A 57671-nucleotide genomic window follows, 5' to 3' on the forward strand; every position below is an offset into this window, starting at 1 on the left:
TCACAAAAATGTGTACAAGAGATTGGATTGACCTGATCAGTTAATTTTCCGGATTGGTATAATATACGCCATTAGCAAAGCCGCGGATTCTCCTACTTACCAAAACAGCGCGTGTTGGGAGTCTAAACCTCCAACCTTTCCATATACTAAGCCTCAGCAGAAATACTGGGGCTTTTTTGTATCTGCTGCTTCTACGAAGTAATGTTGGGATAACTAGGCGCTCCTAGCTCACCTGCGTGCTCGAATCTCCGGAGTGCCTACTCATTCCAGCCTTGCCATATTTAAGACTCTAGTCTGCACGTCTCGGCAGAAATGCTAGCGCTTTTTATTCCTGTCATTTTTACAAGTATCACTTGAAGTACCATGTGTTCCTTTAGCTATCTCTATCGAACACTGATTTAGTGCAGCCTTGCTGTATTTAATGACTTAGTTCAAAGCTAAAGCTTTCTGTTCACCACTCATCTAGCTCCGTAGTCCTGTTAATAACTAACGCTATTCTAGCGAGACGTTGAGTCCCGTTATTTTTGTTTCCAGGTGAAAGGTGAAGCCTTTCGATTGAAGCTTATATAACTTGAGAGTGGGTTATTGGGTAGACTAGCGAGTGCGCACAAGAACGAGTTCTCTGTATGACTTAACCTACTTAAAGAGTTCTGGATACCCACAACAAGGCTTTCGACTACTCAAATACTCGCGGTATCAAATATCGATATAATCTCTATGTTCCACGCATACCTTTCAACGATAACTTCAGTGAGGGAATTGGCGAGTTTGACTTTCATTAGGTATAAAAAGGCCACCTAAAGTAGGCGGCCTTGGTTGATCTATTTAGATATTAATCTAGCTCTTTCTCTGCTTGTTTTGCTTTCTCTATCATAGGAGTGATTGTTGAGCCTTGAACTAGAATAGAGAACACAACAACGGCGTATGTCATGACAAGGATTATCTCTTTAACATCGATTGCTTTGTCTTCAATTACCCAGATACCTGAAGGGATTGAAAGTGCCATGGCTAGTGCTAAGCCACCGCGTAAACCACCCCAAGTTAGAATCTTAATCGACCACGGGTTGTAAGTTCTAAAGCGTTTAAATCCGATGTAAGACAAGAAAACACTCAAGTAACGTGCACTTAGCACTAGAGGTACAGCGAACGCCATTAAGATCCAATCTTCTTGGTGGAATTTGAATAACAGCATCGACATACCAATTAGTAGGAATAATACGCCGTTTAAGAATTCATCTATCAATTCCCAGAAATGATCTAAGTGATCTTCACTCTCTTTTGAGAATCCGATAAAGCGAGTCCAGTTACCAATCATGATACCTGAGACCACCATCGCTAATGGGCCTGATACATGTAGAACTTCAGCAAACGCATAACCAGCAGTTGGGATGCCGATGGTTAATAGCAACTCCATCGAGTGGTCATCGGTATTGCTGATTAGGTAGTGGAATACAAGACCTAAAACAAAACCATAGACAATGCCGCCAATCGCCTCTTGAACGAATAGCATGGTCACACTACCGACGGTTGGCGCTTCTGTGCCGAATGCGATAGTAAATAGGGTTACGAAGATAACTAAGCCAAAACCATCGTTGAATAGAGATTCTCCCTCGATTTGAGTAGAGATTCTTCTGGGAGCGTCGAGTTTCTTTACTATTGCTAGCACGGCGATGGGATCGGTTGGAGAGATTAGCGAGCCAAAGAGTAGGCAGTAAATCAGATCAAATTGAATACCGATGAACTGGCAAAACCCGTACAGCACAAAACCGATAAAGAATGTTGAAAACAGCGTAGCACCTAACGCGAGTACTGTTATTTCCCATTTCTGGTCTTTTAGGTTTGGTAATTTGATTCCCAAACCGCCTGCAAATAGTAAGAATCCTAATATCCCTTTTAGAAGGAAATCTTCAAAATTGATACTGGCAACGGTTTCTGAGGCGATGTCAGCCAATTGGAACCAATTGTTTTGTCCCGCAATGATAATTAATAGAGATAACATCATTGAGCCAGCTGTAATGGCGATGGTTGTCTGCATTTTACCAATTTTTGTATTCACGAAAGCAATAAGCATGGCTGCAGCGGACAAGAAGCATAAGGTGTAATAGACCGACATTGGGATTCCAACATGTAACAAAGTATGAATATGAATTTTCGTTGTCTCATGCTCAAATAGCAAACATTTTTTTGTCATGACTCAGTAATCAATTTCCTTTTTTAGACGTCTAGACTCCTTTTTAATGTGTGATAGGATGGAGGGATAATTAAAGGAATGAGGTTGTACCGTGGGAAGTAATGTAAGGCAAAAGATTGACGCTCTGTTGAAGCAACGAATTTTACTGATTGATGGTGGCATGGGCACCATGATTCAGGATTATAAATTGGAAGAGCAAGACTATCGTGGTGAACGCTTTGCTGATTGGCACAGTGACTTGAAGGGCAACAATGACCTTTTAGTTCTTACACAGCCTAAGCTTATCAAAGATATCCATATGGAGTATTTGGAAGCTGGGGCTGACATCCTCGAAACCAATACCTTTAACGCTACAACCATCGCTATGGCCGACTATGATATGGAAAGCCTTAGTGAAGAGATTAACTTTGCTGCTGCCAAGCTTGCTCGTGAAGCAGCTGATGAATGGACTGCAAAGACCCCAGATAAACCTCGCTTCGTCGCGGGTGTATTAGGCCCTACCAACCGAACTTGTTCTATCTCGCCTGATGTAAACGATCCAGGTTACCGTAATGTTAGCTTTGACGAACTGGTTGAAGCCTATTCTGAATCGACTCGCGCGCTCATTAAGGGCGGTTCAGATTTAATTCTTATTGAAACTATCTTTGATACGTTAAACGCGAAAGCGTGTGCCTTTGCCGTTGAATCTGTTTTTGAAGAGGTGGGTATTGCTCTTCCAGTGATGATTTCCGGTACCATCACTGACGCATCAGGTCGTACCCTTTCAGGACAGACGACAGAAGCATTCTACAACGCCCTTCGTCATGTAAAACCAATCTCATTTGGATTGAACTGTGCATTGGGCCCTGATGAACTGCGTGAGTATGTCGGTGAGATGTCTCGTATCTCAGAGTGCAATGTTTCTGCTCACCCTAATGCGGGTTTGCCTAATGCATTTGGTGAGTATGACCTTTCTCCTGAGGATATGGCTGAACATGTTAAAGAGTGGGCTGAAAGTGGCTTCTTGAACCTAATTGGTGGGTGTTGTGGTACTACTCCAGAGCATATCCGTCAAATGGCTGAGGCCGTTGAAGGTGTAACGCCGCGTCAATTGCCAGACTTACCAGTTTCTTGTCGTCTTTCGGGACTAGAGCCACTGACGATAGCTAAAGAATCTTTGTTCGTGAATGTAGGTGAGCGGACCAATGTCACTGGTTCTGCGCGTTTCAAGCGTTTGATCAAAGAAGAGCTTTACGACGAAGCCTTGAGTGTTGCTCGCGAGCAAGTCGAAAATGGCGCTCAGATTATCGATATCAACATGGATGAAGGGATGCTAGACGCCGAGGCGTGTATGGTTAAATTCCTGAATCTATGTGCTTCAGAACCTGAAATCTCGAAAGTACCTGTTATGGTCGATTCTTCTAAGTGGGAAGTTATCGAAGCTGGCCTAAAGTGTATTCAAGGCAAAGGCATCGTTAACTCAATCTCTCTAAAAGAAGGCAAAGAGAAGTTTGTTGAGCAAGCCAAATTAGTTCGTCGTTATGGTGCTGCTGTGATCGTGATGGCGTTTGATGAAGTCGGGCAGGCTGATACTCGAGAGCGTAAAGTCGAAATCTGCACCAATGCCTACAACATTCTTGTTGATGAAGTCGGTTTCCCACCAGAAGATATTATTTTTGACCCGAATATTTTCGCAGTGGCTACTGGTATCGATGAGCATAATAACTATGCGGTTGATTTCATTGAAGCAGTAGGAGACATCAAACGCGATCTCCCGCATGCGATGATCTCTGGCGGTGTGTCGAATGTTTCATTCTCATTCCGTGGTAATAACTACGTCCGTGAGGCTATTCACGCGGTATTCCTATATCACTGTTTTAAAAACGGTATGGATATGGGCATTGTAAACGCTGGTCAGCTGGAAATTTACGATAATGTTCCAGAAGATCTGCGTGATGCTGTTGAAGATGTGGTACTAAACCGTCGTGATGATTCGACTGAAAGATTGCTGGATATGGCGACCGAATACCTAGAGCGTGCTGTTGGTAAGGTTGAAGATAAATCTGCATTAGAGTGGCGAACTTGGCCTGTAGAGAAGCGTTTGGAGCACTCTTTGGTAAAAGGTATCACCGACTTTATTGTTGAAGATACCGAAGAAGCTCGTGTTAATGCCTCTCGTCCTATTGAAGTGATTGAAGGTCCTCTAATGGACGGAATGAACGTTGTTGGTGACCTGTTTGGTGAAGGTAAGATGTTCTTACCACAGGTTGTAAAGTCTGCGCGTGTGATGAAACAGGCGGTTGCCCATTTAGAACCATTCATTAATGCATCCAAAGAAGTGGGCGCAACTAACGGTAAGATTTTGTTAGCGACCGTTAAAGGTGACGTTCACGATATCGGTAAAAATATCGTTGGTGTGGTTTTACAGTGTAATAACTACGAAATTATCGACTTAGGTGTGATGGTTTCTTGCGAGAAGATTCTCAAGGTAGCGAAAGAAGAGAATGTCGACATTATTGGCCTGTCTGGGCTGATTACACCGTCTCTTGATGAAATGGTACATGTTGCTAAAGAAATGGAGAGACAGGGTTTCAAGCTGCCTCTTCTGATTGGCGGTGCAACCACATCTAAAGCTCACACAGCAGTTAAGATTGAGCAGAATTATTCAGAACCTGTTGTATACGTAAATAATGCCTCGCGTGCAGTGGGTGTTTGTACCTCACTACTTTCTGATGAATTGAAACCCGCTTTCGTTGAGAAGCTGGATATCGATTACGATCGCGTTCGAGATCAGCACAATCGTAAGAAGCCTCGTACCAAGCCTGTCACGCTTGAAAGAGCTCGTGCCAATAAAGTTGCTATCGATTGGGATGCGTATACGCCACCGGCACCCGCTAAGCCGGGAGTTCACATCTTCAATGATTTTGATGTGGCAACTTTGCGTCAGTACATCGATTGGACTCCATTCTTTATGACATGGTCATTGGTTGGTAAATACCCTGCAATCCTTGATCATGAAGAAGTGGGTGAAGAGGCAAAACGTTTATTCAAAGATGCTAATGATTTACTGGATCGCGTAGAGAAAGAGAAGCTGCTTGAAGCGCGTGGTATGTGTGCCATGTTCCCAGCGAACAGTGTTGGTGATGATATTGAGGTGTATACCGATGAATCTCGTACCGAAGTTCTAAAAGTTCTACACAATCTTCGTCAACAAACAGAGAAACCAAAAGGCTTTAACTACTGTTTGTCTGATTACATTGCGCCAAAAGAAAGCGGTAAAGCGGATTGGATTGGTGGCTTTGCGGTTACGGGTGGTATTGGTGAGCGAGAGCTGGCTGATGAATACAAAGCGAAAGGCGATGACTACAACGCGATTATGATTCAGGCGGTTGCTGACCGATTGGCTGAGGCGTTCGCGGAATATCTGCATAAAGAAGTGAGAAAGGATATTTGGGGTTACTCGCCAGATGAGAATTTGTCTAACGACGATTTGATTCGAGAGAAATACCAAGGTATTCGTCCAGCTCCAGGTTACCCTGCTTGCCCAGAGCATACAGAGAAAGGTACGTTGTGGGAGCTGATGGACGTTGAAAAGGCAATCGATATGTCATTAACGACAAGCTACGCGATGTGGCCTGGTGCCTCAGTGTCTGGTATGTATTTCTCACACCCTGATGCTAGATACTTTGCTATTGCACAGATTCAACAGGATCAAGTGGATAGCTATGCTGACCGCAAAGGTTGGGACATGTTAGAAGCCGAGAAGTGGTTAGGTCCAAACATTAACTAGTTTGAATCTACGACGAGCTTTGATTCGTATAGTAAAAAATAGAAAGGGTTGCTTAATCGCAACCCTTTTTGTATCTGAGATTTAGTTATTTATCTGTTGGTGATAAACGCATTTTTACTCAAACAATTCTTGGTGAAGTTTCTGAATCGCTAATTTAGAAACAGACTCATTCAGCAGGAAACACAGGTTGTGTGGGCTTGCTCCGTAACAAATCATGCGTAGGTTGAAATCTTCAAGAGTGCCGAATACCTGCTTCGCATAGCCTTTGCTTTCACTCATGTTGTTACCAATAAGAGCAACAAGGCATAGGTCGTGTTCAATATCTACAGAACACAGCTCCTCAAGCTCAATGCGAGCGGCTTCAGGTAACTCAGGGGCACCACCAGAGGTATCCGTTTGATCGAGTGTTAGTGAAACACTGATCTCTGAAGTGGTGATAAGATCGACCGAGATCTTATGTTTAGCAAGGATCTCGAATACCTTTGCCAAAAAGCCATAGGCATGGAACATATTAGCGCTACGTAGCGTAACCATGGTTTGGTTGCAGCGTAGGGCAAGCGCTCTAAATAGAGGAGAGCTCTCAACTTCTTGACGAATCCAAGTACCACCTAACTCTGGCGCTTTAGAAGAGCCGACAAATACCGGTATTTGGTGGCGTAGTGCAGGTACTAGAGTCGATGGGTGCAAGATCTTCGCACCAAAGTTTGCCATTTCCGATGCTTCACTAAAGCTGATCTCTGGGATAGGAGAAGCTTTAGGTGCAATACGAGGGTCAGTGGTGTAGATACCCGGAACATCCGTCCAGATTTCTAGACCAATCGCCTGTACAGATTCGGCAATCAGTGCTGCTGAGTAATCACTGCCACCGCGGCCTAAAGTCGTGGTGTTACCTTCGCTATCAGCGCCGATAAAACCTTGGGTAACGACAACTTGTTGTTGGCAAAGTGGAATCAGTTTCTCTTGCGCTAGAGCGGCAATATCTTCTAGTTGAGGTTCGGCTTTACCAAAATCATCATTAGTACGCATCACATCTCTGATATCAAAGCGAACAGCAGGAGTGCCTCGTTCAGAGATGATCTGAGCCAAGATGTGTGTCGACATCAACTCGCCACATGCGACAAGGTGATCCGTCAGTTTAGTACTTGTTTGGAATGATGCGGCCTCTGCAGCGCTCGCAATGTCATCAAGAATGCTGTGGACTTCTTTTTCGATGCTGATTGGATCTGCGAGTTGGTCAAGAATTGCGTTGTGAATGTCCGCTAATTGCGCCATTAGTTCCTGACGACGAGCTTTGTCTTGAACACCATTTGCTAGTTCAACCAGCAAGTTAGTGACACCAGAGCATGCACTACTCACGACCAGTTTCGTGTTTGAGTTGTTTTCAATAATGGCAGCACAACGGCTCATTGCTTCAAAGTTGGCAACACTTGTTCCACCAAACTTAGCGACATTAAAAGAACCAGCTACATTAGATGCACTCACGATATATCTCCCACGACTTCCTAAAATAAAATTACGGTTGGGTAATCCAACGTCCGATGTTTTTCGAAGAGAGTTTTAGAGCAAAAAGAGAGGAATTATTAGAATAGTAACCTCAGAAGCTCTTCACCATATAGAAATGGCGACAGTTGACGGGATTCAGCCCGCTCAACCGATAATAAAGGTCCTGCATCCTTTTATTATCTCGGCACTGCTCCCCATAAATGTTTTGTATTGGAAATGCGGTTCCACAAAACATCTGCCTGGGCAGTGCTCCTCTTCTGCTAGATAGCCGTTTCATTGAACGTTTTTGTGGTAACAATGTCAATCCGTAACTTGAGATAATTGAAAAATAATTTTAACAATTATGTGACAGTGGTTTGACCTCAATACTTATGGCTAATTGCTGAGGTAATCAATTTGCTTTAGGGTGGATTGTTCACAACATTAACGTAAGGGATGTACATGTCTAATTTACCACTCACTACTGCTATCGATAGCTTTTATCCACCACACCGAACGTTAATGGGACCTGGTCCTTCAGATATCTCACCTCAAGTGTTACAGGCTTTGAGCCGTCCAACCATAGGTCACTTAGATCCGCTGTTTATTGCGATGATGGACGAGCTTAAACAGCTTCTTAAATACGCTTTTCAGACTGAAAACGAATTTACGATTGCCGTTTCTGCACCGGGCAGTGCGGGTATGGAGACCTGTTTTGTTAACTTGATTGAGCCTGGTGAAAAGGTGATTGTTTGTCGTAACGGTGTCTTCGGTGAGCGTATGCGAGAAAACGTGGTGCGTTGTGGTGGCGAAGCCATCCTTGTTGATGACGAATGGGGCAAGCCCGTTTCAGTTGAAAAGGTAGAACAAGCATTGGCAGAAAACCCCGATGCCGTTGCTGTTGCATTTGTGCATGCAGAGACATCAACCGGAGCGTTATCTGATGCTCAAGCTATCTCTGCTGTCGCTCGTCAGTTTGATGCGTTAACGATTGTTGATGCAGTGACATCATTAGGTGGTGTGCCATTGCTGGTTGATGAGTGGCAGCTTGATGCGGTTTATTCTGGCAGCCAAAAGTGTCTGTCTTGTGTGCCAGGGCTATCTCCAGTGACTTTCTCTCAGCGTGCGGTTGATAAAATGAAAGCCCGTAAAGCACCAGTGCAAAGCTGGTTTTTGGATCAAAGTTTAGTATTAGGTTACTGGAGTGGAGAAGGTAAGCGCAGCTACCACCATACCGCACCCGTGAACAGCCTTTATGCTCTGCATGAGTCGCTGGTTTTGTTGAAAAATGAAGGCTTAGATAATGCGTGGTCTCGTCATCATGCGATGCACCAAGAGCTTAAAGAAGGCGTAGAAGCTCTAGGGTTAAAGTTTGTGGTTGATGAAGAGAGCCGCCTGCCGCAGCTTAATGCACTTTATTTCCCAGAAGGAATTGATGAGGCTAAGATCAGAACGCAGCTTTTAGAAGAATATAATCTTGAAATCGGTGCTGGGCTTGGCTCTTTGGCTGGTAAGGCATGGCGTATCGGCCTAATGGGCTATGGTGCTCGTAAAGAGAATGTCGCGCTGTGCTTAAAAGCATTGAGAGATGTCTTAAAGTAACTAGCCTAAAAAGTTCAAAAGAAAGCGCACGAGAGATCGTGCGCTTTTTTGTTTGCTCTAAAAGTAATACTACGAGTTAATATCTCGTAAACTCTCAGCTATTCTGCAGACGAAACGTTATCTTCTGCTTGTGACACTTTCTTATACTGAACCTTTGAAAAGTCTCTGTTAGGGAATAAAAAGTTCGCTTCGCTACGAATTTGCTCTGCTTTACTTTCTTCTCCTAGGCCTTGATACGCCAGAATCAGATTGCTGTAGAAAGCCGGTCTTGGTTTGCTCTTAATGATCTCCAGTGACCAATCGATGTAAGGCTGTATAAGGCTCGGGTCGGCTTTGTAGAGGCCGATATTAAGGTAAGTGCTGTATATATCCCAATCGTAGCGATCTTTCCACACCACTGGGTTCGTTACCTGCTTAAGAATGTCCGGATTTTTCGGCTTAGACAGTTCAAACTTAGTCAGTACATAGTTGGTGTGCAGGGCGCTCAACATATAAAAACTGACCAAAATAGGGAGCACTAAGCTCAACACTCTAAATAGGGTCTTGCTGATGATACTGAACGACTGTTGATAATGTCGGGAAGAGCGCTGATCTACCCAGTAAATCAATATAATGAATGTTATCCAGTGAATCGCCGAGTGGTAAAAAGGATACTCAAGTTGAGAGTGCAAAAGGATTGGGATAAATAACGCGAGCAGGGCTAGACGTGTTCCCTTTGCTGAACTTGTTATGCGTGACATCACCAATATTGCAGCAATCAAGATTCCGATGATTGGTACAATCCCCCCTTCAACTCCCCAAAACAGGAACTCATTGTGCGGGTGATCCATTGAAGGAAGACCTGGATGATAGTTCGAGTTGAGTTGATGTTGGCGAGCTGTATATAGCGTGTATTCAGACTCAAATTTCCCGTAACCATAACCTGTAAATGGCTTTTCGATCATCATATCTAAAGCTTGCGGGAACGTATAAGCGCGCGGGCTTTCTAGGTTCGCTTTCTTGCTAGCGAGGCTATCAGTCGCACTTAGGCTGATCACCGAAAAAGCGACGACGACACCGACGAGCACTGATGCGCACCATCCGTAGAAGCGTTTCTTGGTCGAGAACTTGTATAGATAGGGCAGAATGCAGATAAACCCAATGACAGCGGCCAACCATCCGGTACGTGATGCAATGATGATCAGCAAGGGCACGGTTAAGGTTGGAGTTAAATACAGTAGGAATGATTCGCTGATCTTATGGTTATATTTAGCAGGCTGCCTTGCTAAAAGGTAAGCGGACAGCACAAAACCAGTAGCAAGAAAGCTTGCCATTACATTCGGTTGTTGAAATATCCCATATGGTCGGTTTGCAGCAGTGTTGTAGCCAAATAGGTTGCCAGGTTCTAATAAGAAATATTGCACATAGCCAAATAGTGCTTGTATAACAACAGCAAGTACAATGAACCACAACATACGTTGCTTGTGTTTATTGCTGAACTTAAATTGCTGCAGCACCACAAATAAGGCAAAGCCCGCCCACAATCCAAGCAAGCGTCCTGACGCTCCTTGAGGTGCAGCATTGCTGTATAAAATGGGTAGCGTGAGTATGATGCAGCTAATCAACAAGCCAATTGTTAATTTGGAATACTTGAGTACTCGATTGGTCGCGAGTTGGTAAAAGCCAATCGCTAGCGTGAAGCTTAGCGCTAGCCAAGTGGTAGGGTTAAAGGATAGAACAAGGCCCGAACCACCAGGATTCGGCATAAAAAAATGCATAGCTAACAAGAATACAACAGCTAAAGAAGCCAGAAATGCTTTGTTGAGTGGTAGCTGAGTGACCTGATTTTCTAGCTGAGTACCGCTAGTGTGTATTGTTGCCATAAATCCCTAACCTTATAAAAACAGAGCTTGTTCCTTCTGAAACAAGCTCTGTTACTTTAACATTTTTCTGTCTGCCCGCAGGGCGCTATTTTACACCTACTTCAAATTTAACATAGGCTTAAGGAAGCGAGCAGTGTGTGAACCTTCGACTAACGCCACATCTTCAGGTGTACCCTCTGCAACAATCTCACCACCACCTTGCCCACCTTCTGGGCCAAGATCTAGGATCCAGTCTGCTGTTTTAACGACATCTAGGTTGTGCTCAATCACGACAACTGTATTACCGTGATCACGCAGTCTATGTAATACCGTCAGTAGCTGCTGGATATCGTGGAAATGAAGGCCTGTTGTTGGCTCATCGAGAATGTATAAGGTTTTTCCCGTGTCTCGTTTAGACAGTTCACGCGCTAATTTAACACGCTGAGCTTCACCACCAGATAAGGTTGTAGCTGCTTGCCCTAAGCGAATGTAAGAGAGGCCAACGTCCATTAAAGTTTGCAGTTTACGAGCGATAACAGGTACCGGGTTGAAGTATTCACGAGCATCTTCCACAGTCATCTCTAGAACTTCGTCAATGGTTTTACCTTTGTAGCGGACCTCTAGAGTCTCACGGTTATAGCGCTTACCTTTACACACATCACAAGGCACATACACATCGGGTAAGAAGTGCATCTCTACCTTGATTACGCCGTCTCCCTGACAAGCCTCACAACGACCACCACGAACGTTAAAGCTGAATCGACCTGGCTTGTAACCACGAGAACGTGATTCCTGAGTGCCCGCGAATAGTTCACGAATAGGGGTGAAAATCCCTGTGTAGGTCGCAGGGTTTGATCTTGGTGTACGACCGATAGGGCTTTGATCTATGTCGATTACCTTATCAAAATGTTCTAACCCTTTAATCTTTTTGTGCTTTGCTGGAACTGCAGTCGTGGCACCGTTTAATTGAGTGTGGGCGACTTTAAAGAAGGTATCGTTGATAAGCGTTGATTTACCCGAACCTGATACGCCCGTAATACAACTGAACAAGCCAACAGGAATTGTCGCGGTCACATTCTTTAGGTTGTTCCCCGTTGCGCCAACGATCTCGACGACCTTTTTCTTGTCGATAGGCGTTCTCTTTTCAGGCACTGCAATTTCTTTAGCACCGCTCAGGTATTGGCCTGTCAAAGAGTTCGGGTTTTCGATGATGTCTTGCATGGTACCTTCTGCCACCACGTGACCACCGTGCACCCCTGCTCCTGGACCGATATCGATAACATGGTCAGCACAACGAATTGCATCTTCGTCATGTTCCACAACAAGTACCGTATTACCTAAGTCTCTCAGGTGAATTAAGGTTTGCAATAGACGTTCATTATCGCGCTGGTGGAGACCAATTGATGGCTCATCAAGTACATACATAACGCCAACTAAACCGGCACCGATTTGGCTCGCCAAACGAATACGTTGCGCCTCACCACCAGACAGCGTTTCAGCACTGCGTGATAGGTTAAGGTAGTTCAAACCAACGTTGACTAAGAAATGCAGACGATCATTGATCTCTTTCATCACTTTATCTGCGATCTGCCCACGTTGACCGTCTAGCTTCAATTCTTGGAAAAATTGTAGTGCGTCAGCAATGCTAAGTTCAACGATTTCCGGAAGTGTTGTATCACCAATGAAAACATTGCGAGCTTCTAGTCTCAGGCGAGTGCCATCACAGCTAGAACACGACTTGGTTGAGATGTATTTGGCAAGGTCTTCACGCACCGCGCTAGATTCAGTATCACGGTAACGGCGCTCTAAGGTATTTAAAATGCCCTCAAATGGATGACGCTTAACTCGAATATCACCTCGGTCATTGATGTACTTGAATTCCACTTCAGTTCGACCTGATCCTTTTAGAATGATCTCTTGAGTCTTTTTCGGTAGAGAATTAAATGGCGCATACAGATCAAAACCATAATGTTCTGAAAGCGACGTTAGCATCTGGAAATAGTAGTAGTTCTTTTGATCCCAACCTTTTATCGCACCTTCAGCAATGCTTAGGTTCTCATCTAAAATCACTCGGCTTGGATCAAAATACTGTTGAACACCAAGACCATCACACGTACCACATGCTCCTGCCGGGTTATTAAATGAGAACAGGCGAGGCTCAAGCTCTTGCATGCTGTAACCACATTTAGGACAAGCGAAGTTAGCAGAGAATACGATCTCTTCTTGATCCGTTTCGTCCATCCAGCCGACGACAGCGATACCGCCAGAGAGCTCTAATGTGGTCTCGAATGACTCGGCTAAACGCTGTTGAAGATCAGGACGAACCTTGAATCTGTCTACCACAACTTCAATGGTGTGCTTCTTATGAAGTTCAAGTGCTGGTGGATCGGATAGATCACAGGTTTCACCATCAATTCGGGCTCGGATAAAGCCTTGCGCAGCTAAGTTTTCCAGTGTTTTAACATGCTCACCTTTGCGCTCTTTGACAATCGGTGCCATCAACATCATCTTTGAGCCTTCAGGCAGTTCTAAGACCTTATCGACCATTTGACTGATGGTTTGTGCTGCTAGAGGGATGTTGTGGTCTGGACAGCGAGGTTCGCCTACTCGCGCATACAATAATCTGAGGTAATCATAGACTTCGGTAATGGTACCGACGGTTGAGCGAGGGTTATGTGAAGTCGATTTTTGTTCTATTGAGATAGCTGGAGACAGACCTTCAATATGGTCGACATCAGGCTTTTCCATAAGAGATAGAAATTGACGAGCGTAAGCAGACAGAGATTCAACATAACGACGCTGACCTTCTGCGTAGAGTGTGTCAAACGCAAGTGACGACTTTCCTGAACCCGATAATCCGGTGATGACAGTCAGTTTGTCACGTGGAATGGTTAGGTTGACGTCTTTGAGGTTATGCGTACGAGCGCCTCTAATTTCTATTTTATCCATCTCAATAGACCATGTAATTTTAAGTGGCTAAAGTATTACATAGAGTGAGATTTGTGCAAAGTTTTACTGGATAAAAAAACAGTAAACAAAAAGGGCGACTCAAAGAGTCGCCCTTTCTAAAATCAGTAACGTTAGTGATTAACCAGTCGTTATGCTTCTTTCTTGGTCGAGTGTTTACCTAGCTCGATTTGCTGCTGGTCTTTCTTGTATAGGTTTTCGAAGCAGTAGTTTGTTGCTTCGATATAGCCTTCAACACTACCACAGTCAAAACGTTGGCCTTTAAATTTGTAAGCCAATACACAGCCTGCTTTTGCCTGTTTTAGCAATGCATCAGTGATCTGGATTTCGCCGCCTTTACCTGGTTCTGTCTGCTCGATTAATTCAAAGATATCTGGAGTCAGAATATAACGACCAATGATCGCTAGGTTGCTTGGTGCTGTACCTTGCTCTGGCTTCTCTACCATGTCATCAACTCGGAAAAGGTCATCTTTGATCATTTCGCCAGAGATAACACCGTACTTGTGAGTCTCTTCTTCTGGAACTTCTTGTACAGCAACAATAGAACAGCGGAACTGTTTGTATAGCGCAACCATCTGAGCTAGCACGCCTTGTTGCTCGTTCACACAAAGGTCATCGGCAAGTACAACGGCGAATGGTTCATCACCTACAAGTTCGCGACCCGTCAAGATAGCGTGGCCAAGGCCTTTCATCTCACGTTGACGAATGTAGGTGAAGTTTGCTGCTTCAATCGTTTCACGGATATTAACCAATAGATCTTCTTTATTGGTACCGCTAATCTGGTGTTCAAGCTCGTAGTTTTTATCAAAGTGATCCATGATCGAGTGCTTACCACGTCCAGTAACGATGCACATTCCATCCATACCAGCTTCGATAGCTTCCTCTACACCGTATTCAATCAGAGGTTTGTTTACTACAGGCATCATTTCTTTAGGCATTGACTTGGTTGCAGGTAAAAAACGTGTACCGTAGCCAGCTGCCGGGAAAAGGCACTTTTTGATCATGATAAGACCCTTTATCTATAATAATTATTGATTCAACCTGAGTGGTTGATATTTCTGAGGGCAACTCTAGCATAAGTTATGTCGAAAATTCAGCAACAATAGCCATGGTTTACTAGAGCTTCCCTCAAAATTATCGTCAGACTAAGAGGTGGGTCGATTATGCAAGCAGGTTCTGGTTTGCCCATGCTATCGCTTGAACTCTATTTTTTACCGCAAGCTTACGGAATATTTGATAGAGGTGAGATTTAACCGTGAACTCACTAATAAACAAGTCATCGGCGATTTGTGTGTTTGAAGACCCGGATTGAAGACAGCGAATCACCTGGATCTCACGAATGGTTAAATCAACATTGGTTGGTGTGGTGTTGGTATTGACCATATTGCGATAATAAAACAACAGTTGATTGGTTACCTTCCTTGGCAGCCAGTTATCGCCATCAATGACTTCTTGAAGACCACGAGCAATCTTGTCCTTTTGTTCAGTGTTGTAAAAGAGTCCTTTTAGTACCCCATAGGTAAGAAGCTCTGAGGTTGGAAGTTGCTGGGGGACATTGAATAAAATGATTTCGTGATTTTTCCACATAACAGTCAGGTTAGGACAAATAATCAGTAGTTGTGGTACCTCTCTGTAATCGACGAGCAAGATCCGGTTACTCCGCTTTCTATCAACTAGCATTAATTCGTCGGGTGTCATTTTGTAGAGAACAATAGATAAATGCTTTTCTATCTCTTTTACATGTAGATAGGTATCGTTTGGGTCGATGCACAGAAAGTGTAAAGTGCGAGCGTATCTTGATTTTCTCATTGAAACGTCCTGTTTGAGTGGGATTAGATTCCACGTTGTCATGCAGGCTTTAGCTTCTCTAGCGCCTTGATAGTGACTTGCGTTGAATATCAATTATCAAAGTAAATGAGTGGTTTGTAAGTGGAGAAAAAAGCAACATCGCTCTGAATATCATGATTTGTTACGTTTTTATTCTTTGTAGTGAGGAGAGAATAGGAATGCGATTTATCACTGCAGAAAAGCATGCTATTCTTGTGCGCTAAAATTTTCTGAGACTATGAATTTAGACGGAGCAAATCATGGCTAGCCGTGGAGTTAACAAAGTTATATTAGTGGGTAACCTAGGTAATGACCCTGAAATTCGTTACATGCCAAATGGCGGCGCAGTAGCGAACATTACCATTGCAACGTCAGAGTCATGGCGTGATAAAGCAACTGGCGAGCAGCGTGAAAAAACAGAATGGCACCGTGTTGCTCTGTTTGGCAAGCTTGCGGAAGTTGCTGGTGAGTACCTACGTAAAGGTTCTCAAGTTTACATTGAAGGTCAACTTCAAACACGTAAATGGCAAGATCAAAGCGGTCAAGATCGCTACACAACTGAAGTGGTTGTTCAAGGCTTCAATGGTGTAATGCAAATGCTTGGCGGCCGTGCTCAAGGTGGTGCTCCTGCTCAAGGTGGCATGGGTAACAACCAACAGCAAGGTGGTTGGGGTCAGCCACAGCAGCCACAACAACAGCAACAACAATACAGTGCTCCCGCTCAACAGCAGCCAAAAGCACCTCAACAAGCTCCTCAGCAGGCTCAACCTCAATATAATGAGCCGCCAATGGATTTTGATGATGACATCCCATTTTAGATCCTGTTTTTAATATATTATAAAGACAGTATTAAATTGGAAAAAGCCGCGTTCATCGCGGCTTTTTGTTACCTACAATTCTTAACGCTTTATTTACAACGTCAATTTATAGTATAAGTAGCAATACGGTATAATGTGAGTTGAAAAGGATTTCGTTATTCATGAGATATACCCCGACACTAAAATTGAGCACTCGATTGGTCGCATTTGTCACCGTGATAGTGATCAGCGCGATGTTCATTCTTTTTATTGGTGGCACACTTTCCTTTAAGCGCATTGGACAGGAATATTTAGACCATTATTTGGTTGGCATTGTCGACGTTGTAGATAAAGAGATGGAAGACCCTGATGCCGCGTATTCAATGCAGCGTTGGATGCCTAAGATGTTGCAGGCGAGCAATATTGTTGAGATGAAACTCTCGAACAAGACCGGCATCGTTTATCGTTTCAAAGATACCTCCCCACAAATTGATCCCAATCGTCTTTATGAGAAAAGCTTCATTTTAGAGCGGAATGAAGGCTACCGAATCGAATTTAAAGCACTTCCTCCTTATATTGGCTACAACTACTCAATGGAAGCGATGTGGTCAATTACTTTGGCTGTCGCATTGGTTCTGTTCTGTCTTGCTCGCGGTGTTCGTTGGTTGAAAGAACAACTCATGGGTTCTGAAATCTTGGAAGAGCGAGGAAGAATGATCTTGGCCGGTCAGGTTGAAGCTCATGCAAAGGGAGATGAGCGAGAGTGGCCTTATACCGCAAGCGAAGCCTTAGATGTATTGATTGAAGAGCTACAAGATGCTCGTCAAGAACGAAGTCGCTTTGATACCTTTATTCGTACCCATACTTTCCTAGATAAACTCACGGGAACGGCAAACCGAGTTTTATTCGATAATAAGCTGGAATCGGCACTGCATGAAAGTGGTGCTCGAGGCGGTGTGTTACTGATACGTATCGACGAATGGGAGCAAGTTAGTGATGCTAACGATAAGCAAACCACAGACGGCTTTATTATTGAAGTCGGTGAAGTACTGTCGAATATCGTTCAACGCTATCCCGATGTCATTTTTTCTCGCTATTACGAAGCGGACTTTGCTGTATTTATCCCTCATCAGGGCGCAAAAGATATTGCGACCTTGGCTGCTCAGTGTTTAAGGCAGTTAGATAAGCTAACTCCGCCAGAGCCTTTAGAGTCGGATAACTGGTGTCATATTGGTGTGACCATGTATACCGAAGGTGAGCGTCATAGCCAGATCATGGATGAAACGGAAACGGCACTAAAGAGTGCTCAGTTAGAGCGTATTAATAACTGGAGCCGTTACCCGAAAGAGAATAAGAATGAGCTTGATAGAGGCAGTGTTCGTTGGAGAACATTACTTGATAAAGCGCTGCTTCCTGAAAATTTAGTAATCTTTGCTCAGCGGTGTTATCTTATGCCGGAATCTGGTCAAGTTAATGAATTGCATAGAGAAATATTTACTAGAATTCAGGATCCTGACAAAGGTTTATTGAAATCGTCTCGATTTATGCCTGCGGTAGAGCAAGTGGGTTATCAAGCTCAAATGGACCAATCGGTTCTAAAGGTTGTGTTGAAATCGTTGAAAGAATCAACTCAACCTATCAACTATTCAGTGAATCTGAATGTTACCCCGTTTGCTAATAAACAGCACTTTAAGTGGTTTAGGAGTGAGTTGTTACAGCTCTCTGCTCAACACCGCTCTCAGCTTGCGTTTGAGTTTCCAGAAGGGCACTTGATTGCTCATCTTGATTATATGAGACCGGTGGCAAAGATGTTGCGAGGTTTAGGGTGTAAAGTTGTGGTTGGCCAAGCTGGGCGAACCATTGTTAGCACTCACTATATAAAGGATTTGAAGGTTAATTATATTAAGCTTCATCGAAGCCTAATAAAGAAAATCGACCAAAGGCATGAGAACCAACTGTTTGTTCGAAGCTTAATTGGGGCGTGTGGTGATTCTCCAACTCAAGTTATTGCCGTTGGAGTCGAGACAAAACAAGAAAAGAATACCTTGATAGAGTTAGGCATTAACGGCTATCAAGGGAGATATTTCGACGAAGAACAACAAATTATCCCTTTGCCTAATCAAGCAGAAAAAGCCGCGAAAGCGGAATCTGTTGTCAAAGTTGGACGAAGAAATCGATGGCGTAAGAGTAGTAGTTAAGAATGAATTTTAAAGCGATTTTAGACAAAATAAAGCCAACGAATAATAAAGGTAGCTCGCAAGTTGTCTTGCTGGGCAATGACGTCATTTATATTTCATCGACAGAACAAGATCCTCAAGTAGCCAGCATTCCCGTGGTTAATGGGGACTGGGAGAGTGCGCTAAAAAAATCGCTTAGCAGTGAGGCGTTTACCAGTAATAGCGTCCAACTGATTGTCTGTGCTAACTACTACCAAACCTACCAAATTGATAAACCGGACATTCCAGAGAGTGAATGGTCGGTAGCACTGCCTTTTTTACTCAAAGATCTTGTTTCAGAAAGAGTCACGGAAATTACTGCGAGTGCGGTCGCGTTACCAACGTCGAACAAGCTGCAAGTATATGTCCTGCCTAAAAAGCTGTTGGACAAGCTTTTGAATATCACTAATTCGGCTCAGGTTGAATTAATAGGTGTTGCTCCTGAAGATGAAATCTGGGGTTACAGTGCAGGCGAACTGTCTAATTTCATTCTTTTACAACGTAGCGTCAATTCACACTTTAAATTGGGTGCGTTTGTCGAAAATACCGTTTGTTTTCAAAGAACCATCCGCAGTGTTGTGCCACCTTTAACGGGTGTTGCGTCAAGTGCTCTGCAGTTAGATGGCCTCGCTTTAGAGCTTCAACGCTCGATTGATTACCTTTCTTCTCAAATTAAAGGCACCCAGCTTCACCAGCTTAAAATCTGTTGTGACGAAGAAGATGAAGCAGAGTTACAAAGTGCCTTAAACAGTACATTGAGCTCGACAGTTTCACTGTTGGTTGAAGGTGAGCGTGATAATTCAGAGAGTTTGTTGCTTAAACTTGCAGCTGAAAAAGAGACGTTTAAGGTCAATCTTTACCCTGAACACCTTAAGCCTAAAAAAGAATATTTTACGCTGACCAATGTTGTTGCGAGCTGGGGAGTAGTTTGTGTTTTGATGCTTGGTGGTTACTTCGCAATGCAGTATCAAGTTTCTAATCTAGATAAAGAGCTAACAGCCCTGCAACAAGACTCGAATCAACTTAACAAGCAAGTTAACCAATTGAATAGTAAGTTAACTCAGCATAAACCGTCTCCAGAGAAAGTCGCGGCGGTTGCGCGTCTCAAACGTGAGACTGAGGCTAAAAAAGAGGCTTTGAAGGCTGTTGGACAATACGACGAATCCCAACAAGTCGGGTATTCTGGCGTCATGAATTCCTTAGCTAAATTAGGCCGAAATGACATTTCTCTTTCGCACATCTACATGACCCACGATACTTTAGATCTTAGTGGCTTGGCTCGTAACGCAAATGTCGTTCCGAACTGGATTGGTCAGTTTAAAAGTGAGCTTAATTTAGTCGGACGCACTTTTGAAAAACTAAAAATTGGCCGTAATGATCAGGACGTGGTGACGTTTGAGCTAAGTACTCGTCGGGAGAGTAAATAATGCAGCAGTGGAACCAGCTGAGCGATAAGTTTCTTGCATTAAGTCAAAGAGAAAAATGGCTACTTTTTGTGTGTGGTTTTGTTGGCCTATCGATGTTGTTGTTCACCTTATTGGTTGAGCCTGCGTATCTCGATCTACAAGCTAAAAATGCCAAGGCGAGCAGCCTGACTCAATCGAATCAAAGGCAGCAAGGTGAGTTACTTGTTCTGCAAGCTCAGTTAAACAAAGACCCAGACAAAGAAATTAATCGAGAGTACAAAAAGCTGCTGGTGGAGAGCCAAGATCTCTCTCTTCAGCTTTCTCAGATTGTTGATGGATTAATCACACCTTCTCAAATGTCGCAGTTACTGGAGAGCGTTCTTAACGCCGGTAATGGACTAAAGCTTGAATCGCTAGAGTCATTAAAACCAGAAGCGATTTCGAACAATAAAGAGACCAGCGAATATTCAGGCTACTTTCTTCACCCTGTAAGAATGGAGCTAACCGGCAGTTACTTTGATATCTCAGCTTACCTTCAAGCACTTGAGTCTCTACCTGTGAGTTACTACTGGCGCACATTTGAATACTCAGTAGAAGAATATCCTAAAGCTCGACTGGTGTTCGAGGTTTACACATTAGGTACTAGACAGGAGTTTATCGGTGGTTAGAACTCTTTTGTTGTCCTTGCTATTTAGTAGCTCTTTTGTGTGGGCTGAGCAAGATCCCACGGCGCCATTAGGCTGGCTTTCACCTCAACAGAAAACGGCGCCTGCTAAGAAAGCACCAACTCGTTATCGCTTGCCTTCTTTAGAAAGCATCGTGTGTAAGGGAGATACGCCTTGCTATGCGATTATGAATGGTCAGATTCTCGGACAAGGGGAAACGATCAGAGGGTACCGAGTTAAGAACATAGATCCAGAATACGTCACTCTGCAGAGAAGCTCTAAGCAGTGGAAATTAGAGATGTTCTCTTTAGATGTTAAGAATAATTAAGGTTAGAGTGAAGACATGCGTAAACTTGTAGTAGCAATCCTAGTGTCATCTTTAGTCGGCTGTTCGATGGGGCATAGAGATCCTGTTGAGATTAAAGAGTCTTTAAACGAATCAATTAATGAAGCCAATAGCAGAGCGCTTCATGAGCTGCCTTCGTCGGTTCAAGATGACCTTATGCCTCAGCTTAATTCTGACTCGATGTCTCCGGGGATGGAAACGGTTAAGCGTTTTCGTATTCAGGCAAAAGGCGTTGAAGCGAGAACTTTTTTTGCCAGCTTAGTGAAAGGTACGGAATATAGTGCGGCTATTCACCCAAGTGTGTCTGGAAACCTTACGCTTAATCTAACGGACGTGACGTTAGATGAGGTACTGGCTGTTGCTCAAGATATGTATGGCTACGATATTGAAAAGCGTGGCAAAGTGATTCAAGTTTATCCTGCCGGTCTTCGCACCGTAACGATCCCTGTCGATTACTTACAAGTTAAGCGTTCTGGTCGCTCACTAACGACGATCACCACCGGCACGATCTCTAACTCAGATTCGAATTCATCGAGCTCTTCAAACTCGAACTCAAACTCGTCAAATTCATCTAACTCTTCTAATTCATCAAACTCGACATCGAATGGTGGTACAGAGATTGAAACGACCTCTGAAAGTGATTTTTGGCCACAGCTTGAAGCGGCGGTTGCTCACTTAATTGGCTCGGGCGATGGGCAAAGCGTTGTCGTGACCCCGCAAGCGAGTGTGATTACAGTGCGTGCTTACCCTGACGAAATTCGTGAGGTTCGAGAGTTCTTAGGTATTTCTCAAAAACGCCTGCAGCGTCAAGTTATCCTAGAAGCCAAAATCATGGAAGTAACCTTGAGTGATGGTTACCAACAAGGTATTAGCTGGTCTAATTTATCTAAGTCGATTGGCAGCGGCGGTGTGGTAATTGATCGACCTGGTGGAACTTTGCCTCCATTAGATGCGATCAGCTCTTTGTTAGGCGGGCAAACCAACGTAACGATCTCAGATGGCAGTTTTGAAGCGGTATTGAGCTTTATGGATACTCAAGGTGACCTGAACGTTCTATCAAGCCCACGAGTCACAGCTGCAAACAACCAGAAAGCGGTTATCAAAGTGGGTACTGACGAATACTACGTGACGGATTTATCTAGCGCGGTAGGCAGTGGTGACAACGCGAATGTGGCGCCTGAGGTTGAACTAACTCCGTTCTTCTCTGGTATTTCTTTAGACGTGACCCCTCAGATAGATGACAAAGGTAGCGTGTTCTTACATGTTCACCCAGCCGTTATTGAAGTAGAGGAAGAAGTAAAAGAGCTCAACCTAGGTTCAACAACGGGCTTGGTGCAACTTCCTTTGGCGAAAAGCTCTATTCGTGAATCTGACTCAGTGATTCGAGCTCGAGATGGCGATGTTGTGGTGATCGGTGGGTTAATGAAATCCAACACCAGTGACGTAACCTCTAAAGTCCCATTCCTTGGTGATATCCCAGCACTTGGTCATTTGTTCCGCAACACCAATCAGTTAACGCAAAAAACTGAGCTCGTGATCTTGCTTAAGCCAACGATCGTGGGTGTGAATACTTGGCAAAATGAGTTGGAGCGTTCACGTGATCTTCTTCAGCAGTGGTTCCCTGATGAAGAGTAATTGCTTACTTTCTCAATATAGAGTGGCAGTGTCTCACTAAGCTAGGTCGTCGTATGTATCAAGCTCACTTTGGTTTTGAACAACTGCCATTTACCTTAACGCCGAATACCGATTTCTTCTATGGCTTAGCGCCTCATTTCGAAGCGATTCAGACGGTAATCTCGGCGTTGGAAATGGGTGAGGGCGTGATTAAGGTGACCGGAGAGGTAGGCACTGGAAAAACCATGGTTTGCCGGATGTTGGTCAATCACCTACATGACTGTACAGCTCTGATCTACTTACCAAACCCTGTGTTATCAGGGGCAGACTTGCGCCAGGCGGTTGCAACAGAGCTTGGTTTAGCTGTCGATAATGAAGCAACCTTGGTTGATAACATTCAGCATAAGCTCATTGAATTGCACAATTCTGGTTTAAGAGTGGTGGCTATTCTTGATGAAGCTCAGGCTCTATCGGATGAAGCGCTCGAAACATTAAGGTTGTTTGGTAACCTTGAAACGGAAGATAAAAAACTGCTGCAGATTGTCTTATTAGGTCAGCCAGAATTGGATGCTCGATTAGAGGCTTATCACCTAAGGCAGTTTCGCCAAAGAATCACATTTAGTTCGACACTGAGACCGCTGAATCTCGATGAAACGGTGGCTTATATTGATAATCGAATCGCTAAATCTGGTGGTAGCCCTGAGTTATTCAGCTTGAATCAAAAAAAGGCGATCTGTCGTTCGTCGTTAGGTATCCCTAGATTGATAAACCAACTTTGCCATAAGGCTCTATTGCTTTCGTTCAGTGAAGATAAGAAAAGTATCGACAACCAACATCTTTTTTCAGCTATGCATGAAACGTACGATGTGTGTAAGCCTAAATTTAAAACGCCAATACTGTGGGGTTGGAATTAATTATGAGCGTCATTAACAACGCCTTGTCTGAATTGGCAAAGAAAAAATCAGCGACTTCGATTGAAGCGGCAGTCGTACCTAAAGTAAAAACGCGTTCCCCCCTAGTTTGGGTTGTTGCGGGTTTTACTTTGAGTTTAGCGATGGGCGGCTGGGCGATATCGCAAGGCCCTGTGATTGATCAGTCTATTGTTGAGCAGTCAATCTCAACTCGAGATTTACAGGTTCAAGTCTCTGTCGTTGATGATTCAAATGACATTCAGGAAGTTGCTCAACCTATCTCATCGCCAACTAAGAAATTGGTGACACTAGACTCTGCGATCCTTTCAACAGAAAACACTGCGATGGCAAAAAGCGCTCAATCTAAGCCTAGTGTTTCCGAATCAGTTGTTATGTCTGCCCCAAAAGCGACAAAACAACAAACACCGGCTAAAGCTCTAAGCGTGCCTGAAACGACTAAGACTGAAATTCCCCAACCGATTTACGTTGCTAGTGTGGCAAAAAAAGCCCCTGCGTCTATCTCTAATGAGCCTGTAGCCTCTGGTGATTCAGAAAATAGCGGAATGTTGATCGAACAGGTTGAGTTAACTCCGGAACAGCTATCTGTGAATGCACAAGGTCGAGCTCAGAAAGCGCTTGATGCGAACGATCTTACTGGTGCGTTGAAGGGCTACACTGAAGCTCTACGCTACACGCCACGAAATGAAGATGTCCGCCAGAAACTTGCGATTCTCTATTTTGGTAAAGGCGATACTCGCAAAGCCTATGAGCTTTATCAGTCTGGTATCAAGCTCAACATCAACAGTGAAAAATTGCGATTAGGGTTATCTAAACTGCTGGTTAAAGCGAATCAATCAGAAGCGGCGCTGAGCCCTTTAGTACACATGCCTCCGCATCCAACTCAAGAGTATCTAGCAATGCGTGCGGCGTTGAGCCAAAAATCACAGCAAGAAGAAATCGCACTCGAGAGTTATCAAAAGTTGGTTGAAGTCGATTCAGATAACGCTCGCTGGTGGTTGGGCTTAGCGATTCAGCAAGAACGCCAGTTAGACTTCGCTGCAGCAAAACAATCATATCAAGGTGCGTTGACTAGAGTCGGTATCTCATCTCAATCACAAAGCTTTGTGCGTGACCGGTTAAAAATACTCAATGCTTTAGAGGAGAGCGGCGATGCAAATTAGATTAAGAAAAAGACTTGGTGATTTGCTTGTCGAAGAAGGCATTATCACTGAGGCTCAAGTTGAACAAGCACTGGCCGCTCAGAAAAGTACTGGGCGTAAGCTCGGTGATGCGCTAATTGAGCTTGGCTTCTTGTCAGAACAGCAAATGCTGAGCTTTTTGTCGCAGCAGTTAGCGATTCCTCTTATTGATTTAAGCCGAGCCGTTGTCGATGTTGAAGCAGTACAGCTTTTACCCGAAGTACATGCTCGTCGCCTTCGTGCATTGGTTATTGGACGCCAAGGCGATACGTTACGTGTTGCGATGAGTGACCCAGCCGATCTGTTTGCCCAAGAGTCTTTGCTTGGTCAGCTCGGCGATTACGCGCTTGAATTCGTTGTTGCTCAAGAAAGGCAATTGGTTGATGGCTTCGATCGCTATTATCGAAGAACCAAAGAGATTGCCTCGTTTGCTGAGCAACTTCACGCTGAACACCAAGTTAATGATGCTTTTGATTTCGATATCGCTGAAGAAGACAGTGATGAAGTTACCGTCGTTAAGCTGATCAACTCACTATTTGAAGATGCTATTCAGGTTGGTGCTTCGGATATCCATATCGAGCCAGATTCAAACGTATTGCGTCTTCGTCAGCGTATTGATGGTGTGCTGCATGAAACATTGCTGAATGAAGTGAATATTGCTTCAGCACTTGTACTGCGCTTGAAGCTGATGGCAAACCTCGATATTTCAGAGAAACGTCTTCCTCAAGACGGCCGATTTAATATCCGAGCTAAAGGTCAGTCGGTTGATATTCGTATGTCGACCATGCCAGTACAGCACGGTGAATCAGTGGTTATGCGTCTTCTTAACCAGTCAGCAGGCCTACGTAAACTAGAAGAGTCGGGCATACCGAGTGATCTGTTGGTTCGTCTGCGTCAACAATTGCGCCGTCCACATGGCATGATTTTGGTTACCGGCCCAACCGGCTCAGGTAAAACAACAACCTTATACGGCGCGTTAAGTGAATTAAACGAACCGGGTAAAAAGATCATTACTGCGGAAGACCCGGTGGAATACCGCCTACCTCGTGTGAATCAAGTTCAGGTAAACCCTAAGATCAATCTCGATTTCTCTACTATCTTGAGAACCTTTCTACGTCAGGATCCCGATATTATTCTTATCGGTGAGATGCGTGACCACGAAACCGTTGAGATAGGCTTGAGAGCTGCACTGACCGGCCACTTAGTATTAAGTACGTTACATACCAATGATGCGGTAGACAGCGCGTTGCGTATGATGGATATGGGTGCTCCGGGTTACTTGGTCGCGAGCGCTGTTCGAGCAGTAGTCGCACAGCGATTAGTTCGTAAAGTGTGTACAGATTGTAAGGTTGAGGATGAGTTAGATGAACCTCGCAAGCAATGGCTGAGCGTCCGTTTCCCTAACCAAGTAGGTGTGCCGTTTATGAAAGGCCGTGGTTGCCAGAACTGTAACTTAACCGGTTACCGCGGGCGAATTGGTGTATTTGAAATGTTGGAGCTAGAGCAAAACATGATGGATGCACTGAGAGCTAATGATGCGGTAGGTTTTGCTCAAAAGGCGAGACAGTCTGAAAACTATAAACCGTTATTGGCTTCTGCGATGGAATTGGCTCTGCAAGGTGTCGTGAGTCTTGATGAGATAATGCATCTTGGCGAAGGTGATGCGTCCGGTGCCACTGACCCAATTTATCTGTAGGGGTAGAATGATATGCCAACGTATCGTTATGTAGGTCGCAGCTCTGATGGTAGTCAAGTAAGTGGGCAATTAGACGCGAATAACGAAGATCTTGCTGCTGAAAGCTTGATGAGTAAAGGGATCATTCCAACCTCTATCAAACTGGGCAAAAGTGGTGGTTCAGTCTTAGATATGGATGTATCGAGTCTGTTCTTTCCGAGTGTACCGTTAGAGGTGTTGGTTCTGTTTTGTCGACAGTTATACAGCCTAACCAAAGCGGGTGTACCACTATTAAGATCGATGAAAGGCCTCACTCAAAACTGCGAAAATAAGCAGCTGAAAGCCGCCTTGGAAGAGGTGGTTGCTGAGCTAACCAATGGTCGCGGCTTAGCGGCGTCAATGCAGATGCACCCAAAGGTATTCAGTCCGTTGTTTGTCTCGATGATTGGCGTTGGTGAAAACACAGGCCGTCTAGATCAGGCTTTACTGCAATTAGCTGGATATTACGAACAAGAAGTTGAGACTCGCAAACGAATTAAGACTGCGATGCGTTACCCAACATTCGTGATCAGTTTTATCTTGATTGCAATGTTCATTCTTAACATCAAGGTTATTCCACAGTTCTCAAGCATGTTTGCGCGCTTTGGTGTCGACTTGCCGCTGCCTACTCGTATCTTGATTGGTATGTCTGAGTTCTTTGTGAATTACTGGGGCTTAATGCTTGGAGTGATCTTTGGTCTTATCTTCGCTTTTAAAGCTTGGGTGAAGACAGACAAAGGCTTGGAAAAGTGGGATCGATTACGCTTAAAAATGCCGGTCATTGGCGGGGTAGTGAATCGAGCACTGTTGTCACGCTTCTCGCGTACTTTTGCTTTGATGCTTAAAGCGGGTGTTCCACTGAACCAGTCGCTAGCGCTTTCGGCGGAAGCTTTAGATAACCGTTTTCTAGAGTTGCGAGTTCAAGCCATGAAATCGGCCATTGAAGCCGGTAGTACGGTTTCGTCGACCGCGATTAACAGCGAAATTTTCACACCGCTCGTGATACAAATGATCTCCGTCGGTGAAGAGACGGGTCGTATTGATGAGCTATTACTTGAAGTGGCTGATTTTTATGACCGCGAAGTCGATTACGATCTGAAAACTTTGACCGCCAGAATTGAACCCATTTTGTTAACCATTGTTGCGGGCATGGTGCTGATTTTGGCGCTAGGTATATTCTTGCCGATGTGGGGAATGTTGGATGCAATCAAAGGCTAGGGAATGCTAAATAACCTACAACGCTCACGTTTTGTTATTTGGACTGTGGTTATTCTTTTTCTTATTGTCGGTGTGCTTTCGGCATTTAAAACGGTAGAAGAAGAAGCGACTAACACGGCATTTATCGTCGCGAGCAAGCGGATTTTAGAGCAAGCCAATTTGTTCAAACAGCAGTATTTGTTATCGGGTGCTGGGCAAGAAGAAGGCTCGGAACCCCCAAAGATCTACAGCAGAACTGGGTGGGTAATGCCTATCCAAGGTACGGAGCGAGACTGTAATTATTGGCTGGATCAATTATATCCTCAAGGGAGCATTTTAGGGCTAAGCTCTCCAAGTGTTGAAGATAAAAGTGATAACATACACTTTCACTGTAGTTATCATTATTCTGATAAATATCAGGTAGATATATTACTTGAAAGAGAAAGGTTTAGTGTAAAAGCCAATATTTTGGCTTTGTGAAAATATTGACAGTTTTTTTATGGTTTTATACGTGTGCAAATGTATAATGCGCGTTAGTAATTAGATGAGTAGGTAGAAAATGCTTAAAAATCAAAAGGGTTTCTCCCTTGTCGAATTAGTCATCGTAATTGTTGTCGTTGGTTTATTGGCAGTGGCGGCTTTACCCCGCTTCTTAGATGTGACAGATGAAGCCAAGAAATCAAGTATTGAAGGTGTTGCTGGCGGTTTTGCGACAGCAGTTTTGTCGGCGAGAGCGCAGTGGGAAGCAGAAGCAAGGCCATCAGAGAAGATAGGTGTTGAAACATACAATACTGTAAATTATGATGGTGTTGATTTTTGGTTAACAAGATCAAAGAACAGTAACAACGTCGATACCGATTTTAGAGATGGCTATCCGTGGACTCTGAACAACAATTCGAGCACTGCGCCACAAGATATTTCAGATGAAACATGTTCTGAGTTGATGGAAAACTTGCTGCAAAATCCACCTAAAGTAGGTGCGGTTTCAGATGTCGCTAATGACTCAAATTACAAATATTCAGCGCAAGCGAATTCAGGTGATGCAACCTGTACTTACGTTCAATTAGAAGGTAGTACAGAACATGAATTTGTTTACGAAATTAAAACTGGTCGTGTGACCGTAACTTTGCAGTAAGTCTGCGTAAAATTAAACATAGAGAGAGCTTAACTATGAAAAGACAAGGCGGTTTCACCCTAATCGAACTAGTGGTTGTAATTGTTATTCTAGGTATTCTTGCTGTAACTGCGGCACCACGTTTCCTAAACCTGCAAGATGATGCGAAAAATGCAACTCTTGAAGGTCTAGCTGGTGCTATGCAAGGTGCATCAGGTATCATTTATGGTAAAGCAGCTATTGCAGGATTAGAGTCTACTTCTGGTGCTGTTAGTGCGGGTGCTGGCAATAATGACGTTAATACAATTAATGGTTACCCAGAAGCTACATCAAATGCAATTATGACTATTGTGCAAGGTGTTGGTGCTATTGATTCAGGTAGCGATTTTATCTTCAAAAGTACAACTGGAGCATCTCCAAACCGTTCAGTTTTCTTTGGTATTGAAAACTACACTAATGATTGTGTAATTTATACAGAAGTTGGCACTACTGGTGGTGAACCTGTAATTGGCGTTGTAGAAAATGCAACACAGTGTGCAGATCCAGCGAACTAATTGATTAAATTGTTTCTAAGGCCAGCTCCTGCTGGCCTTTTTTCTATCCAATGCACATAAATATCAAAACTATTCATATACATAAGATCGTTAGTTTCGTTATCTTGTATAATCAGTATTCGCTAGGCAGTTAGAGACTTATTATGGATAACAGCCCCCCACCCAAAGGCTTTACTCTGGTAGAGCTGATCATCGTTATCATTATCCTCGGTATTGTTTCCACCTTTGCCGCAAGTCGCTTCGTCGGTACATCTAGCTTTTCTACTTTTACTGCGCAAGAGCAAATTATCTCGGTGATTCGTCAGGTTCAAGTGAATCGCATTCAAACCAATATCCCCAACTTATACAATTACTGTAACGATACGAGTAACCTTGATCTTCAAAAACTTTGTCTGCGCAGCCGCATAACTATCAATGCTAGTTGTATTGGTAGTTCAAGAGGTTGCAGTGCTAGTGACCCTAACTCTCGGAGCGATTTAGTTGTAGCTGATCAAGTCTCGTTTAGTACTACACCTTCAGTGTCACAAATTACGTTTGATCTTCTCGGTAACCCGCTTGATACCGCCAGTAGTGGTGTGAGCATCTTGATTACCTCAGCGCAAAACCAAGCCAGTGTGTGTATCAATTCTCAAGGTTATGTGAGTGAAGGGGCGTGTCTATGATTCGCTCACGTGGTTTTACTCTGATTGAAAGTATTGTTGTGATTATCGTACTGGGTATTGCGATGGTGACGATTAGTAGTTTTTTAGCACCACAAGTGGCAAGTTCAGCAGACCCACAATATCAAAACCGTTCCGTGGCCTTAGGCCAGAGTTTGATGAATCAAATTTTAGCTCGCGGCTTTGATGAACACAGTGATTTTGATGGTGGTCTGGTGCGTTGTGGGGATGCTGGTGCGACGGCTTGTTCTGCCCCTAATGAACTGGGAGTGGATGGGGCAGAGACTGCGCCCGCTGCTTTTAATGATGTCGATGATTATATTGGATGCTGGTACACCGATACCACTGAATCAGCATGTGTATCACCTATTAAGTACCCACTTGCTAATATCCTAGATGAAAATATCGAAGACAGTTATGCCAATTTCCGTGTTGAGGTCTTGGTGTTTTATGACGAAGACATGGACGGGCTTAACGACAATGTAATTGGAACGATGAAGCGAGTTGAGTTACAGATATTTGGTGGTAACAACCGTTATAGCTTGGTTGCTTACAAGGGGAACTACTAATGAAACAACGTGGTTTTACTTTGATAGAAATGATCGTAACCATTGTTGTGGTTGCCGTCATTGGCCTAGCGATTGCAGGCTTTGTTGAATATGGCATGAAAGGTTATGTCGACACTATCGATAGACAAAAGGTGCAAGTAAAAGGGCAGTTTGTTGTTGAGAAAATGTCGCGAGAGATAAGCCACGCAGTTCCCAATAGCTTCACTGAAGTTCAGACTTTTTTACCTACACTTGCTTTTGATAGAAAGTGTCTTTCATTCTATTCGATCAAATATTCCGGTTTTTATCACTTCGATGAACCAGGCAATCAATTGGACTTCATTGTTGGTCAAGATGCCCCAAGTCTCTCTGTAGGAGATTATCTTATTATAAATCCAAGTAGTTTTAATGATTTGGCAGTGGAGTCCAATAAACGAATTGACGTCTCGGGTGCAGTTCAGAATACCAACTCTTTCAGTGTTACAGCTTTGAGTCTTGTGAGTGAGTCTATTGCAAAACGACACTATATTTATGAAAAAAACAATCATGTCAGCTTCTGTATAGTGAACAATACTATCGAAGGACAAGGTGTCATTGAGCGTAATGGCGTAAGGGTCACAGATAGCGTTAACTATACAAAAAGTAACTTCCGTTACGAAGAGCCAAGCTTACAGCGCGGTGGTGTGATTCATATCGAACTTGTGCTTGAGCAAAACAACGAAATCAGTGTTTATCAACAAGATGTGCAGGTACTCAATGCGCCATAGTAAATCATCTCAACAAGGGAGTGTTTTGGTCGTCGCGGTATTTGTTATCGTGGTGATGGGCTTCCTCGCGACTTCTCTAGTGCAAGTCCAATGGTCAAATCACGATACATTGACCCGTAAGCAACTTGGGACACAGGCTTGGTTGCTAGCGCATTCTGCGAATGAGTGGGCACTTACTCAAGTGTACCCTTTGACTGTATCTCCCGCGGTTTCAACAAGTGTTAGTGCAGCGTGTGGTAACTTAAATTCAAATCAAGTGAGCAGTGGGATGTCGACTATCTGTACAGTTGAAGAGTTAACTTGTACTCCGATCGGAATTTTAGATGATGTTGGTTTTTTTAAGATTGAATCTACTGCCATTTGCGGGTCAGGTATTAACCAAGTGCAACGAATTCAAGAAGTTTGGGTGAGGGAGTAGTTATGGTTATGAGTGAAAGTAATAATCTGGGACTAAATTTAAGAATTGGTTTACTGCTCCTTCTTTTTTTTATGACCACCCCTGCATATTCAACCCCTTATGATCTGAATAACTCCAATGATTTCGGACAATTATGTACTGGTAATCATTCAACCTCTAACAACCCTAGAGTGTATCTATGTGAAGGTCAGTTTAAAGCTGATAATGCAGTTGTTTCTCTAGATGGAGGCTCTGTTATTAATGCTTATAGCGGCTACGATATAAAATCTACGACCATCGAACCAACATCGGGTTATGTTGAATTACAATCGAATAATTGGGGGGGGGATACGACTCTTGATTCAGTCGTGCTTAAAGGGTCTATTTATGTTCCCTACGCTATATCTATAAAAAACTCCACTGTTGACAAATATGTGAAAAATACAACAAATCATAATATTAGTATTTATAGCAGTGTGATTGGTGAATATGTTGATGCAGGAACCACGATAACGATCGATGGTTCAGATGTTATTGGCGACGTTTATAATCGCGGAAATAATGGCATATCTATACTAAATGACTCTGAAGTTGGTGGGTATGTCGATGGTGGTACCACAATAAAAGTTGATGCCTCAGAGGTTGTTGGAAATGTTTCTAATCGCAGCACCAACGATATTTCAGTACTAAACGATTCTGAGATAGGAGGCTATGTAGACGGTGGTTCAACAATAACCATTGATAATTCTGAAGTTAGCGGCAATGTCACTAACCGCAGTAATAACGAAATATTCGTATTAAATGATGCCGAAGTTGGTGGCGATGTTTCCGCTCAAGGTAAGTTAAATATCTCTGATTCAGAGATTGACGGTAATATTAGTAGTGCTAACCATAATATTGAGCTTGATAATGGGGCTGTTATTTACGGAAATGCTACAGCTGCCAATAATAATTGGTCTACGATATATTTTCGTGATTATGAAGATAGTGATAGAAGTGTAGTTCATGGCACCTGCCTCTATAGAACTGATCCTGAAGACGCATGTGGTTCGATAGATCCGCCAATCAACCAAAATCCTCAATTTGAATTTGGTACTCTTACGGATAACAATTGCACGATCTCATCTCCAGGGCCAGACAACAAGCAAGTCGTGACTTGTACACTGAATTTTAATAACACTTATGACATAGCAAAACCTAAGCCGCTCGTGTTTGTTATGCCTACTATTGATGCAAGCTTGTCCGTTAGAAGTAATGGGACAACAGAACTTCCTTCTACAGCGTCTGTAATCAATACAACTTGGCAATCTGCGACAATAGTTCAAGAAATAGCACCAAGTGCTAAGAAGAAGACAAACAATATTACTTATCTAGACGCCCCTATGAGTGGGCAAGGGGACCCTTTAAAAAGTAGTAATTATATTGATTACTTTGTTATCGAAGAGGGCGTCATTTCTTTAAATAATGGTGAAAGCCAAATTGTTGCAGGTCTTGTTAATACAAACACTGCTGCCTCTCAAGTCTCTTCTGAAAGAAATAATGCAGATCTTATCCGTTATGAGGATTATGGCTTAGATTCATTTAACTTTAAGCCTGGTGTTTTAGTTCAACCGCAAGAAAAAAATAATACATCGGCTTGGTTTACTGGTATGGCTCGAAATGTTGGAGTTGAAAGCTTCTCTTTAGCATTAGAGAAGTCGGAAGTCATTAATAATAATTCAATATCAGAAAATGAGAATGTCGCTTTTGTGGCAGGTGAAGGGTCCGGATTTATTCAAGGTGCGCGCTTTTTTCTTGGTAATGCTGAAACAAGAGTTACGACTACGCTGAGTGAAAAAGTTATTTCTCCAATAGAGATCGGCTGTGAAGAATTTACTTCGATAGCTGATGCGGGCTTTGATGCTCCTCCTATATTAGTTGCCAATAAAAACTCTCGCAGTGGTAATAATGGCGGCTGGGTTCGTCGTTGTGATATTACAAAAGATAAAGTTTATTTTATTGTTGAAGAGGATATGGACAAGGACAGTGAAAGGTCTCATATTGCGGAAGATGTGGGCTTTTTCATGTTTGACCGACCTAATGAAATAGGCATTTGTGAAGGGTTTAATGATAAGAGCCCGGCCCAAACTTGGAAAGGGTCGAACGGGAGCTTAGAAATTAATGGTTCTCCTAAAATAGTAGGCGCGCTTAGAGATAACGGGAATCGTTATGTGGGCTTTTTAGATTCCAATACCCATGATAGAACAGGTGTCGCTTGTGAGGGGCAGCAGTGTTATGGCTTAGATGATTTGCTTATCGATAAAGAAGCGCTGGAAGACGTGCCTGATAATCTTGGTAATTCACTGGATATTCCTTACACACATAACATTACTACCTTGCCTATCACTGTTGGTGGGGTGAAAATCTACGAGTATGACAGTATTTCAATTGGTACTGGTGCTGTGGTCGAAATTGAATCCGGTAAATATAAAATTGGCACACTAAATATCAATGGTACTGGTGAGTTGCGTGTAAAGAGTGGCGATACAGTCACCATTTTTACCAAAAAACTATCAGTCAATAATGGTAGTTACGCGGGTATCCCCATTGTTAGTTGGAGCGGTGATAAGCCTGTACTTGCAAGTGACACACACTTTAGAGTTAACGTATTAGAAAATGGCACGAATCAAGTAAGCTTAAATAGCAGCGGTTCTGGTAATAAGACAACTTTTACTGGCTTATTGTACAGTGAGCAAAAGGTAGACATGAGTGGTACAGCTAGACTTTATGGTGCCGTATCAGCGCAAGCTATAAATATGTCATCAGATGCTCTAATTCACGCGGAGACAAGTTGTATAGTTCCTAGTGATGATTATGACATTGAAATTTCTCCCGCGACGGACTTAGCTTTGATGTGTGGCGACGATTCCCCTCAATTTACTATTAATACCTCTAACAATGGTGTGGGGGAAAGCCTAGGTGTTACCGTAGGTATTACGCCTGACGCTGATGAATTCGACGTTTCTTTGCTAAAAGGTTCAGGTACTTACCCTAATTATATTTCTAATAATGATGGCGAGTTGACTATACAAGTCACAGCCCAAAGTACGAGCAGCATTGATTTTGATACAAGTTATAAGCTAACCGCGATATTAGTCGATGATTCTGGCAAAGGGGTAGAAAGCCAGTTCAAGTTTGTACCATTTAAATTCTCTTTAGTGGATGGCAATAGTCCAACAAATCGTCTTGACGTTATTGCGGGGCAAGCTACTCCTACGGTAACTAAAGTTTTAGCCTGCGACCTAGGGGGCTCAATTGTTGTTGCTGAAAATTATGCAGGTGAAGCTGGTGATGAAGTTACTATTACTCATGAGCTTGATAGCTCTTGGAGTGGCTCCGATGGTTCGCTGACTTACTTACCTGAGTTCAAAAAAGGCATCGCCTCAACAGACTTAACTATTTCTGAATCAGGCCTTTTCAATGTCACTTTAAAAGACAGCAGTTTTGATTGTACAGGTTTCGCAGGTTGCCCCGAGGATGGGAGTTACGATGTAGAGGGAAGTTTCTCGATCTACTCTCGACCTTGGAAATTTGCAATTTGTACAGGCAGCAATTCTGATGGTAACAGCAGTGGTGGGAATGCGTTTGTTGCTGCGGGGGAAGAGTTTGACGTGTTTGCTAAACCAATTAGATTCTCGAGTAACGCTAACCCTTCGTGTAACAATAGCTTAGTAACACAAAACTATTTGCTGTCCTCTGGTGCTGTCGTTGCAACTCATACTCTGGATACTCCTAGCAATAATGGTGCAGTGCTTGGTAGCTTAGAGCCTGGTAGCCAATTGACTCAGTCTAGTTCCGATATTAGTCTTGATGATAATGGTTATAAATTCAAAAGTTTAAATTATTCAGAAGTTGGTAGTATAAACTTTGAAGTGACCGAAGACTCGAGCAGCTTTTATGGCAAGATTCTTGGCGGATTTTCTGGAAACAAGAATATAGGTCGTTTTTATCCTGATTACTTAACACTTATTAGTAACAGTTGGAACTATTCTAGCGGTCACGATAGTTTTGCTTATATGGCACAGGGTATTTCTTTCAATTTTATCGTTGAAGCCCGCAATCGAGATAACGAACCAGTGACTAACTATGGTCTATTTGCGGATTCATTAAAGGCATCGATTAAGCATGTAGCGATAAACGAAGAAGATGGTGCAGTTTTAAATACAAGGGTTTGGTTATCAGGAGAAAAGGATGCGGACCACATTAGTTGGGGAGAAGATGATTGGTCTTCGGATCGTTTAACAATTGAAAATTTTGATTATGAATTCTTAAGGTTAGCTAGTGAAGATGGCCCGTACGATGGCACTACTAGTGAATTTGGGGTGTGGGTCAGTGATAAAGTTGATGGTGTAGATTTACAATTTCTAGACTTAGACAATACTAATACAGATTATACCAATGGTACAAAGTTTAATGCTCAACCGGATTTTAGATATGGAAGGATGTCTCTCAAAGATGTAGGAGGTAATCAAGGTAGTAGTATCCAAGTTCCATTAGAAGTTCAGTATTGGTCTGGAAGTAAATTTGAGATTAATTCAGATGACAGTGGAAGCCAGTTTAATGGTAGTGATTACTGTGTAACTAAAATTTGGCATGATTCAGAGGTTACAGATGCCAAATTAACTAGCGATACAGATGATAATGGAAGTGATGATATTGTCTCAGTATTGAAGGGGGTATCAAGTAACCTTATTGCTAAGCAAGATACTAGTCGTCGTGAGCAAGTCAGGTTGTTTTTAAGGCAGGGTAGTTCACCAAGTGGAGCTACTTGTTTTGGAAGTAAGGGAACTCAACCTTGGCTACAGTATAACTGGAGAGGCTTAGGCGATGAAGATCCCTCCACCGTCGTCACATTCGGTATCTACCGTGGTAACGATCGTGTGATCTACCGAGGTGAAAGTGGCTTAACAGGTCAGCAATAATATAATTTTTGCCCCTTAAGTTAGGAATCTGTAAGAAATTGCGGGTTTCAGTCCATGTTTGCACTTCAATGCCTTGCCGTAACAGCAAGGCATTGGTACATTTAGTGCAATTTTTGTCTTCTAATTCTTGCAGGATGAGCGAAGAATATGTTTAAAAAACTTCGTGGCATGTTTTCAAACGACCTATCGATTGATTTAGGTACAGCCAATACCCTTATTTATGTAAAAGGCCAAGGCATTGTTCTTGATGAGCCTTCAGTTGTAGCTATTCGCCAAGATCGTGCGGGTTCTGCAAAGAGTGTCGCTGCTGTTGGCCACGCTGCTAAGCAAATGCTTGGTCGTACGCCTGGTAACATCTCAGCGATCCGTCCAATGAAAGACGGTGTAATTGCCGACTTTTACGTAACGGAAAAAATGCTTCAGCACTTCATCAAACAAGTGCATGACAACAGTGTGCTTAAACCAAGTCCTCGTGTTTTGGTTTGTGTACCTTGTGGTTCAACACAGGTTGAGCGTCGTGCTATCCGTGAATCAGCGTTAGGTGCTGGTGCTCGTGAGGTTTACCTAATCGATGAGCCTATGGCTGCTGCGATTGGTGCTGGCCTACGTGTCTCTGAGCCAACAGGTTCAATGGTTGTTGATATCGGTGGTGGTACTACTGAAGTTGCGGTTATCTCACTGAACGGTGTGGTTTACTCGTCTTCTGTTCGCATTGGTGGTGACCGTTTTGATGAAGCGATCATCAACTACGTTCGTCGTAACTACGGCAGCTTGATCGGTGAAGCAACGGCAGAAAAGATCAAACACGAAATCGGTTCAGCTTACCCTGGTGATGAAGTCAATGAGATCGAAGTTCGCGGTCGTAACCTTGCTGAAGGTGTTCCTCGTAGCTTTAGCCTAAACTCAAACGAAATCCTAGAAGCGCTTCAAGAACCGCTATCAGGTATTGTATCTGCAGTCATGGTTGCACTAGAACAGTGTCCACCAGAGCTGGCTTCTGATATTTCAGAAAACGGTATGGTACTAACGGGTGGTGGTGCACTGCTTAAAGATATTGATCGTCTACTAACAGAAGAAACGGGTATCCCTGTTGTTGTGGCAGAAGAGCCATTAACGTGTGTTGCTCTAGGTGGCGGTAAAGCTCTAGAGATGATCGACATGCACGGCGGCGATCTGTTCAGCGAAGAATAATATTTAGTGTTAGGCTCTTTTCTTATCTAGTTTTATGTAAAGAGCCTAGGACCTTGTCTATAGGATCAAATGTAGCTCTAGGACCAAATATAGAATGAAGCCAATTTTTGGTAGAGGTCCCTCTCTACAATTGCGCCTGTTTTTTGCTGTAATTTTATCAGCCAGCCTTATGCTGGCTGATAGTCGTTTAGATGCTTTCTCAAATGTTCGCTATCTATTAAACAGCATGGTTGCGCCTATTCAATATGCAGCCAACTTGCCTCGCACTATGTTCGATGGTGTTTACGACCGTTTTAGCACTCGCAAAGGGTTAATTGAATCTAACCATAATATTAAACGAGAAGTCTTGCGTCTGAAGAGCGAGCTGATTCTGCTTGAGCAATATCAAGAAGAAAACAAGCGCCTTCGTAAGCTGTTAGGCTCGCCGTTTATCCGTGATGAGAAGAAAGTCGTCACAGAAGTTATGGCGGTAGACACTTCACCATATCGCCATCAAGTCGTGATCGACAAAGGTCAGATTGATGGGGTGTATGAAGGTCAGCCGGTGATCAACGAAAAAGGCATTGTCGGCCAAGTCACTTTCGTTGCTGCTCATAATAGTCGTGTATTACTACTCACTGATGCAAACAATGCGATTCCTGTTCAGGTTATTCGTAATGACATCCGTGTGATTGCTTCGGGCAATGGCATGATTGATGAGATCCAGCTAGAGCACATTCCAACCAGTACCGATATACAAGAAGAAGATCTGTTGGTGACATCAGGTCTTGGTGGGGTATATCCAGAAGGTTATCCAGTCGCCTATGTTACGGCCGTTGATTACGACCCGAAACGTGAGTTCGCTGTGATTAAAGCTGAGCCTGTGGTTGAGTTCGATAAGCTCAGATACCTGCTGCTTGTATGGCCTGATGAAAACAAACAGATGCAAGCGGATCAATCGAGCATAGAACAAGCATTGTTAGAGGGCGAAGATGGCCAATAGCGTTTTGAGAAGCAAGGTAGTAATTTTCTGCTCATTTTTAATAGCACTGATTCTGCAGACGATCCCTTGGCCTGGTAGCTTAGATTTATTTAGACCATCTTGGTTACTGCTGGTTACGTGTTACTGGGTTTTGGCTCTACCGCATCGTGTTAACGTGGGTAGTGCTTTGATTTTAGGCTTATTGTGGGACCTTTTGATCGGCTCTACTCTGGGTATTCGAGGCATGATGATGGCAATAGTGATGTACATTATTGCGATGAACTTCCTCGTCATTCGTAACATGGCGTTATGGCAGCAAGCGATGATCATTGCCGCGTTAACGGTCTTGTTTGAGGTGTTGATCTTTTTTGGTGAATATTTGATCCAAGATGTTGTTTTCAATCCGTTATCGTTATGGAGCGCATTGATAAACTGTATACTTTGGCCTTGGATGTTTTTATTAATGAGACGCGTGCGTCGCCATTGGCATGTGAGGTAGCGTGACGATGGAAAAGAAACATTTAGTTTTGGCATCCGGCTCTCCACGCCGCAAAGAATTGCTATCTCAACTCGGTTATGAGTTTTCTGTCCTCGTAACCGATGTTGAAGAGTGTAAACACGCTCAAGAAACCGCCGAAGAATATGTTAAGCGACTATCTTTAGATAAAGCTTTAGCTGCGTTGTCTTTATTAAAAGATAACCCTTCTGAAAGGCAGCATGTCGTTCCTAGTTCTGATACTGTAGATAATGGCTCTGATATAGTCGTTCTTGGTTCTGATACCGTCGTTGTTAGTCAAGGGCAAGTGCTTGAGAAACCCACCGATTTTGCTGACTCTAAGCGCATGCTTACTCAGTTAGCGAATGAACGTCACCAAGTGATGACGGCGGTTTCTGTGGTTTCAGAAGAAAAACAAAGAACAGAAATCATTATTACCGACGTATGGTTTAAACCCCTCAGTGAAAAAGAAATAGAACAATACTGGCAAACAGGGGAGCCATGCGATAAAGCCGGTAGCTATGGGATCCAAGGTTTGGGCGGACGCTTTGTCACCCGAATCGAAGGTAGTTATTACGCCGTTGTCGGCTTACCTTTATTTGAAACGGACCAGCTACTGCAAGAATTCTTATAATTACTAACCTGAGGTGCACCATGAGTGCTGAATTGTTGCTGAACGTGACCCCGAGTGAAACTCGTGTGGCCATGATTGAAGGGGGGGCTCTTCAAGAGATCCATGTCGAACGAGATGCTCGACGCGGTATCGTAGGAAATATCTATAAAGGACGTGTAAGCCGTGTTCTTCCGGGAATGCAGGCGGCTTTTGTGGATATAGGCCTTGAAAAAGCAGCTTTTTTACACGCCTCTGATATTGTCCCACACACTGAATGTGTCGCTGAAAACGAAAAGAAACAATTTCAGGTTCGTGATATTTCAGAGCTTGTCCGTCAAGGGCAAGACATTGTGGTGCAAGTGGTCAAAGACCCTCTTGGTACTAAAGGTGCTCGCTTAACCACTGATATCACTCTACCGTCTCGTTATCTGGTATTTATGCCGGGCGCAAGTCATGTTGGTGTATCTCAACGTATCGACAGCGAGTCTGAACGTAACCGTCTTAAAAAAGTCGTGTCTCGTTACTGTGACGAACACGGTGGCTTCATCATCCGCACAGCAGCAGAAGGTGCAGATTCAAATGAGTTGGCACAAGATGCCGCATTCTTGAAGCGATTATGGCTAAAAGTATTAGAGCGTCGTGGTAAGCACAAGGCGCGTACTCGTTTGTATGGTGAGCTTTGCTTAAGCCAACGTATCTTACGTGACTTCGTCGGTACTGAGCTGAGCAAGATTCAGGTCGATTCTCGTCTAGAATATGAAAACCTAAAAGAGTTTACCTCTGAATACGTGCCTGAGCTGACAGACAAGCTTGAGCTGTATGAAGGTGATAAGCCTATCTTTGATATGTACGATACCGAGAACGAAATTCAGCGTTCATTGGATCGTAAAGTCGAATTAAAGTCTGGTGGATATCTGATTATCGACCAAACTGAAGCGATGACCACGGTTGATATCAACACTGGCGCGTTTGTTGGTCGTCGTAATCTAGAAGAGACGATTTTCAACACCAATGTAGAAGCGACTCAAGCGATTGCTCGTCAGCTGCGTCTACGTAACTTAGGTGGCATCATCATTATCGACTTTATTGATATGTTGTCTGAGGAACATCGTAAGCGAGTACTAACTTCTTTAGAGGCTGCGCTCGACAAAGACCGTGTGAAAACCAATATTAATGGCTTCACGCAGCTTGGTTTGGTTGAGATGACTCGTAAACGTACTCGTGAAAGTATTGAGCATATCCTATGTTCGAGCTGTCCTGCTTGTGAAGGCCGCGGCAGTGTGAAGACAGTTGAAACCGTTTGTTATGAAATTCTTCGAGAGATCACGCGAGTGAATCGTGCGTACGACGCCGATAAATTTGTGGTCTATGCGGCAGCTGCCGTAGCTGAGGCGTTAGAGGGCGATGAATCTCATGCGCTTGCGGAGCTTGAAGTCTTTATTGGTAAGCAAGTTAAAATCCAGGCTGAGCCTCTGTACATACAAGAGCAGTTTGATGTTGTTATGATGTAATGGAAATTTTGTGAGCTCAAGCGTTACTCTGATTCTACGTGCATGTTTATGGTTAGTGGTTACTCTCTTAGTAACGTTAGCCATTGCCGTTACTACACTGCGTGTAGCCTTGCCCAATTTAAACAAGTATCAATCTGAAATTGAGCTTTGGGTAAACCAACACTCCGGTTTTGATTTTTCGATTCAAGACGTGGGCGGTTTTTGGCGTAACACTCACCCCTCTATTGCTCTGCAAGGCGTTAAAGCCAGTCTTCCTAATGCAGAAGATGTGAGCTTTTCTGTCGAGCGTGTTGAAGTCGAGTTTGACTTGATTCAATCGATTGTACAGATGCGCCCGGTTGTGGCCGACTTGGTCATGAATCAAATGTATCTTGATATCCGCTCAATTGATCTGTTTGCCGGACAAAACGGCAAAGACGAGCCTAAAGATTCTGGCTCTTCCCAGCGAGCGATGCAAGAGCTCGATAATTTACTGCTAAAAACACTCGTCGATGTAACTGCAAAAGATTCTTCTATTCTTTATCACTCTGTTTCGGGTGAAGAACGTCAGCTCGATATAGAAACCTTAAAATGGCAAAACTCAGACAAACATCACCTTGCTGAAGGTGTGGTGAGTATCAAAGATGCCAATCTAAACTCTCTGTCAGTGAGTGCTAACTTTATTGATGGGGGGTCACTGACTGATGTGACTGGTGAGTTTTATGTCAGTGCCGACAGCATTTCTGTTAAGCCATGGCTTACGCATTATATGCAGGCGGAATCCGGCATTGAAACGGGTACTGTGAGCTTGAATAGCTGGCTTACGCTGCGAAATAGCAAGCCAGTGAGCGCTTATGTTGAGGTTTTACCCTCAGAACTGGCGTGGAACGAAGATGGCGAGCATGACCTCATGCTTGAGTCCGGTGTCTTTAAGTTGTCGCCGACTGATGATGGTTGGCAAGTAAATGGTCACTCACTAAACCTTAGAACGGATGACACACCTTGGCCGGAACTCGACGTAGCGTTCAAGTGGAATCAAGGTCCATGGCAACTCAACATTTCTGAGCTGGATATTGCGACTATTACTCCGTTGATTAAGCTGCTGCCTGACTCTGAACAATCAACCAAAATGATTAACGTATTGGCGCCGGGCGGCTCTGTTTCTGATCTTCGCGTATCCATGGATTCAGGTATCGAGAGTCTGCGTTATTCAGCGAGCTTCTCTGATCTTGCTATCGAGCAATGGGAACTAGTCCCAGGCTTTAGCCAAGTGTCTGGTAGTGTGTTTGGTTCGGCCTCGGAAGCGAAAGCTAGCCTGCATGTTATTGACGATGTGTTCCCTTACGGTGACGTATTCCAAGCTCCTTTGAATATCAAACAAGGTCAGGTTGATATTGTTTGGCAGCAAGATGAAAACGGCTGGAAGCTGTGGTCAGACAAAATCACAGCTGCCACCCCCGATTTACAAGTACTAGGCGCATTCCGCTTAGACTTCCCAAAAGATGCGAGCCCGTTTTTATCCTTCTACGGCGAAGCGGACGCTTACAATGTCGGTGAAACATGGCGCTACTTACCTACACTGGCTCTTGGGCAAGATCTAACAGACTACCTTTCAACTGCGATTCAAGCCGGTAAAGCGGATACCGTAAAACTGTTGTGGCATGGTGATTTGTCTCAATATCCATACACTAACCACGATGGTATTTTCCAGGTTTGGGTTGGCTTAGAAGATGCGAAATTCAGCTTTGATACCGCGTGGCCACTGATTACTGATCTTCAGCTTGATCTGTTGTTTGAAAATGATGCGATGCATCTGGATTCTCGCTCAGCTCAACTGATGGATGTGACGGCAGATCGAATCACAGGACGCATTCCTTATTTAGGGGAAGGCGGCCATATTGAAATTGAAGCTAAAGCGACGGCGTCTGGCAACGCAGTACGCGATTACATGACGTCTTCGCCACTGGTGGGCTCGGTAGGCGCAGCCTTAACCGCACTTCAAGTGAGTGGTGATGTCTCTTCTGAGTTCCAGCTGAATATTCCGTTTGATTCTGAAAAAGAAGCAAGAGCATGGGGTTACGCCGACTTAAGTGGCAACCATGTTGAGATTGAAGCGCCGCCAATGGTGCTCGAGAACACCACGGGTCGAATTGAATTTGATAATGACGTAGTGACGGCAAATGGCCTCGCTGCGGATCTGCTTAACCAAGGTATCTCGCTTGATTTTAAGGGCCTTAATGATGGTCCTGGCTATGCAGTTGATATTGATGTGTTAGGTGATTGGGACGTCAAGCCTCTAGAACCTTACATCGGTGAGCAATGGTTAAGCCGCTTATCAGGTCATGCGCAATGGCAAAGCCAGATTGATATCCAGCTGAATGATATCGGCTTTACCTACCAACTAGACTTACAGTCAGACCTAAAATACTTGGCGAGTGATTACCCATATCCATTGGCGAAAAAATCACTAGAAAGTGGCTCTGCAAGGCTACAGGCATCGGGTAACCAAGAGACGATTACCGCGCGCCTGCAATTGCCAAACACCAAGTACCAAGCTGAGATTGATATCACAGGCGACGTGCCTGAGTTAACGGCGACCAACTTAGTGCTTGGTCGCGGTGGCTACAAAATTAGCCCGGTGGTGGGCCATCACGCCCTGATTCGTACAGACAAATTCAATGCCGATGATTGGTTATCGGTTGTTATGGAACCGGTAAAGCCTTCAACGGCTGTACTTAGTCAAATGAACACGCCAACCATACCTGCGCCAAGCCGTATTACCTTTGAGAGTAAAGAGCTGATCTTGGGTGGTATCTCTTGGAATGACGTCGATTTTAGTGCTAGTAAGAACAAACAGGCGTGGCAAATGGAAGTGTCTAGCCAAGAGCTAGAAGGGGATATTAACTACCTGCCTCCTTATGATTTGACAGTTTCACTGGATCGTCTGCATCTGTTTGTTCCTGAGTGGAGTGATAAGAACAACCAAGATCAGCAACTGCTGCAACGTAAAGAACAAGCTGCGCCATTGATATCCAAATTGGATAGAGAGATCCACGATGCGATGCCAAACCTGACCCTGACGCTGAACGACTTTTGGCTGCAAGGCTACAAGGTGGGTAAGGTCGATGTTGAAATGACGAGGAACGAAGATCGTATCGAGTGGAACAAAATCCAGGTGCGAAGCGGCGGTAACAAAGCGGATGTGAGTGGCTGGTGGGAACTGCAAGGTGACAAGAGTCATTCATCGTTAACCGTTGATGTTGAGGGTGAAAACAACAGCGAGCTCATGGAGCGCTTTGGTATTACTTCCGGGATTCAAAAAGCGCCATTCGCGTTGGAAGGTCAACTAAATTGGGATGGTTCGCCTTGGGGAATCGAAATGGATACCCTTGATGGCAACGTTAAAACCAAGTTTGGTAAAGGCATTATCTCGGATGTGAGCGGCGCAGCTCGATTACTTGGCCTGTTTAGCCTAGATTCGATCATCCGTAAGATGCAGCTCGATTTCTCAGATGTGTTTGATAAAGGTATGGCCTTCAACAGCATCACCGGAACGGGCGAGATTCAAAATGGTATCTTCCTGACCAATGATCTGAACATGGATGCGGTCGCAGGTGAGATGAAAATCAAAGGTATCGCTAACCTCAACACGCGTCAGGTTGATGCTGAGGTGAACTTTACCCCAGATATTACCTCGGGTATTCCCGTATTAACGGCCTTTGCGGTAACCCCTCAAACGGCGCTGTACGTATTGGCGGTGACCACGGTTATCTCGCCAGTTGTGGAAGTCTTTACCCAAGTAAATTATTCGGTGAAAGGACCATTGGATTCACCAACGGTGAGCGAACTTTCTCGTAGCTCTGGCGAGTTTCAGCTGCCAGAGAAGCTGAGAAAATTAGCCGAATAGGCCTTAAATTAGCCGAAAAGACCTTATGCCCGAGTCAGCGAATATACGGTGAAATGCTGATTTCTGAATCATAATGAATGGAGGAGCGATACACATGGATTGTGTTGGGTTGATTCAAATGACATCTGGCCCCAGCCCTGAATTGAACTTTGAGTACCTTGCTCAAGAAGTTGCAAAGTGCAAAGAGTTGGGGGCTAAGTGGGTTGTTTGCCCTGAAAACGCGTTAGTTTTTGGCAGTAAAGCCGACTATCACCAGTGTGCTGAGCCTTTTAATGATGGCCCACTGCAAAAGAAAATCTCTGAGCTAGCAAAGCTTCACAGAATTTGGATCGTCATTGGCAGTATGCCGATAAGCACAACTAACGGAGTGACGACCACCACCTTGGTGATTGATGATTTTGGTTGCCTCGTTGCTCATTACGACAAGCTACACATGTTTGATGTGGATGTCGCTGACGCCCATAAGTGCTATCGAGAGTCGGATATTTTCACTCCGGGCAACCAAGTTGTGACAGCGGAAACGCCTTTTGGTCGCTTAGGTTTGAGTATTTGTTATGATGTGCGCTTTCCACACTTGTATTCAGAGTTACGTAAGCAAGGGGCACAAATCATTGTGGTGCCTGCGGCTTTTACAGCGGTAACGGGTCAAGCGCACTGGGAAGTACTATTAAGATGCCGCGCGGTTGAAACACAGTCGTGGATTGTCGCGGTAGGTCAAGGCGGAAAACACCCTTGCCAAAGAGAAACATGGGGACACTCAATGGTGGTTGATCCATGGGGACGAGTGGTCGCACAGTTAGACCAAGATCCTAAAAGTATGGTGGTTGAGATAGACACATCCAGTTGCGAGTCCATTAGGCAAAATATGCCCATCGCGCAACACTCTCGATTTACCAATCAATTTTAATTACAAACAAGAGCCATCTATGAGCATTAATCAAATTGAAGAAGCGCTACTGAACCCGACAGGGCTTACGGAGCAAAATATCGCAGATACATTGGCGAGTATTGCTACCCGCCAAATTGATTATGCTGATATCTACTTTCAGTCAAGCTGGCACGAATCTTTAGTGCTAGAAGACAGCATTATTAAAGACGGCTCTTTCAATATCGATTGCGGTGTTGGCGTTCGTGCAGTATCTGGTGAAAAGACTGGTTTTGCTTACTCTGACCAAATCCAATTGGATGGTCTTAAGCAGAGCGCAATTGCGGCTCGTGGTATTGCTAAACAAGGTCAAAACGGCAAGGTTCAAGCGTTCAAACGCAACTCTAATCAAGCTTACTATGATGCAGTTAACCCGCTTGCGAGTTGGGAAAAACAGCAGAAAACAGAATTACTAAAATCATTAGATTCTTACATTCGCACTAAAGAGCCGATGGTGACTGAAGTATCGGTGAGTTTAAGTGGTGTGCATGAGCAGATGCTGGTTGCTGCGACTGATGGCACTTACGCTGGTGATATTCGTCCGCTGGTTCGCTTGTCTATTAGCGTACTTGCACAGAAGGGTGATCGTCGTGAGCGTGGTAGCGCTGGTGGTGGTGGCCGTTTTGGTTACGACTTCTTCTTAAGTGATGACAAAGGCACTCAAGTTGCTTACCAATTTGCGGATGAAGCGATTCGCCAAGCATTAGTTAACCTTGAAGCAGTGGCTGCGCCTGCTGGTGCCATGCCTGTGGTTCTTGGTTCTGGTTGGCCGGGCGTTCTGCTGCATGAAGCGGTAGGCCACGGTTTAGAAGGCGACTTCAACCGTAAAGAGTCGTCAGTATTCTCTGGCAAAGTTGGTGAGCAAGTAACTTCAAGCCTATGTACGATTGTCGATGACGGTACATTAACGGATCTACGCGGTTCATTGAACGTCGATGATGAAGGTGTTAACGGTCAGTACAATACGTTAATCGAAAACGGCATCCTAAAAGGTTACATGCAAGATAAGCTGAACGCTCGTCTAATGGGTGTAGCACCGACAGGTAATGGTCGTCGTGAGTCATACGCGCATCTTCCAATGCCACGTATGACGAATACATACATGCTACCGGGCGAACACACACCGGAAGAGATCATCGCGACGGTTGAGAAAGGTATCTACGCACCGAACTTCGGTGGCGGTCAGGTCGATATCACATCAGGTAAGTTCGTATTCTCAGCGTCTGAAGCGTACATGATTGAAAACGGTAAGATCACTCACCCAGTGAAAGGCGCGACGCTAATCGGTTCTGGTATCGAAGCGATGCAGCAGGTGTCTATGGTGGGTAACGACCTAAGCATCGACCGTGGTGTGGGTGTGTGTGGTAAGGCTGGTCAAAGTGTGCCAGTGGGTGTTGGTCAACCAACATTGAAACTAGACTCGCTAACCGTTGGTGGTACTGAGTAATTCAGACTAACCTCTGCCGACTTACTTCAAAATATTAAATTGAAAAGCGCCTCCAATGTGAGGCGCTTTTTGTTTTTAGATTACTGATTCAGTGAGCGTATAGAGTCACTACATGTTCTCTTCCGCAAACTCAGCTAGTCGGCTACGCACCACACCATTGAGGTGGATGTTGGCACTGCCTTCGAAGTTTTTAAAACGCTCAACCATGTAGGTTAAGCCTGAAGTCACAGGGGTTAGGTAAGAAGAATCTATCTGCGCTAAGTTACCTGAGCAGACGATCTTAGTACCTTCACCACAACGGGTGATGATGGTTTTTATCTGTGAAGCGGTGAGGTTCTGACACTCATCCAAAAGCACAAAGGCATTTTGAATCGAGCGGCCACGCATGAAGTTGATTGATTTGAACTGGATATTGGCTTTGTCACAGATGTACTTCATCGAGCCTTCTGTGCAGTGGTCGTTCTTGTGCAGCGCTTCCAGTGTATCGGTCACTGCGGCTAACCAAGGCAACATTTTCTCTTCCTCTGTACCCGGAAGGAAACCTATCGATTCACCAATATCAGGGGTGTTGCGGGTTACGATGATCTTATCGAATTGCTTACGTTCAATGGTTTGTTCAAGTGCAGCAGCCATAGCAAGCAGTGTCTTACCACTACCTGCGGCGCCAGTGAGAATCACAAGATCAATATCAGGGTCGAGCAGCGCATCAATCGCCATGCCTTGATAGACGTTCTTTGGTGTGATGTCCCATGCTCTTCTGTTCATTAAGCGTTCACGGCTTAAGTCCCTGAGTGTGATGGTTTCGGTATCAATCTCTTCAACTCTTGCTGCAAAGTCACTCTCTTCATCAATCACATATTGGTTAAGGAAGGTTGGTTCAAAAGGCGCTCTAGCTAAGGTGTGCAGCGTCTTGCCGCCTAAACTTCTGCTCTCGACATTATCGATACCATCCCAAAATGAGCCTTCCAGTTGTTGGAAGCCTTTGGTGAGGTATTGGATATCATCAATCAGTTGGTCAGTTTGATAGTCTTCAACAAAACGTACACCGGCGCCTTTTGCTCGTAAACGCATATTGATGTCTTTGGTGATGAGAACCACTTCGCGTGGTGCGCGTTTATTTTGAAGATAGAGGACAGCGTTGAGGATTCGGTTATCGCCCGCCTTGTCATCGGCAAAGGCTTTGATGCTTTCTTGAAGTTCGTAGTCAGCGAGTATTGAAATACTGCCAGATGCATTTATGTCTTTAGAAAAAGGGATGCCTTCCGATATTTGGTCTGGTGTGGCTTCCCTGAACAGGTCTTCGAGCGTTCGAATCGCAATTCTCGCATCTCGAGCAACGTCTCTTTTACTGTCTTTGATTCTGTCGAGTTCTTCTAGCACTGTCATGGGGATAACGACATCGTGCTCTTGGAAAGAAAATATAGCGAAGGGTTCGTGAAGTAGGATATTGGTGTCTAAAACAAATAGCTTCCGGTTGGTCTCGCCCATAGCATCTCCTTGCCGACGTGCGGCTTGCCTTGCATTCATTGAACGTAGATAAAGCTCATATAAAGATTAGTATCTGATTCTGGTGATAGTCAACTACTCACCTAAACTTCATCTAGAGGAACAGCACCATATCGTTACGAGTGAATATGGTGTATTCGTTTGAGAGCAGCAATCTGCTACCTATAGATTAACCATGAATTTTTGACAGTTTGATTGCACTGGCGAAAACAGAAAAAAAGCATGAAATCATCTCCTTTAGGCGTGACCTAAATCACAGCATCGAGTAAGATTAGCGACCTTTTTCTGCACCATTTTCTCGAGATATTTATTATTGAGAGCGCACTTAAAAAGTGGCTGCAAACTAGACATTTTTGGCTATATTTTTAGTTCAGGAGCGATAATGTTCTTGTTTAAAACTGCAGTTAAGAAGACCAAATTCCAACTATAAGATTGAGGTAGTCGATTCATGACATTTGCTTTGGGGCAACGCTGGATAAGCGATACGGAGAGCGATTTAGGTTTAGGTACCGTTGTAGCAATGGATGCTCGCACAGTGACACTAATGTTTGCAGCGTCAGAAGAAAACCGTGTTTATGCACGTACTGATGCTCCCGTAACCCGAGTAACGTTTAATGTAGGCGATGTCATCGAATGCCAAGAAGGTTGGTCTCTGTCTGTCGAAGAAGTTATCGAAGACAAAGGGCTGCTAACCTACTTAGGTACTCGCGAAGATACCCAAGAAACAGAAGTCACTCTGCGTGAAATCTTCTTAAGCAACCAGATCCGCTTTAACAAGCCACAAGATAAGCTATACGCAGGTCAAATCGACCGTATGGATAACTTTGTGTTGCGTTACCGTGCGCTAAGCAACCAGTACCAACAACACAAGAGCCCGATGCGTGGCTTGTGTGGTATGCGTGCTGGCTTGATCCCTCATCAGCTATACATCGCTCATGAAGTGGGTCGTCGTCACGCTCCGCGCGTTTTACTGGCTGATGAAGTGGGCCTAGGTAAAACCATCGAAGCGGGCATGATCATCCACCAACAGGTGCTGTCTGGCCGTGCTGAACGCATTCTGATTGTGGTTCCTGAAACTCTACAACACCAATGGTTAGTAGAGATGATGCGCCGTTTCAACCTGCATTTTTCTATCTTCGATGAAGAGCGTTGTATTGAAGCGTTTGCTGAATCAGACAACCCGTTTGATACCCAGCAGTACGTTCTGTGTTCTTTGGACTTCCTACGTAAGAGCCGTAAGCGCTACGAGCAAGCACTTGAAGGCGAGTGGGACTTGTTGGTTGTCGATGAAGCGCATCACCTTGAGTGGAGCCAAGACAAACCAAGCCGCGAATACCAAGTGGTTGAAGGCTTAGCGGAAAATACGTCTGGTGTGCTACTACTAACAGCAACGCCTGAACAACTAGGTCGTGAGAGTCACTTTGCACGTCTGCGTCTGCTTGATCCTGATCGCTTCTACGATTACGAAGCATTCGTTGAAGAAGAAGACCAATACGCACCGGTTGCTGATGCAGTAACGGCTCTGTTCTCTGGAGTGAAGCTTGAAAACAGCGCGAAGAACCAGATTACGGAACTGCTTTCTGAGCAAGATGTTGAGCCTCTATTCCGCGTTATCGAAGGTGATAGCAGCGAAGAAGAGCAAGCGTTAGCTCGCCAAGAATTGATTGATAACCTTATGGATCGCCATGGTACTGGCCGTGTTCTTTTCAGAAACACACGTGCTGCAATCAAAGGCTTCCCTAAGCGTAATGTAAACCTACTGCCGATGGAGATTCCAACGCAGTACACAACCTCAATGCGTGTATCTGGCATGATCGGTGGCAAAATGGCTCCCGAAGCTCGTGCAATGAAGATGCTGTATCCAGAAGAGATCTTCCAAGAGTTTGAAGGTGAAGATTCAAGCTGGTGGCAGTTCGACTCACGCGTTAACTGGTTGATTGAAAAGATCCAAGACAAGCGCAGAGAGAAAATCCTAGTGATCGCCTCTCGTGCAAGTACGGCTCTTCAATTAGAGCAAGCACTGCGTGAGCGTGAAGGTGTGCGTGCAACCGTATTTCACGAAGGCATGTCGATTCTAGAGCGTGATAAAGCTGCGGCTTACTTTGCTCAAGAAGAGGGCGGCGCTCAGGTTCTTATCTGTAGTGAAATCGGCTCTGAAGGTCGTAACTTCCAGTTCGCTAACCAACTTGTGATGTTCGATCTTCCATTCAACCCAGACTTGCTTGAGCAACGTATTGGCCGTTTGGACCGTATCGGTCAGCTGCGTGATATCGACATTCATGTTCCTTACCTAAAAGGCACATCACAGGCGATCCTTGCGCGTTGGTTCGATGAAGGTCTGAATGCATTTGCGGAAACTTGTCCAACGGGTCGCACGGTTTACGATAAGTACTCAGATGTTCTTATCGAGATGCTGGCTTCTGGTAACACTGAGCAACTTGATGAAGTGATTGAAGAGTCTGCCAAGCTAAATCAAAGCCTGAAATCAGATCTAGAAAAAGGCCGTGATCGCCTATTAGAAATGCACTCAAACGGCGGCGACAAAGCGCATGAAATTGCAGAGAAGATTGCCTCGACTGACGGCGACACTAACCTAGTAACGTTTGCACTAAGCCTGTTCGATACGATTGGCTTGAACCAAGACGACAAGGGTGAGAATGCTCTGGTTGTAACGCCGTCTGAGCACATGATGGTGCCAAGCTACCCAGGCTTACCATACGAAGGCGCAACCATCACGTTTGATCGTGATACTGCGCTTTCTCGTGAAGACATGAACTTCATTAGCTGGGAACACCCAATGATTCAGGGCGGTATCGATCTGCTACTGAGTGAAGGTGTTGGTGCATCAGCGGTATCACTACTGAAAAACAAAGCGCTGCCAGTGGGTACTATCCTGCTTGAGCTGGTTTACCTTGTGGATGCGCAAGCGCCGAAACGCAGCGGTATCAGCCAGTTCTTGCCTAAGACGCCAATTCGTTTGATGATGGATGGCCGTGGTAATGACTTATCAGCTCAGGTTGAGTTCGACAGCTTTAACCGTCAATTAAGCCCTGTAAACCGTCACCTAGCGAGCAAGCTAGTTAACTCGGTACAAGGTGAAATTCACAAGCTAATCGAAGCGGGTGAGACGCACGTACTTCCTAAAGTGGAAGAAGTGCGTGAACAAGCTCAACGAGATATGCAGAATAACCTGAACGGTGAATTAGAGCGTCTACAAGCGCTTAAAGCCGTGAATCCTAATATTCGTGATGAAGAGCTAGAGGTAATCGAAGCTCAAATCAATGAACTGACCGGTTACATCAGCAAAGCTCAGGTTCAGCTAGATTCATTACGCTTGATTGTGGTTTCTCACAACTAGTTTTGAATTAGCGAAATGCTTCAACGAAATAAGGCCTTCATTATGAAGGCCTTATTTGTATCTGTAGCTTAATTAACAATTCAAGTAACTGGTTACATTAACCACTTCCACCAAACAAATACCGCTAGGAAACCAAATAGGTAAACAAGACCTGCTACAGACAACCATTTTAGTTTGCTGCCAATGGCTAGCGCTTCTGGAAGCTTAGCTTTGTTGACCAAGATGAAATTAAGCAGAGCGAAGAATGGCGTTGTTGCAAACGCGAGTACCATTGCGAAATCGAGCATAGGCATCAGTGCTGCGCTAAAGAACATCACAATCGCGAGTGCCGCGATAGAGACAATGATTATCCAGCCTTGCAGCATTCTTGGGCTTGAATCTTTTTTGAATAATAGACGTTGTGATTCAGCAAGCACGCGTGAGTAGCCATCGATAACGGTAATGGTGCTACCAAAGATACAGAAGAAAGCGATAAGAGCGATTAACGGGCGAGACCATTCACCAATTGTCGAAGCGTAGATACCCACCAATTGATGAGTAAAGCCAACACCGGAGCGAGACAGTTCAACTCCCGAACCGTGAAGTACTAGCGCGCCTAACGCAACGAATACTAAAGCAAGCAGCGCCGTACCAATGTAGCCAACGTTAAAGTCGAACAGCGCTGATTGTGCGGTCACTTCCTGCTTCTCTTTTTGGCTTTTTAGCCACATAGAGGTGATGCTTGATATTTCGATAGGCGCAGGCATCCAACCCATGGTCACCACGATAAAACCAATAGCAGCCAATGACCAAGGCGACGGTGGAACAAAAGCAGTATCAGGTTCGACTGGAGAGCCGATAGCAATGGCGACTGCAGCTAAGGTTGTGATGGTTAAGATCGCCATGATCGCTTTAGATAGTGTATCTAGAGCACGATAATGGCCAGCAAACAGAATGATCAAACAGGTCGCTAAAACGATCATGCACAAGGTGCTAGTGGCTAAATCGAAAGGAACAAAGTAACTGAGTAGGCTTGCACTGAATAATAGCAGGGCAGCGGTATTCACGACCGCAGATATGGCACTCAAGATCGAAAAGATCACAAGGTATGGGCGGCCTAGGTTAGAGTAACCTTCCACCAAGCTTTGACCCGTTCCTAGCGTGTATTGGATGCCGGCTCTGAAGAATGGATATTTAAATACGTTAACGAGGATAATGAGAGCGGCAAGCTGCCAACCATAAATCGCACCCGCCTTGGTTGAGGCGACTAAGTGAGAACCACCTACAGCCGCTGCGGCCATCATAATGCCTGGGCCAAGAGACTTAATTAAACTTGATAGGGGAGCTGAGGTTGGTGTTTTTGTGTTGGTGGTTTTAACCGTACTGTCCATCGTTTTTCCTTTGATGCTGACTTCTTATTATCTGTTACCCTATCAATACCATGTTTTGTAAAGCCGTCAAATTTTATGTACGAAAATATTGAAAATTGTATTTATTTATAAACGAATCAACCGTGAATTATTTGTTCACTAGCAATTAAGAGGCTTCAATGGCGTTAGAACAGTACACACCACCGCGTGAACCGTGGATTGATATTGTTTATCAAGATGACGATATTCTTGTGGTGAACAAGCCTGCAGGCCTGCTTTCTGTTCCGGGTAGGTTACCTGAGCATTACGACAGCATGTGGAGTCGGTTAGTTGTCGAATTTCCAGAGATTCAAGTCGTTCATCGATTGGACATGTCGACCTCAGGCTTGATGCTGCTCGCTAAACACAAACAAGCTGAGCGTCATTTGAAGAAGCAATTTCAATATCGGCTGACACACAAACTCTATTACGCCCGAGTATGGGGTTCAGTAGAAGAAGCAGAAGGTTTGATTGACCTCCCTCTTATTTGCGATTGGCCAAACCGGCCGAAGCAAAAAGTGTGTTTCGAGGATGGTAAATCATCACAGACTCGTTATGTGGTAGAGCAAGAAGAGGCTCAAACGACATTGTTGAAGCTACTGCCTATCACGGGACGTTCCCATCAGTTGCGAGTGCACTGCATGGAGATGGGGAATCCGATTGTGGGTGATGAGTTTTATGCAACGCCAGATGCTTTTAACTATAGCGATAGGTTGGCTCTGCACGCGTGTGAACTCAGTTTTTATCACCCGGCCAATGATCAGTTATTCAAAGCCTTTGTTCCGTGTGAGTTTTATCCTCAAGCATCGCCACAAATCGAGCAGCACTTTGAAATTGCGCCAGAGCTTCCAGACTACAGTAAGCTAAAAGCTTAGAATGGAGTCATCAATACCAATTCAAGGACGTACAATGTCGAAGTTGAAAGTGGTCTTTCTCGACAGAGCCACCATCCCATCTCAAATCCATTTAAAACCTCTCAGCTTTGAACATGAGTGGGTCGAGTATGACTTTACTGCTCCAGAACTCGTTGCTGAGCGCGTTGCGGGAGCGGATGTTGTTATCACCAATAAGGTTGTGCTCAACGCTGATAATTTAGCTCAAGCACAACAACTCAAGCTGATCGCGGTGTCAGCGACAGGCGTCAATAATGTCGATGTCGACTACTGCAAGAGTAACAATATCGCAGTGGCTAATGTGCAAGGCTATGCGACTCAGTCGGTACCTGAACATGTGATTGCTATGCTGTTTACGCTAAAACGAAATCTTGTTGGCTACCATCAAGACATTGAAGCCGGCGAGTGGCAAAAGGATAAGCAGTTCTGTTTCTTTACTCACCCTATTCAAGATGTGGCTGGTAGTACATTGGGTTTAATTGGTAGTGGCAGTTTAGGGCAAGCCACCGCAATGTTAGCCAAAGCGATTGGTATGAAGGTGATGTTTGCCGAGCGAAAAGGAGCAGAGTCTTGTCGAGAAGGGTATCTGCCTTTTGATACAGTGTTGCAGCAAGCGGATGCGATCAGTCTACATTGCCCATTGACTGATGCGACCCAAAATCTGATTTCAGAGCGAGAGCTCACAATGATGAAATCGAGCGCGGTATTAATTAATGCCGGGCGCGGAGGTCTAGTAGATGAACAAGCCCTAGTTGAGGCTTTGAAAAAACATGAGATTGCAGGCGCAGGTATGGATGTGTTTACACAAGAGCCTGCAGACAACTCGAACCCACTCTTAGCTAACAGTCACCTACCTAACTTATTGCTGACACCTCATGTTGCGTGGGGCAGTGACAGTTCAATTCAAAAGCTGTCTGATATCTTAATCGATAATATTGATGGGTTTGTTGCGGGTAATCCGCAGAACTTAGTGAGTTGATTGAAGAATTAAATTGCGTGAACGAAAAACAAAAAAGGTTGGCTTTTAGGCCAACCTTTTTAGATCGTTGTGTCGATTAAGTGATTTAGCCTTGCGGCTTAACTACCAATACATTGATTGGTGAGTTCTGTACCACTTTGCTTGCAACAGAACCAAGCACAACTTTGTCGATTTTCGAACGCTTATGGCTAGGCATCACGATAAGGTCAGCGCCCAGTTTTTCTGCGTAATCTAGAATCGTTGTGTAAGTCTTGCCTTCGGCAACGTGAACTTTATACACCACTTCATCGTCAATGTGCTTGTCAGCAAACTCTTTGAGCTGATTTTTCACATCAAGCTTCATTTGGTTCGCTGCATCTTTCGGGAAGTAAGACGCAACCATCGACATGTGAATGCCTGGTAGGACGTTCAGAATGTGGACTTCAGCATTGCTGTGTTTTGCGTGCCATACCGCCAGTTCGACTGCCTTATCAGAAAAGCCTTTGTCATTAAGATCAACAGGAACAAGGATTTGTTTATACATGTATTCGTCTCTTTTTAATCAGCGCTAAGCTTTCACTTAGCACTGTAATTATCCTTTCCATGTAATAAAGCCAAATAGCGCTAAGCACTACTCAGCCTTATCCATTACGCGCTAATCTCATCCTTACGAGCACGTCTTCTTTGGTTCATCGCTAAACCAATCAAAATGATCAGAGCTGGTAAGAATACCCACTCTTTCATTGGTCGATCTGCATCTTGGATAACGGATTTGATTTCCCAATCGAAATCAATACCAGCCGCTTCTGCTGGGCTACCGAACTCAACCATATCAACAATCATCTTGCCTTCTGATTCAGTCAGCATTAGACCCATAGAGGCAATACGATCTTCACTTGAGGTCGCAGAATCTTCAAACGGCAGGCGAACTGTCTTTTCAGAATAGTCACCTTCTAAGTTTTCGCCACCCACTCTAAGTTCAAGTGATTGTCCCACATCCAGCTTTTCCGTGATTTGAGCAATCTCAACTCCAGGTGAAAGAACTTTCTCTGGGTAAATCATGTCCCACCAGAAGCCAGGGCGGAAGAAAGTGAAGGTTAATGCAATAAGCAGCACCGTTTCCCACCACTTGTTCTTGGTGAACCACCAACCTTGTGTTGCAGCTGCGAAGATAAGTACCGCAGTCACAGATGAGAAAATCGTTAGTGCTAAGTGCCACCAAGAATCAATGCCCATCAGTAGTAGTTGAGTATTGAAGATGAACATGAAAGGTAGAATTGCGGTACGGATATCATAGGTGAAGCCTTGGATACCAGTACGAATCGGATCTGATTTCGCAATTGCCGCTGCTGCAAACGCCGCGAGGCCTACCGGAGGTGTATCATCCGCAAGAATACCGAAGTAGAACACGAATAAGTGAACCGCAATCAATGGAATGATCAAGCCGTGCGCAGCGCCTAGGGTCACGATTACCGGAGCCATCAGCGTTGATACAACGATGTAGTTCGCCGTTGTTGGCAAGCCCATACCTAAGATCAAGCTGATTACTGCAGTGAATAGCAACATAAGAATGATGCTACCGCCTGAGATAAACTCAACGAAGTCCGTCATTACTAGACCGATACCCGTTAGAGTCACCACGCCTACAACCGTACCTGCAGCCGCTGTCGCGACACCGATACCAATCATGTTACGTGCGCCTGAAACCAAGCTCTCTGCGAGATCAACGAAGCCAGCTTTAGTTTGCTCTGCAAGATCGTCTGATTTGTTCATCAGAGTCATTAACGGACGCTG

Annotated in this window: 41 protein-coding genes and 1 riboswitch (1 of these 42 running past the window's edge); of the genes, 31 read left to right on the forward strand and 10 right to left on the reverse strand. The window is 44.3% G+C overall.

From position 1 onward, the window contains the following. Positions 1-832: 832 nt before the first annotated feature. The gene (locus tag AB6E30_RS00005) at positions 833-2113 is read right to left on the reverse strand and encodes a sodium:proton antiporter (RefSeq protein ID WP_017061334.1); all 1281 of its coding nucleotides are present in this window, start codon (positions 2111-2113) and stop codon (positions 833-835) included. Positions 2114-2282: 169 nt separating this feature from the next. On the opposite strand from AB6E30_RS00005, the gene metH reads away from it, so the two are divergent. Then, positions 2283-5960, forward strand: coding sequence for a methionine synthase (gene metH, locus AB6E30_RS00010; protein ID WP_017068719.1), 3678 nt, complete (start codon positions 2283-2285; stop codon positions 5958-5960). Positions 5961-6074: 114 nt separating this feature from the next. On the opposite strand, the gene lysC is transcribed toward metH, so the two are convergent. Then, positions 6075-7442 (reverse strand): lysine-sensitive aspartokinase 3, encoded by a 1368-nt coding sequence (gene lysC, locus AB6E30_RS00015; RefSeq protein ID WP_136973962.1) that lies wholly within the window; start codon positions 7440-7442, stop codon positions 6075-6077. 108 nt (positions 7443-7550) lie between these two features. After that, positions 7551-7728: riboswitch (Lysine riboswitch) on the reverse strand. A 176-nt stretch (positions 7729-7904) separates the two neighbouring features. Between lysC and AB6E30_RS00020 the strand changes: the two genes are divergently transcribed. Further along, positions 7905-9044, forward strand: a complete 1140-nt coding sequence (locus AB6E30_RS00020) for an alanine--glyoxylate aminotransferase family protein (protein ID WP_372051209.1) — start codon at positions 7905-7907, stop codon at positions 9042-9044. Between the two features lie 98 nt (positions 9045-9142). Here AB6E30_RS00020 and AB6E30_RS00025 read toward each other — a convergent pair whose 3' ends face one another. The 4 genes from AB6E30_RS00025 to AB6E30_RS00040 all read right to left on the reverse strand — a co-directional run bounded on the left by AB6E30_RS00025 (position 9143) and on the right by AB6E30_RS00040 (position 15661). After that, positions 9143-10906 (reverse strand): PglL family O-oligosaccharyltransferase, encoded by a 1764-nt coding sequence (locus AB6E30_RS00025; RefSeq protein ID WP_372102330.1) that lies wholly within the window; start codon positions 10904-10906, stop codon positions 9143-9145. A 96-nt stretch (positions 10907-11002) separates the two neighbouring features. Then, positions 11003-13834, reverse strand: a complete 2832-nt coding sequence (uvrA, locus tag AB6E30_RS00030) for an excinuclease ABC subunit UvrA (protein ID WP_017061339.1) — start codon at positions 13832-13834, stop codon at positions 11003-11005. Between the two features lie 149 nt (positions 13835-13983). After that, positions 13984-14856: a UTP--glucose-1-phosphate uridylyltransferase GalU gene (galU, locus tag AB6E30_RS00035; RefSeq protein ID WP_017061340.1), complete on the reverse strand. Its 873-nt coding sequence runs from the start codon at positions 14854-14856 to the stop codon at positions 13984-13986. A 157-nt stretch (positions 14857-15013) separates the two neighbouring features. Next, positions 15014-15661 carry a LuxR C-terminal-related transcriptional regulator gene (locus AB6E30_RS00040; protein ID WP_029235092.1) on the reverse strand — a complete coding sequence of 216 codons (648 nt, stop codon included), beginning with the start codon at positions 15659-15661 and terminating at the stop codon, positions 15014-15016. Between the two features lie 278 nt (positions 15662-15939). On the opposite strand from AB6E30_RS00040, the gene AB6E30_RS00045 reads away from it, so the two are divergent. From AB6E30_RS00045 to tldD, 26 genes are all read left to right on the forward strand, one after another. Then, on the forward strand, positions 15940-16497 hold the full coding sequence (locus AB6E30_RS00045) for a single-stranded DNA-binding protein (RefSeq protein ID WP_017061342.1): 558 nt from the start codon (positions 15940-15942) through the stop codon (positions 16495-16497). 161 nt (positions 16498-16658) lie between these two features. Next, positions 16659-18674, forward strand: a complete 2016-nt coding sequence (csrD, locus tag AB6E30_RS00050) for an RNase E specificity factor CsrD (protein ID WP_017062969.1) — start codon at positions 16659-16661, stop codon at positions 18672-18674. A 2-nt stretch (positions 18675-18676) separates the two neighbouring features. Next, entirely contained in the window at positions 18677-20119 is a 1443-nt protein-coding gene (locus tag AB6E30_RS00055) for an MSHA biogenesis protein MshI (protein WP_372102332.1), read from the forward strand. After that, complete coding sequence (gene pilO, locus AB6E30_RS00060) at positions 20119-20766, forward strand: type 4a pilus biogenesis protein PilO (protein ID WP_017061345.1); 648 nt, start codon at positions 20119-20121, stop codon at positions 20764-20766. The genes AB6E30_RS00055 and pilO overlap by 1 nt, the downstream gene beginning before the upstream one ends. Beyond that, entirely contained in the window at positions 20759-21091 is a 333-nt protein-coding gene (locus AB6E30_RS00065; protein ID WP_017061346.1) for a hypothetical protein, read from the forward strand. Before pilO ends, AB6E30_RS00065 begins: the two co-directional genes overlap by 8 nt. Before the next feature lie 15 nt (positions 21092-21106). Further along, the gene (mshL, locus tag AB6E30_RS00070) at positions 21107-22744 is read left to right on the forward strand and encodes a pilus (MSHA type) biogenesis protein MshL (protein ID WP_017068726.1); all 1638 of its coding nucleotides are present in this window, start codon (positions 21107-21109) and stop codon (positions 22742-22744) included. Between the two features lie 53 nt (positions 22745-22797). Continuing rightward, positions 22798-23637 carry an ExeA family protein gene (locus AB6E30_RS00075; protein ID WP_017061348.1) on the forward strand — a complete coding sequence of 280 codons (840 nt, stop codon included), beginning with the start codon at positions 22798-22800 and terminating at the stop codon, positions 23635-23637. 2 nt (positions 23638-23639) lie between these two features. Then, on the forward strand, positions 23640-24815 hold the full coding sequence (locus AB6E30_RS00080) for a tetratricopeptide repeat protein (protein WP_372102334.1): 1176 nt from the start codon (positions 23640-23642) through the stop codon (positions 24813-24815). Further along, positions 24805-26529, forward strand: coding sequence for a GspE/PulE family protein (locus tag AB6E30_RS00085; protein WP_017061350.1), 1725 nt, complete (start codon positions 24805-24807; stop codon positions 26527-26529). The genes AB6E30_RS00080 and AB6E30_RS00085 overlap by 11 nt, the downstream gene beginning before the upstream one ends. Positions 26530-26541: 12 nt before the next feature. Beyond that, a complete protein-coding gene (locus AB6E30_RS00090) occupies positions 26542-27765 on the forward strand; it encodes a type II secretion system F family protein (protein ID WP_017061351.1) in 1224 nt (407 codons plus the stop codon). Positions 27766-27768: 3 nt separating this feature from the next. After that, the gene (locus AB6E30_RS00095) at positions 27769-28224 is read left to right on the forward strand and encodes an MSHA biogenesis protein MshF (RefSeq protein ID WP_372102336.1); all 456 of its coding nucleotides are present in this window, start codon (positions 27769-27771) and stop codon (positions 28222-28224) included. Positions 28225-28303: 79 nt separating this feature from the next. Beyond that, complete coding sequence (locus AB6E30_RS00100) at positions 28304-28879, forward strand: prepilin-type N-terminal cleavage/methylation domain-containing protein (RefSeq protein ID WP_017068729.1); 576 nt, start codon at positions 28304-28306, stop codon at positions 28877-28879. Positions 28880-28914: 35 nt separating this feature from the next. Beyond that, positions 28915-29412, forward strand: coding sequence for a type II secretion system protein (locus tag AB6E30_RS00105; RefSeq protein WP_372102338.1), 498 nt, complete (start codon positions 28915-28917; stop codon positions 29410-29412). A 143-nt stretch (positions 29413-29555) separates the two neighbouring features. Beyond that, a complete protein-coding gene (locus tag AB6E30_RS00110; protein ID WP_372102339.1) occupies positions 29556-30074 on the forward strand; it encodes a prepilin-type N-terminal cleavage/methylation domain-containing protein in 519 nt (172 codons plus the stop codon). Further along, positions 30071-30640 carry a prepilin-type N-terminal cleavage/methylation domain-containing protein gene (locus AB6E30_RS00115; protein ID WP_372102341.1) on the forward strand — a complete coding sequence of 190 codons (570 nt, stop codon included), beginning with the start codon at positions 30071-30073 and terminating at the stop codon, positions 30638-30640. The genes AB6E30_RS00110 and AB6E30_RS00115 overlap by 4 nt, the downstream gene beginning before the upstream one ends. After that, a complete protein-coding gene (locus AB6E30_RS00120; RefSeq protein ID WP_102398236.1) occupies positions 30640-31386 on the forward strand; it encodes a prepilin-type N-terminal cleavage/methylation domain-containing protein in 747 nt (248 codons plus the stop codon). Before AB6E30_RS00115 ends, AB6E30_RS00120 begins: the two co-directional genes overlap by 1 nt. Next, positions 31376-31804 (forward strand): MSHA biogenesis protein MshP, encoded by a 429-nt coding sequence (locus tag AB6E30_RS00125; protein ID WP_372102343.1) that lies wholly within the window; start codon positions 31376-31378, stop codon positions 31802-31804. The genes AB6E30_RS00120 and AB6E30_RS00125 overlap by 11 nt, the downstream gene beginning before the upstream one ends. A gap of 2 nt (positions 31805-31806) precedes the next feature. Then, positions 31807-36744 carry a DUF6701 domain-containing protein gene (locus AB6E30_RS00130; protein ID WP_372102345.1) on the forward strand — a complete coding sequence of 1646 codons (4938 nt, stop codon included), beginning with the start codon at positions 31807-31809 and terminating at the stop codon, positions 36742-36744. A 147-nt stretch (positions 36745-36891) separates the two neighbouring features. Then, positions 36892-37935 (forward strand): rod shape-determining protein, encoded by a 1044-nt coding sequence (locus AB6E30_RS00135; RefSeq protein ID WP_136979369.1) that lies wholly within the window; start codon positions 36892-36894, stop codon positions 37933-37935. Between the two features lie 94 nt (positions 37936-38029). Continuing rightward, positions 38030-38917 carry a rod shape-determining protein MreC gene (gene mreC / locus AB6E30_RS00140; protein WP_004735927.1) on the forward strand — a complete coding sequence of 296 codons (888 nt, stop codon included), beginning with the start codon at positions 38030-38032 and terminating at the stop codon, positions 38915-38917. Then, positions 38907-39395: a rod shape-determining protein MreD gene (gene mreD / locus AB6E30_RS00145; protein WP_017061361.1), complete on the forward strand. Its 489-nt coding sequence runs from the start codon at positions 38907-38909 to the stop codon at positions 39393-39395. The genes mreC and mreD overlap by 11 nt, the downstream gene beginning before the upstream one ends. A 7-nt stretch (positions 39396-39402) precedes the next feature. Beyond that, positions 39403-40026, forward strand: a complete 624-nt coding sequence (locus tag AB6E30_RS00150; protein ID WP_017062955.1) for a nucleoside triphosphate pyrophosphatase — start codon at positions 39403-39405, stop codon at positions 40024-40026. Between the two features lie 20 nt (positions 40027-40046). After that, positions 40047-41516 (forward strand): ribonuclease G, encoded by a 1470-nt coding sequence (gene rng / locus AB6E30_RS00155; protein WP_017061363.1) that lies wholly within the window; start codon positions 40047-40049, stop codon positions 41514-41516. A gap of 10 nt (positions 41517-41526) precedes the next feature. Continuing rightward, complete coding sequence (locus tag AB6E30_RS00160) at positions 41527-45402, forward strand: YhdP family protein (protein WP_372102347.1); 3876 nt, start codon at positions 41527-41529, stop codon at positions 45400-45402. A gap of 94 nt (positions 45403-45496) precedes the next feature. After that, complete coding sequence (locus tag AB6E30_RS00165; protein WP_017061365.1) at positions 45497-46309, forward strand: carbon-nitrogen hydrolase family protein; 813 nt, start codon at positions 45497-45499, stop codon at positions 46307-46309. A gap of 19 nt (positions 46310-46328) precedes the next feature. Beyond that, positions 46329-47774 carry a metalloprotease TldD gene (gene tldD, locus AB6E30_RS00170; protein ID WP_372102348.1) on the forward strand — a complete coding sequence of 482 codons (1446 nt, stop codon included), beginning with the start codon at positions 46329-46331 and terminating at the stop codon, positions 47772-47774. 108 nt (positions 47775-47882) lie between these two features. Here the strand turns inward: tldD and AB6E30_RS00175 are convergent, their stop codons facing one another. After that, positions 47883-49262 (reverse strand): PhoH family protein, encoded by a 1380-nt coding sequence (locus AB6E30_RS00175; RefSeq protein ID WP_017061367.1) that lies wholly within the window; start codon positions 49260-49262, stop codon positions 47883-47885. A gap of 466 nt (positions 49263-49728) precedes the next feature. Between AB6E30_RS00175 and rapA the strand changes: the two genes are divergently transcribed. Further along, positions 49729-52638, forward strand: a complete 2910-nt coding sequence (rapA, locus tag AB6E30_RS00180; RefSeq protein WP_372102350.1) for an RNA polymerase-associated protein RapA — start codon at positions 49729-49731, stop codon at positions 52636-52638. Positions 52639-52730: 92 nt separating this feature from the next. Here rapA and AB6E30_RS00185 read toward each other — a convergent pair whose 3' ends face one another. Next, positions 52731-54008, reverse strand: a complete 1278-nt coding sequence (locus AB6E30_RS00185) for an NRAMP family divalent metal transporter (protein ID WP_372102352.1) — start codon at positions 54006-54008, stop codon at positions 52731-52733. A 158-nt stretch (positions 54009-54166) separates the two neighbouring features. Between AB6E30_RS00185 and rluA the strand changes: the two genes are divergently transcribed. Both rluA and AB6E30_RS00195 read left to right on the forward strand, forming a co-directional pair. Then, a complete protein-coding gene (gene rluA / locus AB6E30_RS00190; RefSeq protein ID WP_372102354.1) occupies positions 54167-54901 on the forward strand; it encodes a bifunctional tRNA pseudouridine(32) synthase/23S rRNA pseudouridine(746) synthase RluA in 735 nt (244 codons plus the stop codon). Between the two features lie 34 nt (positions 54902-54935). Beyond that, positions 54936-55898 carry a D-2-hydroxyacid dehydrogenase gene (locus tag AB6E30_RS00195; RefSeq protein ID WP_372102356.1) on the forward strand — a complete coding sequence of 321 codons (963 nt, stop codon included), beginning with the start codon at positions 54936-54938 and terminating at the stop codon, positions 55896-55898. Between the two features lie 85 nt (positions 55899-55983). Here AB6E30_RS00195 and AB6E30_RS00200 read toward each other — a convergent pair whose 3' ends face one another. Both AB6E30_RS00200 and AB6E30_RS00205 read right to left on the reverse strand, forming a co-directional pair. Then, positions 55984-56421: a universal stress protein gene (locus AB6E30_RS00200; protein WP_372101041.1), complete on the reverse strand. Its 438-nt coding sequence runs from the start codon at positions 56419-56421 to the stop codon at positions 55984-55986. Positions 56422-56525: 104 nt separating this feature from the next. Then, positions 56526-57671, reverse strand: partial view of a TRAP transporter permease gene (locus AB6E30_RS00205; protein ID WP_372102358.1) — the end only. 1434 nt of this gene lie beyond the right edge of the window; 1146 of the gene's 2580 nt are visible here — the last part of the coding sequence; its start codon lies beyond the right edge, outside the window; its stop codon occupies positions 56526-56528.

The organism is Vibrio sp. 10N.247.311.12 (assembly GCF_041467515.1).
Classification (GTDB): domain Bacteria; phylum Pseudomonadota; class Gammaproteobacteria; order Enterobacterales; family Vibrionaceae; genus Vibrio; species Vibrio crassostreae_C.

Coding starts and splice junctions, on each gene's coding strand:
- AB6E30_RS00200 (WP_372101041.1), bottom strand. CDS start 56,421: ATGTATAAACAAATCCTTGTTCCTGTTGATCTTAATGACAAAGGCTTT.
- rluA (WP_372102354.1), top strand. CDS start 54,167: ATGGCGTTAGAACAGTACACACCACCGCGTGAACCGTGGATTGATATT.
- AB6E30_RS00020 (WP_372051209.1), top strand. CDS start 7,905: ATGTCTAATTTACCACTCACTACTGCTATCGATAGCTTTTATCCACCA.
- AB6E30_RS00045 (WP_017061342.1), top strand. CDS start 15,940: ATGGCTAGCCGTGGAGTTAACAAAGTTATATTAGTGGGTAACCTAGGT.
- AB6E30_RS00175 (WP_017061367.1), bottom strand. CDS start 49,262: ATGGGCGAGACCAACCGGAAGCTATTTGTTTTAGACACCAATATCCTA.
- AB6E30_RS00165 (WP_017061365.1), top strand. CDS start 45,497: ATGGATTGTGTTGGGTTGATTCAAATGACATCTGGCCCCAGCCCTGAA.
- AB6E30_RS00130 (WP_372102345.1), top strand. CDS start 31,807: ATGGTTATGAGTGAAAGTAATAATCTGGGACTAAATTTAAGAATTGGT.
- AB6E30_RS00055 (WP_372102332.1), top strand. CDS start 18,677: ATGAATTTTAAAGCGATTTTAGACAAAATAAAGCCAACGAATAATAAA.
- AB6E30_RS00100 (WP_017068729.1), top strand. CDS start 28,304: ATGCTTAAAAATCAAAAGGGTTTCTCCCTTGTCGAATTAGTCATCGTA.
- AB6E30_RS00120 (WP_102398236.1), top strand. CDS start 30,640: ATGAAACAACGTGGTTTTACTTTGATAGAAATGATCGTAACCATTGTT.
- galU (WP_017061340.1), bottom strand. CDS start 14,856: ATGATCAAAAAGTGCCTTTTCCCGGCAGCTGGCTACGGTACACGTTTT.
- AB6E30_RS00075 (WP_017061348.1), top strand. CDS start 22,798: ATGTATCAAGCTCACTTTGGTTTTGAACAACTGCCATTTACCTTAACG.
- AB6E30_RS00090 (WP_017061351.1), top strand. CDS start 26,542: ATGCCAACGTATCGTTATGTAGGTCGCAGCTCTGATGGTAGTCAAGTA.
- rapA (WP_372102350.1), top strand. CDS start 49,729: ATGACATTTGCTTTGGGGCAACGCTGGATAAGCGATACGGAGAGCGAT.
- AB6E30_RS00025 (WP_372102330.1), bottom strand. CDS start 10,906: ATGGCAACAATACACACTAGCGGTACTCAGCTAGAAAATCAGGTCACT.
- AB6E30_RS00135 (WP_136979369.1), top strand. CDS start 36,892: ATGTTTAAAAAACTTCGTGGCATGTTTTCAAACGACCTATCGATTGAT.
- AB6E30_RS00105 (WP_372102338.1), top strand. CDS start 28,915: ATGAAAAGACAAGGCGGTTTCACCCTAATCGAACTAGTGGTTGTAATT.
- pilO (WP_017061345.1), top strand. CDS start 20,119: ATGCAGCAGTGGAACCAGCTGAGCGATAAGTTTCTTGCATTAAGTCAA.
- AB6E30_RS00040 (WP_029235092.1), bottom strand. CDS start 15,661: ATGAGAAAATCAAGATACGCTCGCACTTTACACTTTCTGTGCATCGAC.
- AB6E30_RS00095 (WP_372102336.1), top strand. CDS start 27,769: ATGCTAAATAACCTACAACGCTCACGTTTTGTTATTTGGACTGTGGTT.
- tldD (WP_372102348.1), top strand. CDS start 46,329: ATGAGCATTAATCAAATTGAAGAAGCGCTACTGAACCCGACAGGGCTT.
- AB6E30_RS00110 (WP_372102339.1), top strand. CDS start 29,556: ATGGATAACAGCCCCCCACCCAAAGGCTTTACTCTGGTAGAGCTGATC.
- AB6E30_RS00125 (WP_372102343.1), top strand. CDS start 31,376: ATGCGCCATAGTAAATCATCTCAACAAGGGAGTGTTTTGGTCGTCGCG.
- mreD (WP_017061361.1), top strand. CDS start 38,907: ATGGCCAATAGCGTTTTGAGAAGCAAGGTAGTAATTTTCTGCTCATTT.
- AB6E30_RS00150 (WP_017062955.1), top strand. CDS start 39,403: ATGGAAAAGAAACATTTAGTTTTGGCATCCGGCTCTCCACGCCGCAAA.
- rng (WP_017061363.1), top strand. CDS start 40,047: ATGAGTGCTGAATTGTTGCTGAACGTGACCCCGAGTGAAACTCGTGTG.
- uvrA (WP_017061339.1), bottom strand. CDS start 13,834: ATGGATAAAATAGAAATTAGAGGCGCTCGTACGCATAACCTCAAAGAC.
- AB6E30_RS00185 (WP_372102352.1), bottom strand. CDS start 54,008: ATGGACAGTACGGTTAAAACCACCAACACAAAAACACCAACCTCAGCT.
- AB6E30_RS00080 (WP_372102334.1), top strand. CDS start 23,640: ATGAGCGTCATTAACAACGCCTTGTCTGAATTGGCAAAGAAAAAATCA.
- csrD (WP_017062969.1), top strand. CDS start 16,659: ATGAGATATACCCCGACACTAAAATTGAGCACTCGATTGGTCGCATTT.
- mreC (WP_004735927.1), top strand. CDS start 38,030: ATGAAGCCAATTTTTGGTAGAGGTCCCTCTCTACAATTGCGCCTGTTT.
- mshL (WP_017068726.1), top strand. CDS start 21,107: ATGCGTAAACTTGTAGTAGCAATCCTAGTGTCATCTTTAGTCGGCTGT.
- AB6E30_RS00195 (WP_372102356.1), top strand. CDS start 54,936: ATGTCGAAGTTGAAAGTGGTCTTTCTCGACAGAGCCACCATCCCATCT.
- AB6E30_RS00115 (WP_372102341.1), top strand. CDS start 30,071: ATGATTCGCTCACGTGGTTTTACTCTGATTGAAAGTATTGTTGTGATT.
- AB6E30_RS00005 (WP_017061334.1), bottom strand. CDS start 2,113: ATGTCGGTCTATTACACCTTATGCTTCTTGTCCGCTGCAGCCATGCTT.
- AB6E30_RS00085 (WP_017061350.1), top strand. CDS start 24,805: ATGCAAATTAGATTAAGAAAAAGACTTGGTGATTTGCTTGTCGAAGAA.